The 55,119-nt window shown below is 70.7% G+C and carries 54 protein-coding genes, 5 tRNA genes and 3 pseudogenes (1 of these 62 running past the window's edge); 38 read left to right on the top strand and 24 right to left on the bottom strand.

Annotation, left to right across the window (positions count from 1 at the left end; all coding sequences use genetic code 11):
- Positions 1–229, top strand: partial view of an NADP-dependent isocitrate dehydrogenase gene (locus ACI2LP_RS24640; protein WP_404726669.1) — the 3' portion only. Its footprint begins 1,991 nt before the window's first position; the window shows 229 of its 2,220 coding nt (coding positions 1,992–2,220); its start codon lies off the left edge, out of view; its stop codon occupies positions 227–229.
- A gap of 131 nt (positions 230–360) precedes the next feature.
- Here ACI2LP_RS24640 and ACI2LP_RS24635 read toward each other — a convergent pair whose 3' ends face one another.
- Positions 361–1,305 carry a GlxA family transcriptional regulator gene (locus tag ACI2LP_RS24635; protein ID WP_404726668.1) on the bottom strand — a complete coding sequence of 315 codons (945 nt, stop codon included), beginning with the start codon at positions 1,303–1,305 and terminating at the stop codon, positions 361–363.
- A 203-nt stretch (positions 1,306–1,508) separates the two neighbouring features.
- Here ACI2LP_RS24635 and ACI2LP_RS24630 point away from each other — a divergent pair, with 203 nt between their 5' ends.
- The 3 genes and pseudogenes from ACI2LP_RS24630 (at position 1,509) to ACI2LP_RS24620 (ending at position 3,035) form a co-directional block, all read left to right on the top strand.
- On the top strand, positions 1,509–2,177 hold the full coding sequence (locus ACI2LP_RS24630; RefSeq protein WP_404726667.1) for a DJ-1/PfpI family protein: 669 nt from the start codon (positions 1,509–1,511) through the stop codon (positions 2,175–2,177).
- Positions 2,178–2,230: 53 nt separating this feature from the next.
- Complete coding sequence (locus ACI2LP_RS24625; protein ID WP_404726666.1) at positions 2,231–2,536, top strand: hypothetical protein; 306 nt, start codon at positions 2,231–2,233, stop codon at positions 2,534–2,536.
- Positions 2,537–2,556: 20 nt separating this feature from the next.
- Positions 2,557–3,035: pseudogene (locus ACI2LP_RS24620) on the top strand (DUF2269 family protein).
- Positions 3,036–3,237: 202 nt separating this feature from the next.
- On the opposite strand, the gene ACI2LP_RS24615 reads toward ACI2LP_RS24620, so the two are convergent.
- From ACI2LP_RS24615 to ACI2LP_RS24600, 4 genes are read right to left on the bottom strand one after another with little or no spacing between them, the layout of a single operon-like run.
- Positions 3,238–4,395 carry an XdhC family protein gene (locus ACI2LP_RS24615; RefSeq protein WP_404726665.1) on the bottom strand — a complete coding sequence of 386 codons (1,158 nt, stop codon included), beginning with the start codon at positions 4,393–4,395 and terminating at the stop codon, positions 3,238–3,240.
- Positions 4,388–6,559 (bottom strand): xanthine dehydrogenase family protein molybdopterin-binding subunit, encoded by a 2,172-nt coding sequence (locus ACI2LP_RS24610; protein WP_404726664.1) that lies wholly within the window; start codon positions 6,557–6,559, stop codon positions 4,388–4,390. The genes ACI2LP_RS24615 and ACI2LP_RS24610 overlap by 8 nt, the downstream gene beginning before the upstream one ends.
- Positions 6,556–7,548: an FAD binding domain-containing protein gene (locus ACI2LP_RS24605; protein WP_404726663.1), complete on the bottom strand. Its 993-nt coding sequence runs from the start codon at positions 7,546–7,548 to the stop codon at positions 6,556–6,558. Before ACI2LP_RS24605 ends, ACI2LP_RS24610 begins: the two co-directional genes overlap by 4 nt.
- Positions 7,545–8,102, bottom strand: a complete 558-nt coding sequence (locus ACI2LP_RS24600; RefSeq protein ID WP_404726662.1) for a 2Fe-2S iron-sulfur cluster-binding protein — start codon at positions 8,100–8,102, stop codon at positions 7,545–7,547. Before ACI2LP_RS24600 ends, ACI2LP_RS24605 begins: the two co-directional genes overlap by 4 nt.
- A 238-nt stretch (positions 8,103–8,340) precedes the next feature.
- Here ACI2LP_RS24600 and ACI2LP_RS24595 point away from each other — a divergent pair, with 238 nt between their 5' ends.
- The 7 genes from ACI2LP_RS24595 to ACI2LP_RS24565 all read left to right on the top strand — a co-directional run bounded on the left by ACI2LP_RS24595 (position 8,341) and on the right by ACI2LP_RS24565 (position 15,950).
- Positions 8,341–8,988 (top strand): TetR/AcrR family transcriptional regulator, encoded by a 648-nt coding sequence (locus ACI2LP_RS24595; protein WP_404726661.1) that lies wholly within the window; start codon positions 8,341–8,343, stop codon positions 8,986–8,988.
- Positions 8,989–9,391: 403 nt separating this feature from the next.
- Positions 9,392–10,858 (top strand): rifampin monooxygenase, encoded by a 1,467-nt coding sequence (gene rox / locus ACI2LP_RS24590; RefSeq protein ID WP_404726660.1) that lies wholly within the window; start codon positions 9,392–9,394, stop codon positions 10,856–10,858.
- 147 nt (positions 10,859–11,005) lie between these two features.
- Positions 11,006–12,034 (top strand): N-acetyl-gamma-glutamyl-phosphate reductase, encoded by a 1,029-nt coding sequence (gene argC / locus ACI2LP_RS24585; RefSeq protein ID WP_404726659.1) that lies wholly within the window; start codon positions 11,006–11,008, stop codon positions 12,032–12,034.
- An 88-nt stretch (positions 12,035–12,122) separates the two neighbouring features.
- Positions 12,123–13,298 (top strand): bifunctional glutamate N-acetyltransferase/amino-acid acetyltransferase ArgJ, encoded by a 1,176-nt coding sequence (argJ, locus tag ACI2LP_RS24580; protein ID WP_404726658.1) that lies wholly within the window; start codon positions 12,123–12,125, stop codon positions 13,296–13,298.
- Positions 13,299–13,313: 15 nt separating this feature from the next.
- Positions 13,314–14,213: an acetylglutamate kinase gene (gene argB / locus ACI2LP_RS24575; RefSeq protein ID WP_360876246.1), complete on the top strand. Its 900-nt coding sequence runs from the start codon at positions 13,314–13,316 to the stop codon at positions 14,211–14,213.
- Positions 14,210–15,406 (top strand): acetylornithine transaminase, encoded by a 1,197-nt coding sequence (locus tag ACI2LP_RS24570; protein WP_404726657.1) that lies wholly within the window; start codon positions 14,210–14,212, stop codon positions 15,404–15,406. The genes argB and ACI2LP_RS24570 overlap by 4 nt, the downstream gene beginning before the upstream one ends.
- Before the next feature lie 7 nt (positions 15,407–15,413).
- A complete protein-coding gene (locus ACI2LP_RS24565) occupies positions 15,414–15,950 on the top strand; it encodes an arginine repressor (protein WP_404726656.1) in 537 nt (178 codons plus the stop codon).
- Positions 15,951–15,969: 19 nt separating this feature from the next.
- On the opposite strand, the gene ACI2LP_RS24560 is transcribed toward ACI2LP_RS24565, so the two are convergent.
- From ACI2LP_RS24560 to ACI2LP_RS24535, 6 genes are all read right to left on the bottom strand, one after another.
- Positions 15,970–16,746 carry an FAD:protein FMN transferase gene (locus ACI2LP_RS24560; RefSeq protein ID WP_404726655.1) on the bottom strand — a complete coding sequence of 259 codons (777 nt, stop codon included), beginning with the start codon at positions 16,744–16,746 and terminating at the stop codon, positions 15,970–15,972.
- Complete coding sequence (locus ACI2LP_RS24555) at positions 16,746–17,576, bottom strand: FMN-binding protein (RefSeq protein WP_404726654.1); 831 nt, start codon at positions 17,574–17,576, stop codon at positions 16,746–16,748. Before ACI2LP_RS24555 ends, ACI2LP_RS24560 begins: the two co-directional genes overlap by 1 nt.
- A 38-nt stretch (positions 17,577–17,614) precedes the next feature.
- Entirely contained in the window at positions 17,615–18,982 is a 1,368-nt protein-coding gene (locus ACI2LP_RS24550; RefSeq protein ID WP_404726741.1) for a ferric reductase-like transmembrane domain-containing protein, read from the bottom strand.
- A gap of 111 nt (positions 18,983–19,093) precedes the next feature.
- Positions 19,094–19,801: a L,D-transpeptidase family protein gene (locus ACI2LP_RS24545; RefSeq protein ID WP_404726653.1), complete on the bottom strand. Its 708-nt coding sequence runs from the start codon at positions 19,799–19,801 to the stop codon at positions 19,094–19,096.
- A 65-nt stretch (positions 19,802–19,866) separates the two neighbouring features.
- Positions 19,867–20,451, bottom strand: coding sequence for a pyridoxamine 5'-phosphate oxidase family protein (locus tag ACI2LP_RS24540; protein WP_404726652.1), 585 nt, complete (start codon positions 20,449–20,451; stop codon positions 19,867–19,869).
- A 43-nt stretch (positions 20,452–20,494) separates the two neighbouring features.
- Positions 20,495–21,604, bottom strand: coding sequence for a hypothetical protein (locus ACI2LP_RS24535; protein ID WP_404726651.1), 1,110 nt, complete (start codon positions 21,602–21,604; stop codon positions 20,495–20,497).
- A gap of 146 nt (positions 21,605–21,750) precedes the next feature.
- Between ACI2LP_RS24535 and ACI2LP_RS24530 the strand changes: the two genes are divergently transcribed.
- The 5 genes from ACI2LP_RS24530 (at position 21,751) to ACI2LP_RS24510 (ending at position 27,727) form a co-directional block, all read left to right on the top strand.
- Complete coding sequence (locus ACI2LP_RS24530; protein ID WP_404726650.1) at positions 21,751–22,944, top strand: argininosuccinate synthase; 1,194 nt, start codon at positions 21,751–21,753, stop codon at positions 22,942–22,944.
- Positions 22,945–23,059: 115 nt separating this feature from the next.
- Positions 23,060–24,487 (top strand): argininosuccinate lyase, encoded by a 1,428-nt coding sequence (gene argH, locus ACI2LP_RS24525; RefSeq protein WP_404726649.1) that lies wholly within the window; start codon positions 23,060–23,062, stop codon positions 24,485–24,487.
- Positions 24,488–24,659: 172 nt separating this feature from the next.
- Positions 24,660–25,493 (top strand): alpha/beta fold hydrolase, encoded by an 834-nt coding sequence (locus ACI2LP_RS24520; RefSeq protein ID WP_404726648.1) that lies wholly within the window; start codon positions 24,660–24,662, stop codon positions 25,491–25,493.
- 138 nt (positions 25,494–25,631) lie between these two features.
- Positions 25,632–26,183 (top strand): TetR/AcrR family transcriptional regulator, encoded by a 552-nt coding sequence (locus ACI2LP_RS24515; RefSeq protein ID WP_404726647.1) that lies wholly within the window; start codon positions 25,632–25,634, stop codon positions 26,181–26,183.
- Positions 26,180–27,727 carry an MFS transporter gene (locus ACI2LP_RS24510; protein WP_404726646.1) on the top strand — a complete coding sequence of 516 codons (1,548 nt, stop codon included), beginning with the start codon at positions 26,180–26,182 and terminating at the stop codon, positions 27,725–27,727. The genes ACI2LP_RS24515 and ACI2LP_RS24510 overlap by 4 nt, the downstream gene beginning before the upstream one ends.
- A 170-nt stretch (positions 27,728–27,897) precedes the next feature.
- On the opposite strand, the gene ACI2LP_RS24505 is transcribed toward ACI2LP_RS24510, so the two are convergent.
- Positions 27,898–28,518: a lysophospholipid acyltransferase family protein gene (locus tag ACI2LP_RS24505; protein WP_404726645.1), complete on the bottom strand. Its 621-nt coding sequence runs from the start codon at positions 28,516–28,518 to the stop codon at positions 27,898–27,900.
- Between the two features lie 289 nt (positions 28,519–28,807).
- Here ACI2LP_RS24505 and ACI2LP_RS24500 point away from each other — a divergent pair, with 289 nt between their 5' ends.
- From ACI2LP_RS24500 to ACI2LP_RS24490, 3 genes are all read left to right on the top strand, one after another.
- Positions 28,808–29,962, top strand: a complete 1,155-nt coding sequence (locus ACI2LP_RS24500; RefSeq protein WP_404726644.1) for a glycerophosphodiester phosphodiesterase — start codon at positions 28,808–28,810, stop codon at positions 29,960–29,962.
- Between the two features lie 84 nt (positions 29,963–30,046).
- Positions 30,047–30,598, top strand: coding sequence for a sigma-70 family RNA polymerase sigma factor (locus tag ACI2LP_RS24495; protein ID WP_404726643.1), 552 nt, complete (start codon positions 30,047–30,049; stop codon positions 30,596–30,598).
- A gap of 36 nt (positions 30,599–30,634) precedes the next feature.
- Positions 30,635–31,138 carry a GNAT family N-acetyltransferase gene (locus ACI2LP_RS24490; RefSeq protein ID WP_404726642.1) on the top strand — a complete coding sequence of 168 codons (504 nt, stop codon included), beginning with the start codon at positions 30,635–30,637 and terminating at the stop codon, positions 31,136–31,138.
- 6 nt (positions 31,139–31,144) lie between these two features.
- On the opposite strand, the gene ACI2LP_RS24485 is transcribed toward ACI2LP_RS24490, so the two are convergent.
- Positions 31,145–31,594, bottom strand: a complete 450-nt coding sequence (locus ACI2LP_RS24485) for a hypothetical protein (protein ID WP_404726641.1) — start codon at positions 31,592–31,594, stop codon at positions 31,145–31,147.
- Between the two features lie 2 nt (positions 31,595–31,596).
- Positions 31,597–31,956: a hypothetical protein gene (locus tag ACI2LP_RS24480; protein WP_404726640.1), complete on the bottom strand. Its 360-nt coding sequence runs from the start codon at positions 31,954–31,956 to the stop codon at positions 31,597–31,599.
- 57 nt (positions 31,957–32,013) lie between these two features.
- Between ACI2LP_RS24480 and ACI2LP_RS24475 the strand changes: the two are divergent.
- From ACI2LP_RS24475 to ACI2LP_RS24435, 9 genes and pseudogenes are all read left to right on the top strand, one after another.
- Positions 32,014–32,300: pseudogene (locus tag ACI2LP_RS24475) on the top strand (HAD family hydrolase); the annotation flags it as partial.
- Positions 32,301–32,671: 371 nt separating this feature from the next.
- A complete protein-coding gene (locus ACI2LP_RS24470; RefSeq protein ID WP_404726639.1) occupies positions 32,672–33,742 on the top strand; it encodes a methionine ABC transporter ATP-binding protein in 1,071 nt (356 codons plus the stop codon).
- Positions 33,739–34,410 (top strand): methionine ABC transporter permease, encoded by a 672-nt coding sequence (locus tag ACI2LP_RS24465; protein ID WP_404726638.1) that lies wholly within the window; start codon positions 33,739–33,741, stop codon positions 34,408–34,410. Before ACI2LP_RS24470 ends, ACI2LP_RS24465 begins: the two co-directional genes overlap by 4 nt.
- 77 nt (positions 34,411–34,487) lie before the next feature.
- Positions 34,488–35,345: a MetQ/NlpA family ABC transporter substrate-binding protein gene (locus ACI2LP_RS24460; RefSeq protein ID WP_404726637.1), complete on the top strand. Its 858-nt coding sequence runs from the start codon at positions 34,488–34,490 to the stop codon at positions 35,343–35,345.
- A 174-nt stretch (positions 35,346–35,519) separates the two neighbouring features.
- Entirely contained in the window at positions 35,520–36,167 is a 648-nt protein-coding gene (locus ACI2LP_RS24455) for a GNAT family N-acetyltransferase (RefSeq protein WP_404726636.1), read from the top strand.
- 273 nt (positions 36,168–36,440) lie between these two features.
- Positions 36,441–37,679, top strand: coding sequence for a precorrin-6y C5,15-methyltransferase (decarboxylating) subunit CbiE (cbiE, locus tag ACI2LP_RS24450; protein WP_404726635.1), 1,239 nt, complete (start codon positions 36,441–36,443; stop codon positions 37,677–37,679).
- A 335-nt stretch (positions 37,680–38,014) separates the two neighbouring features.
- A complete protein-coding gene (cobT, locus tag ACI2LP_RS24445; protein WP_404726634.1) occupies positions 38,015–41,290 on the top strand; it encodes a nicotinate-nucleotide--dimethylbenzimidazole phosphoribosyltransferase in 3,276 nt (1,091 codons plus the stop codon).
- Positions 41,291–41,637: 347 nt separating this feature from the next.
- The gene (gene cobA, locus ACI2LP_RS24440) at positions 41,638–42,891 is read left to right on the top strand and encodes a uroporphyrinogen-III C-methyltransferase (RefSeq protein ID WP_404726633.1); all 1,254 of its coding nucleotides are present in this window, start codon (positions 41,638–41,640) and stop codon (positions 42,889–42,891) included.
- Positions 42,892–42,985: 94 nt separating this feature from the next.
- The gene (locus ACI2LP_RS24435; protein ID WP_404726632.1) at positions 42,986–43,861 is read left to right on the top strand and encodes a TrmH family RNA methyltransferase; all 876 of its coding nucleotides are present in this window, start codon (positions 42,986–42,988) and stop codon (positions 43,859–43,861) included.
- A gap of 490 nt (positions 43,862–44,351) precedes the next feature.
- On the opposite strand, the gene ACI2LP_RS24430 is transcribed toward ACI2LP_RS24435, so the two are convergent.
- The gene (locus ACI2LP_RS24430) at positions 44,352–44,513 is read right to left on the bottom strand and encodes a hypothetical protein (protein WP_404726631.1); all 162 of its coding nucleotides are present in this window, start codon (positions 44,511–44,513) and stop codon (positions 44,352–44,354) included.
- A 308-nt stretch (positions 44,514–44,821) separates the two neighbouring features.
- The gene (locus ACI2LP_RS24425) at positions 44,822–45,466 is read right to left on the bottom strand and encodes a recombinase family protein (protein ID WP_404726630.1); all 645 of its coding nucleotides are present in this window, start codon (positions 45,464–45,466) and stop codon (positions 44,822–44,824) included.
- 63 nt (positions 45,467–45,529) lie between these two features.
- Here ACI2LP_RS24425 and ACI2LP_RS24420 point away from each other — a divergent pair.
- A pseudogene (locus ACI2LP_RS24420) lies at positions 45,530–45,796 on the top strand (TrmH family RNA methyltransferase); the annotation flags it as partial.
- Between the two features lie 50 nt (positions 45,797–45,846).
- Here ACI2LP_RS24420 and ACI2LP_RS24415 read toward each other — a convergent pair.
- The gene (locus ACI2LP_RS24415) at positions 45,847–47,028 is read right to left on the bottom strand and encodes a serine/threonine-protein kinase (protein WP_404726629.1); all 1,182 of its coding nucleotides are present in this window, start codon (positions 47,026–47,028) and stop codon (positions 45,847–45,849) included.
- Between the two features lie 230 nt (positions 47,029–47,258).
- On the opposite strand from ACI2LP_RS24415, the gene ACI2LP_RS24410 reads away from it, so the two are divergent.
- The 4 genes from ACI2LP_RS24410 to ACI2LP_RS24395 all read left to right on the top strand — a co-directional run bounded on the left by ACI2LP_RS24410 (position 47,259) and on the right by ACI2LP_RS24395 (position 49,514).
- Complete coding sequence (locus ACI2LP_RS24410) at positions 47,259–47,516, top strand: hypothetical protein (protein WP_404726628.1); 258 nt, start codon at positions 47,259–47,261, stop codon at positions 47,514–47,516.
- 190 nt (positions 47,517–47,706) lie between these two features.
- Positions 47,707–47,913, top strand: coding sequence for a hypothetical protein (locus ACI2LP_RS24405; protein WP_360876301.1), 207 nt, complete (start codon positions 47,707–47,709; stop codon positions 47,911–47,913).
- Positions 47,914–48,198: 285 nt separating this feature from the next.
- Complete coding sequence (locus ACI2LP_RS24400) at positions 48,199–49,164, top strand: phosphotransferase family protein (RefSeq protein WP_404726627.1); 966 nt, start codon at positions 48,199–48,201, stop codon at positions 49,162–49,164.
- A 68-nt stretch (positions 49,165–49,232) separates the two neighbouring features.
- The gene (locus ACI2LP_RS24395) at positions 49,233–49,514 is read left to right on the top strand and encodes a zf-TFIIB domain-containing protein (protein ID WP_404726626.1); all 282 of its coding nucleotides are present in this window, start codon (positions 49,233–49,235) and stop codon (positions 49,512–49,514) included.
- Positions 49,515–49,568: 54 nt separating this feature from the next.
- On the opposite strand, the gene ACI2LP_RS24390 is transcribed toward ACI2LP_RS24395, so the two are convergent.
- The 5 genes from ACI2LP_RS24390 to ACI2LP_RS24370 all read right to left on the bottom strand — a co-directional run bounded on the left by ACI2LP_RS24390 (position 49,569) and on the right by ACI2LP_RS24370 (position 50,015).
- Positions 49,569–49,643, bottom strand: a tRNA-Val gene (locus ACI2LP_RS24390).
- Between the two features lie 24 nt (positions 49,644–49,667).
- Positions 49,668–49,739, bottom strand: a tRNA-Val gene (locus ACI2LP_RS24385).
- 21 nt (positions 49,740–49,760) lie between these two features.
- Positions 49,761–49,832: transfer RNA gene (locus tag ACI2LP_RS24380), tRNA-Val, on the bottom strand.
- Position 49,833: 1 nt separating this feature from the next.
- Positions 49,834–49,907 (bottom strand) — tRNA-Cys (locus tag ACI2LP_RS24375).
- 35 nt (positions 49,908–49,942) lie between these two features.
- Positions 49,943–50,015 (bottom strand) — tRNA-Gly (locus ACI2LP_RS24370).
- A 156-nt stretch (positions 50,016–50,171) separates the two neighbouring features.
- Between ACI2LP_RS24370 and ACI2LP_RS24365 the strand changes: the two genes are divergently transcribed.
- The 3 genes from ACI2LP_RS24365 (at position 50,172) to ACI2LP_RS24355 (ending at position 52,964) form a co-directional block, all read left to right on the top strand.
- Complete coding sequence (locus ACI2LP_RS24365; RefSeq protein ID WP_404726625.1) at positions 50,172–51,227, top strand: chorismate-binding protein; 1,056 nt, start codon at positions 50,172–50,174, stop codon at positions 51,225–51,227.
- Positions 51,228–52,058, top strand: coding sequence for an aminotransferase class IV (locus ACI2LP_RS24360; protein ID WP_404726624.1), 831 nt, complete (start codon positions 51,228–51,230; stop codon positions 52,056–52,058).
- A 66-nt stretch (positions 52,059–52,124) separates the two neighbouring features.
- Positions 52,125–52,964, top strand: a complete 840-nt coding sequence (locus ACI2LP_RS24355) for a GNAT family N-acetyltransferase (protein WP_404726623.1) — start codon at positions 52,125–52,127, stop codon at positions 52,962–52,964.
- 36 nt (positions 52,965–53,000) lie between these two features.
- Here ACI2LP_RS24355 and ACI2LP_RS24350 read toward each other — a convergent pair whose 3' ends face one another.
- Positions 53,001–53,513, bottom strand: a complete 513-nt coding sequence (locus tag ACI2LP_RS24350) for a DsbA family protein (protein WP_404726622.1) — start codon at positions 53,511–53,513, stop codon at positions 53,001–53,003.
- Between the two features lie 165 nt (positions 53,514–53,678).
- Here ACI2LP_RS24350 and ACI2LP_RS24345 point away from each other — a divergent pair, with 165 nt between their 5' ends.
- Entirely contained in the window at positions 53,679–54,122 is a 444-nt protein-coding gene (locus ACI2LP_RS24345; RefSeq protein ID WP_404726621.1) for a hypothetical protein, read from the top strand.
- A gap of 70 nt (positions 54,123–54,192) precedes the next feature.
- A complete protein-coding gene (locus ACI2LP_RS24340; RefSeq protein WP_186357054.1) occupies positions 54,193–54,345 on the top strand; it encodes a hypothetical protein in 153 nt (50 codons plus the stop codon).
- Positions 54,346–54,348: 3 nt separating this feature from the next.
- Here the strand turns inward: ACI2LP_RS24340 and ACI2LP_RS24335 are convergent, their stop codons facing one another.
- Entirely contained in the window at positions 54,349–54,906 is a 558-nt protein-coding gene (locus ACI2LP_RS24335; protein WP_404726620.1) for a CGNR zinc finger domain-containing protein, read from the bottom strand.
- Positions 54,907–55,119 lie beyond the last annotated feature (213 nt).

The following is a 55,119-nucleotide window of genomic DNA, read 5'->3' as shown; positions in this document are numbered from 1 at the left end:
CTGGGCGCAGGAGCTGGCGAAGCAGACCGACGACGCGGAGCTCGCCAAGGCGTTCGCCGCGCTCGCCCAGACGCTGTCCGAGCAGGAGCAGACCATCGTCGACGAGCTGATCGCGGTGCAGGGCTCGCCGGCCGACATCGGCGGCTACTACCAGCCGGACGCGTCGAAGGCCTCGGCCGTGATGCGTCCGTCGACGAGCTTCAACCAGGCTCTCGCGACCCTCGGCTGACGCGACCCTCGGCCGACGCGAGGGCCACCGCCCTCCGTTCGCACCTGTTCCGCCCCGGCTGGGATCCCAGCCGGGGCGGTTCCGTCTTTGTTCCCCCGCGGGTTTCCGGCGTATCCGTGTCACGCACGTCGTCACGCACCCTGGAAGGCGCGTCGATAGGCGTGGGGACTGGTGCCGACCAGGCGCTTGAAACGGTCCCGGAAGGCGGTGGGCGACCCGAAGCCGACTTGCGTGGCGATCCGGTCGACAGGGTGGCCCGTGGTTTCCAGCAGGTACTGGGCCTGGCGGATCCGCGCCCGTTGCAGCCATTGGAGCGGGGAGGTGCCGGTCTGTTCCCGGAACCGCCGGTTCAGGGTGCGAACACTCATGCCGGCCTGCGAGGCGAGGTCGTCGAGGGTGAGGTCCCGGCGGGCGTTGTCCTCCATCCACCGCAACAGGGGCTCGATCACCGAGCCGCGTGGGGCCGGCGGTTGCTCGTGGACGATGAACTGGGCCTGGCCGCCCTCACGTTCGAGCGGCATGACGGACAGGCGGGCCGCGTCGGCGGCCACGGCAGAGCCCAGGTCGCATCGGATCATGTGCAGGCACAGGTCCAACCCGGCGGCGGCTCCGGCCGAGGTGAGCAGTTGGCCGTTGTCCACGTAGAGCACGTCGGGGTCGACGTCGATCGCCGGGTGGCGGGCGGCGAGCTGCGCGGCCGCGGCCCAGTGGGTGGTGGCCCGGTGGCCGTCCAGGAGTCCGGTGGCAGCCAGGACGAAGGCGCCCGAGCAGATCGAGGCGAGTCTGGTGCCCCGGGCGGCGGCTCCTCGCAGAGCGTCGAGGACCTCGTCCGGCACGGGAGCGGAGGGGTCGCTGATGCCGGCGACGACGATCGTGTCCGCCTCGGCCAGCGTGTCCAGCGGCCAGGGCGCGCGCAGGGTGAACGCGCCGGCCTCCACCTCCTCGGTGGGCGCGCACACACGGACGCGGTAGGCGGGGCGCCCGTCGGGGAGCCGGGTTCGTCCGAACACCTCGATGGGGGTGGACAGGTCGAAGGGGATGACTCCGTCCAAGGCGAGGACAGCCACGGTATGCATGGCTCAACCATAGAAGTACACCGATTCCTGGCCAACCGATTCCACCCGCCCTCTGCCTCTTCTGCACTGGTGAGAGGCACTTCGGCCGCTTGGCCAGAATCCGTTGGGATCTGGCACTTCAGCCACTACTGAGCCGTCCGGACCGTGACTAGCGTCGGTGTCTGCGCCCCACCGGGGGCACTGCTCCAAACAGAACACTCCCGATGCTGTGTCAGATCGTGCTGTTCGACGGATTCGACCCGCTGGACGTCATCGCCCCCTACGAGGTGCTGTTCGCCGGCGGGATGGCCGCACCGGGCGCACTGCAGGTCGAGCTGGTCTCGGCCGAGGGTCCGCGCGACGTGCCCAGCGGCTCGGGACTGCTCTCGCTGCGAGCCACCGCCGCACTCGACCCGCAACGCGCGGACCTGGTCCTCGTGCCGGGAGCGGTGGGCCCCGTCGGAGACCTCTCCGACCCTGACGCCCCCGGGAACGAGGACTCCATCCCCGCCCTGCTCGGCCGTTCGCTGCAGACCCGACTGCCGGCCCTGCTCAAGGAGGCCCTCGACCGTCCGGGCCTGACCATGACCACCGTCTGTGGCGGCTCCATGATCCTCGCCATGGCCGGGCTGATCGAGGGCCGGCACGCCACCACCAACCACCTGGGCCTGGACCTGCTGGACGCCACCGGCGTGGTCGCGATCGACGCCCGCGTCGTCGACGACGGCGACCTGGTGACCGGCGCGGGCGTCACCTCCGGCCTCGACCTCGGCCTGTATCTGCTGGAGCGCGAACTCGGCCCCCGCATCGCGCAAGCCGTCGAGCAGCTCTTCGCGCACGAGCGCCGCGGCACCGTCTGGCGCGCCACCGGCCTCGTCCCGGCCGGCTTCTGACGTCCACCCCCCTGAACGCCCGGCTCCCGAGCACTCGAGAAAGCGCACCCCATATGTCCGTCGAAGGTACCTGGAACCTCGTCATCGCCACCCCGATCGGCAAGCAGCAGGCCGTGCTGCGGCTCTTCACCGAGGACGGCGCACTGCGCGGCGTCGCCACGGGCGATGCGGAGGAGGTCACGCTGTCCGATCTCACACTCCAGGCCGACCGGCTGACCTGGCGGCAGTCGATCACTCGGCCGATGCGCCTCAACCTGGCCTTCGACGTCGCTGTCCACGGCGACGAGCTGACCGGCACAGCCAAGGCCGGCCGGCTGCCCTCCACCAAGGTCACCGGTCACCGCGCCGCGGACGCCTGACGGAAGCCCCCGGAACCGGCATGACGAAATTCCTGCTCACCGTCCACGTCCTGGCGGCCGTCATCGCCATCGGTCCCGTGACCGTGGCCGCCAGCATGTTCCCGCCCTCCACCCGCCGCGCCCTGGCCGCACCCGACGATGCGGCGGCTCTCGCCACGGTGCGGACCCTGCACCGAATCTGCCGGGTCTACGCCGTGATCGCGGTCGTGGTACCGGTGTTCGGCCTGGCGACCGCCAACAGCCTGCACGTACTGGGGAGCCCCTGGCTCCTCACCTCCATCGTGCTGACCGTCGCCGCCGCGGCCGTGCTCGCCGCACTCGTGCTGCCCCGGCAGAGCTCGGTCCTGGCCGCCCTCGACGCCACGGACGGAGCGCGGGACGCGACAGCCCTCCGCCGGACGGCCGGCAACTGGGGATGTACACAGGGGTGTTCAACCTGCTGTGGGCCACCGTGACCGTCCTGATGATCGTCCGCCCCGGATCCACCACAGGCGCCTGATCATGAACTGACCGAGCAGACTCCTCCGGGTCACCACCCCTGTCAGGTCGCACGACACCGCCACCGAATCGGGCCGGGGCAAGGAAGACCGCGCTGATCAAGGCCGGGAGATCGCCAAGGTGCCGGACAATGACCGTCCGCACGCCGGTCGTCCCCCGCGACCTCCAGCACCCGGCCCTCATGGCCTCGCAGCCGAGCCGGGTCACGCCGCCGCTCGGCCGCGGGCCTCGCCTTCCTCTCTCCCGTCCACGTCATGGTGAATGGGCGTCCCCGAACCGGTCAGCGGAACCCCCGTCCCACCCCGGCGCGCCGCGACAATCTCCGCCGTGATGGACAGGGCGGTCTCCTCGGGGGTACGGGCGCCGAGGTCCAGGCCGATAGGGGAGCGCAGGCGGGCCAACTCGCGGTCGGTGACGCCGACTTCGCGCAGCCGCCGGTTGCGGTCCTCATGGGTGCGGCGCGAGCCCATCGCGCCGACGAACGCGACCGGCAGCCGCAGGGCCGTCTCCAGCAGAGGAACGTCGAACTTGGCGTCATGGGTGAGCACGCACAGGACGGTTCGTTCGTCGGTCGCGGTGCGCCGGAGGTAGCGGTGCGGCCAGTCGACCACGAGGTCGTCGGCCTCGGGGAAGCGGACGCGGGTGGCGAAGACCGGCCGGGCGTCGCACACGGTCACGTGGTAGCCGAGGAACTTGCCGGCCCGTACGAGAGCCGTCGCGAAGTCCACGGCGCCGAAGACGATCATCCGGGGTGGCGGCACCCTCGACTCCACGAACAGCGTCACGCCGCCCGGGCAGCGCGTCCCGTCCTCCGCGATCTCGACGGTGCCGGTGCGGCCGGTGTCCAGCATCGCGCGGGCCTCCTCCGCCGCCGTCCGGTCCAGTTCCGGATGTCCGTCGAGGCTGCCCTCGTACGATCCGTCGGGGTGGACGAGCAGCGCCCTGCCGAGCAGTTCGCCCGGGCCCCGGTACACCCGGGCGAGTGCCGCCGCCTCTCCTCGGTCCGCGGCCGACACCCCTGACCGGAACACCTGGAACACCGGCGCGTTGGCGCGCACCGGCGTGATGAGGACTTCGATGACGCCGCCGCAGGTGAGTCCCACCGCGAAGGCGTCCTCGTCGCTGTATCCGAACCGTTCGCGTACCGTCCGGCCGTCCTGGAGCGCCTGGACGCACAGGTCGTACACCGCCCCTTCGACGCAACCGCCGGAGACCGAACCGATGGCGGTGCCGTGACTGTCGACGGCCAGGGCGGCGCCAGGACCGCGCGGCGCGCTGCCGCGGGTGGCCACGACGGTGGCGACGGCGAAATCCCGGCCCTGATCGAACCAGCGGTTCAACTCCTCGGCGATGTCAAACACTCCGGGCTCCCTCCGCCGCCCGACGCCGGGCTTCGTCCGCCGCGCGCAGGACGCGGTCCGGACGGATCGGCAGGTCCCGGTGGCGTACGCCGGTCGCGTGCCACACCGCGTTGGCGATCGCGGCGGCGACGCCCACGACGCCGATCTCGCCGATGCCCTTGATCCCGACCGGGTCGTCCGGGACGGGGTCGTCCACCCAGTCGGCCTCGATGAGCGGCACGTCGGCGTGCGCGGCGAAGTGATAACCGGCGAGGTCGGCACCGACGTGGCCGCCGGAGGCCTGGTCCCTGATCGCCTCCTCGTGGAGGGCCATGGACAGCCCCCAGGTCATTCCGCCGATGAACTGACTGCGGGCGGTGAGCGGGTTGACGATGGTGCCCGCGGCGTAGATGCCGAGCAGCCGTCGCACGCGCACCTCGCCTGTGGTGACATCCACCGCGACCTCGGCGAAGTGTGCTCCGAAGGAGTGCCGTTCCTTCTTCGCGAGGGCGCCGATGGCCTCGGCGGTGTTCGACCGGGCGGTGATCCCCTCCGGCCCGATGCCGCCTCCGAGGGCCACTCGCTCCCGCAGTTCGTCCGCCGCGACCCGCACGGCCCACGCCCAGGAGCGCGTGCCCATTGAGCCGCCGGCGAACATCGCCGGGCCGAGGTCGCTGTCCGCGATGCGCACCCGGATGCGGTCCGGATCCACCTCCAGCGCGTCCGCGGCGACCAAGGCCACCGCGGTTCGTGCGCCGGTCCCGATGTCCGTCGCGTTGATACGCACGGTGAAGGTTCCGTCCGACTCCGCGGTCACGGCCGCCGTCGACGGGCCGGCTCCCGAAGGGTAGGTGGCCGCCGCCGTTCCGGTACCGAGCAGCCAGCGCCCCTCACGGCGCAGGCCGGGACGCGGGTCCCGGTCCGCCCAGCCGAACCTGCGGGCGCCCTCCTCGAAGCAGGCGAGCACATTGCGGCTGCTGAACGGCAGCCCGGACACGGGACCCGACTCGGGTTCGTTGCGTGCGCGCAGCGCGATCGGGTCCATGCCGCACTTCTCGGCCAGTTCGTCGAGGGCGGACTCGAGGGCGAAGGATCCCGGTGCCTCGCCCGGTGCGCGCATCCAGGTCGGGGTCGGCACGTCGAGCCGTACGAGCCGGTGAAGGGTGTGATGCGCGTCGGCGTCGTACATCACGCGTCCCACCACGGCGCTCGACTCGATGAATTCATGCACGGTCGACGTAAGACTCTGCGCCTGGTGGTCGAATGCGCGCAGCCGGCCGTCGGCGTCGGCGCCGAGCCTGATCCGCTGCGCCGTGGGGCTGCGGAAACCGACGAGGGAAAACATTTGACGGCGGGTCAGTACGACGCGGACCGGGCGATGGAGGACGGTCGTGGCCATCACGGCGGCCACCTGGTGCGGGCTCATGCCCTTCGATCCGAAGCCGCCGCCGACGTGTTCGGACCGCACCCGTACGGAGGCCGGATCGAGGGAGAAGAGCTTCGCGAGTTCGCTCGCCACCCAGGTGCTGCCCTGGTTGGAGTCGACGACGTCGAGCCGGCCGCCGTCCCAGCGAGCCGTCGCCGCATGCGGCTCCATCGCGTTGTGGTGCTCCTCCGGTGTGGTGTACTCCTCGTCCACGACGACGGCGGAAGCGTCGAGTTGGGCCGCTACGTCCCCCTTCGCCGTCTCGGCCTGGACCATCGAATTGTTCTCCGGCGTGTACGCACCGGAGTGTCCGGCGAAGAACGCGACGTCGTGCGGCTCCTCGTCGTATCGGACCACCAGCGCCTCGGCGGCCTCCCTGGCCTGCTCGGACGTCTCGGCCACGACCAACGCCACCGGCCAGCCCACGAAGGGCACCCGGTCGTGCTGGAAGATCCCGAGGACCGGGTTCGGCCGCCCCACCATGCCCACATAGTCGGTGTCCACACGCGGCGCGTTCCCGTGGTGCAGCACGGTGAGGACGCCGGGCATGGCCAGGACGGGGGCGTCCTCCACGGAGCGGATACGGCCACGGGCCACGGTCGACAACACCAGCCAGCCATGGGCGAGTTCGGCGAAGGGTATCTCTCCGGCGTAGCGGGCCGCCCCGGTGACCTTGTCGCGGCCCTCCACGCGGGTGTGGGCGGAGCCGACGGCTCCCGTCACGGTGGTGATTCCCGCCGTGGTAGTCGGCGTCGTCATCGGGTCGCCTCCTCGGTGAGTTCGGTCAGCACGGCCACGACGAGGTTGCGCATCAACGTCACCTTGTATCCGTTCTCGGGAAGCGCTTCGGCGGCCGCCAGTTCGGCATCCGCCGCGGCGGCGAACGCCTCCGCGCTCGCCGGGCCGCCGGTCAGCACCCGCTCGGCCGCACGGGCCCGCCAGGGCCGGGACGCGACCGCCCCGAACGCGAGGCGCACTTCGCGTACGACATCGTCCTGGACGTCGAGCGCGGCGGCGATCGAGCCGATCGCGAACGCGTACGAGGCGCGCTCGCGCACCTTCCGGTACCGCGAGTGGGCGGCGACCGGGGCCGGGGGCAGCGTGACGCCGGTGATCAGCGCGCCGGGCGGCAGGGCGGTCTCGATGTGCGGGGTGTCGCCCACGGGCAGATAGAACTGGGGAAACGGCAACTCGCCCGGCCCGTCAGCCGTTTCGTACGAGATGACGGCGTCGAAGGCGGCGAGCGCGACCGCCATGTCCGAGGGGTGGGTGGCGACGCACTGCTCGGAGGCGCCGAGGATCGCGTGGTTGTGGTGCTCGCCCGTGAGGGCGGGGCAACCGCTGCCGGAGGCACGCTTGTTGCACGGTTTGCTGAGGTCGGTGAAGTAGCCGCAGCGGGTCCGCTGGAGCAGATTCCCGCCGACCGTGGCCATGTTGCGCAGCTGTCCCGAGGCGCCGGCCAGGACGGCCTGCGCCAACGCCGGGTAGTGACGCCGTACTTCGGGGTGGGCCGCGAGATCGCTGTTGGTGACGGTCGCGCCGATGTGCAGCCCACCGTCGTGAGTGAACTCGACTCCGTCGAGGGGGAGTTCGGTGATGTCGACGAGCAGCGCGGGCCTTTCCACGCCGGCCTTCATCAGGTCGACGAGGTTGGTGCCGCCGCCGAGGAAGCGGGCGTCGGGATCGGCGCCGAGCAGGGCGAGTGCTCCGGAGACGTCGAAGACGCGTTCGTAGCCGAATTCCCTCATGCCGCCGCCTCCTTGACCTCGGCCTGGGCCGCCTCTGCCGCCCGCGCGACCGCCTGCACGATCGACACATAGGCGCCGCAGCGGCACAGGTTGCCGCTCATCCGCTCGCGGATCTCTTCGGCGGTGAGCGCAGGCGCTCCCGCTTCGGGCCGGACATCGCCGGTCACGGCGCTCGGCCAGCCCGCCGCGTGTTCCTCGATCACCGCGATGGCCGAACAGATCTGCCCCGGTGTGCAGTAGCCGCACTGATAGCCGTCGAGGTCGAGAAAGGCCTGCTGCACCGGATGCAGCCGCTCACCATCGGCCACGCCTTCGATGGTGGTGATCGCGCGCCCCTCGGCCGCGACCGCGAGCTGAAGGCAGGAAACGGCCCGGCGCCCGTCGAGCAGCACCGTGCAGGCGCCGCATTGGCCTTGGTCACAGCCCTTTTTGGTACCGGTCAGATCGAGATGCTCGCGCAGGGCGTCGAGCAGGGTGGTGCGATGGTCGACGGGCAGCGTGTACTTCTCGCCATTGATGTTCAGGGTGATGGCGCTGGACGTCGATGGGGCCATGAGCAGCCTTCTTTCGCATTTCTGATGCGCGTCGAACGAGACGATCCCGGCAGACAGTCCGGGAGGGAGAGGGCGATGCGGGTGAATGAACCGGTGACGATGGGCGCCGGTGGGCCACGCCGGCCGGTCTGGCGCTATGGTGGGCCTAAGTGGACAGCTGTCCGGTAGTCATTGAACTTAGCGGACAGTTGTCCGGTTAGCAAGGCCGGGCTTGGCTGTGATTCCGGAAGGCGGACGGGTGCAGGAAGAGAAGAGCGCGACTCTGCGCTCGGACGCACAACGGAATCGCGAGCGCATCCTGGAAGTCGCACTGGCCGAGCTGACGCGGGCTGCGGACGCCCCGCTGAGCGCGATCGCGAAGAAGGCGGGCGTCGGGCAGGGGACGTTCTACCGCAACTTCCCCAACCGCGAGGCCCTCGTCCTGGAGGTCTACCGCTACGAGATGCAGCAGGTCGCCGACGCCGCTGCACAGCTGCTCCAGACCCGCGCACCCGACCGGGCGCTGAGGGAGTGGATGGACCGCCTGGCCCAGTACGCCATGGCCAAGGCGGGCCTGGCCGACGCGCTGCGGCAGGCCACCAGCAAGTACGGCAGCCTGGCCCAGCTGGGTCATGGCCCGGTGACCGAGGCGGTCACGCTCCTGCTGAACGCGAACGAGGAGGCGGGCACCATCCGCCCGGGGCTGACCCCCGACGACTTCGTGCTCGCCATTGCCGGGCTCTGGCAGATCGACCCGCACAGCGACTGGCGGCCGCGTGCGACGCGACTGCTGGACCTCGTGATGGACGGGCTGCGGGCCGGTGCGTCCGGAGCGGGCGGGCCCACGACGCCTCAGGCTGCGACGGATGAGTCTGAGGCGGACGGACCGGGTGACGGGCGGGTCTGAGGTTCCGCGGCTGCATCCGCAGGCCCAGGGGAGGTCCTCCTGGACCGCCGGCATCGCCGTACGCGGCGCGTCACCGCTTCGGGAGGAGCTTGTCCATCCACATCGGACGACAAAAGGCAAGGAGTACCTACTCCTTGCCACTCGCAACATATAGCGCACAGGGGGCCTTGCGGCAAGGCCCGGGTCGTGCCGCAGAATGGTCGGCCAAGGCCAGGACCTGCGGAAATAGCAGATTCGCGACGTGCGTGTGTTGCTGTCGACGTATGGGTTGCGCGGGAACGTCGAACCGCCGGTGGGACTCACGGTGCGGTTGCGGGGACTCGGCGCGGAGGTGCGGGTGTGCGTGCCGCCGGACTGCGCGGAGCGGCCGACCGGAATTCACTCTCGTTGAATGGGGGCTTTCATGATTGACGTGATCGTGGTCGGCGGCGGACCGACCGGCTTGATGCTGGCCGGCGAGCTGCGGTTGGCCGGAGTGCACGTGGTCGTGCTGGAGAAGTTGACCGAGCCGACCGAGCAGTCCCGCGGGCAGGGCCTGCACGCGCGCAGCGTCGAGATGATGGACCAGCGCGGCCTGCTGGACCGGTTCCTCGCGGTCAGTGAGAAGTTCCAGGTCGGCGGTCTCTTCGGCGGCATCGTCAAGCCGTGGCCGGACCGGCTGGACACGGCGCACCCCTATGGCGTCGCCACCCCGCAGCCGACCACCGAGCGGCTGCTCAACGAGCGCGCCGTCGAACTCGGTACCGAGATCCGGCGCGGCTGCGAAGTGGTCGGGCTGAGCCAGGACGAGGACGGGGTGACCGTCGAGCTGGCGAGTGGGGGCACCCCCGCCCATGAGGGCGTAGCCGGCGGGGGAGGCACGCACCTGCGCTCGCGCTACCTCGTCGGGTGCGACGGCGGCCGCAGTGCGGTGCGCAAGCTGCTCGGCGTCGGTTTCCCCGGCGAGCCCGCCAGGGTCGAGACGCTGCTGGGTGAAATGGAGGTGACCGAGGATCCGGCGACGATTGCCGCCGTCGTCGAGGAAGTCCGCAAGACCCAACTGCGGTTCGGCGTCATCCCCAACGAGGACGGGGTGTGCCGCGTTGTCGTGCCCGCCGACGGGGTGGCCGAGGACCGTGCGGGCGCGCCGACCCTCGAGGAGTTCAAGAAGCAGCTGCGGGCGTTCGCGGGCACCGACTTCGGCGTGCACTCGCCGCGCTGGCTGTCCCGGTTCGGCGACGCCACCCGGCAGGCCGAGCGCTACCGGGTCGGCCGGGTGCTGCTGGCCGGCGACGCCGCGCACATCCACCCGCCGACCGGTGGGCAGGGGCTCAACCTCGGCGTGCAGGACGCGTTCAACCTCGGCTGGAAGCTGGCCGCCGCGGTCAACGGCTGGGCGCCGGAGGGGCTGCTGGACAGCTACCACGCCGAACGGCACCCGGTGGGCGCCCGCGTGCTGGACAACACCCGCGCGCAGATCACGCTGCTGGGAACCGAGCCGGGTGCGACCGCGCTGCGGGAGCTGTTCTCGACGCTGATGGACTTCGAGGAGGTGAACCGGTACGTGACCGAGATGATCACCGCGGTCGGGGTCCGCTACGACTTCGGCGAGGGCCATGAGCTGCTCGGCCGGCGGATGCGGGACGTGAAGCTGAAGCAGGGGCGCCTGTACGAGCTGATGCACGGCGGCCGCGGCCTGCTGCTCGACCAGACCGGCCGGCTCTCGGTGGAGGGCTGGGCGGATCGGGTCGACCACGTCGTCGATGTCAGCGAGGAACTGGACGTGCCCGCGGTGCTGCTGCGGCCGGACGGCCACGTGGCGTGGGTCGGTGAAGATCAGCAGGATCTGCTCAGCCGGCTGCCCAAGTGGTTCGGCGCTGCCGTCGGCTGAGCACGCAGTTGCGGTTCGAATTGGTGGGACCCAAGCGCTATGGGCCAGCTGAATCGCTAGGTCACATGTGGCCGTCGCCGCCTCCACCTTCCGATTGCATAAATCTGCAAGGTTGCGTATAGTCATGCCATCGACGAGGAGGGTTCGATGGCGCTACGAGCGGCAGTGGCAGGAGCGAGCGGTTACGCGGGCGGGGAACTGCTCCGGCTGCTCCTTACCCACCCCGGGATCGAGATCGGCGCCCTCACCGGCAACTCCAACGCGGGCCAGTCGCTCGGTTCCCTTCAGCCGCATCTGTTGCCGCTCGCCGACCGCGTGCTCGAGCCGACCAGTGCCGAGGTGCTGGCCGGGCACGATGTCGTCTTTCTCGCCCTGCCGCACGGACAGTCCGCCGCAGTCGCCGAGCAACTCGGCGACGAGGTCCTGGTCGTCGACATGGGCGCCGACTTCCGGCTGCAGGACGCCGCCGACTGGGAGACGTTCTACGGCTCGCCGCACGCCGGTACCTGGCCCTACGGCCTTCCCGAGCTGCCGGGCGCCCGTGCCGCGCTGGAGGGGTCCAAGCGCATCGCGGTGCCCGGTTGCTACCCCACTGCCGTCTCGCTCGCGCTCTTTCCCGCGTACGCCGCCGGGCTCGCCGAGCCCGAGGCCGTGATCACCGCCGCGTCCGGCACCTCCGGCGCGGGCAAGGCGCCCAAGCCGCATCTGCTCGGCTCCGAGGTGATGGGCTCGATGAGCCCGTACGGTGTCGGCGGCGGCCACCGGCACACCCCCGAGATGATCCAGAACCTGAGCGCGGCGGCAGGGGAGCGGGTCAGCGTCTCCTTCACACCGACCCTGGCGCCCATGGCCCGCGGCATCCTTGCCACCTGCTCCGCCAAGGCGAAGCCGGGCACGACGGCGGAGACCGTGCGGGAAGCGTACGAGAAGGCCCTCGCGGACGAGCCGTTCGTCCACCTCCTGCCGGAGGGGCAGTGGCCCGCCACCGCGTCCGTCCACGGTTCCAACGCTGTTCAGATCCAGGTCGCGTACGACGGGGCCGCGCAGCGCATCATCGCGATCAGTGCCATCGACAACCTCACCAAGGGCACCGCGGGCGGCGCTGTGCAGAGCATGAACCTCGCCCTCGGGCTCCCCGAGGAGACCGGCCTTTCCACGATCGGAGTTGCTCCGTGAGTGAGGCACGCGCAGCCGCCGGGCTGCTGACAGCGACCAAGACAGCACCACTCCGCTGCACGGGCGGAGAAGCGAACAAGGAGATGCAGTGAGCGTCACGGCAGCCAAGGGATTCTCGGCGGCGGGCATCGCCGCCGGGATCAAGGACAGCGGCAATCCGGACCTGGCCCTCGTGGTCAACAACGGTCCGCGCCGAGCCGCCGCGGGCGTCTTCACCTCCAACCGCGTCAAGGCCGCCCCCGTCCTGTGGTCCGAGCAGGTCCTGCGCGGGGGTGAGGTCTCCGCAGTCGTGCTCAACTCCGGTGGCGCCAACGCCTGTACGGGCCCCAAGGGCTTCCAGGACACCCACGCCACCGCCGAGAAGGTCGCCGACGTACTCGGCCGGAGCGCCGGCGAGGTCGCCGTGGCCTCCACCGGGCTGATCGGCGTACTGCTCCCCATGGACAAGCTCCTGCCGGGCATCGACAAGGCCGCGGCCGAGCTGAGCGAGCACGGCGGCGAGAAGGCCGCCATCGCCATCAAGACCACCGACACCGTCCACAAGACCTCCGTGGTCAGCTGGGGGTCCCCCGGGACGGAGTCCGGGGGAGGCTGGACCGTCGGCGGAATGGCCAAGGGTGCGGGCATGCTCGCCCCCGGCCTCGCGACCATGCTCGTCGTCCTCACCACCGACGCCGACCTCGAATCCGCGACCCTCGACAAGGCCCTGCGCGAATCGACCCGCCAGACCTTCGACCGGATCGACTCCGACGGCTGTATGTCCACCAACGACACCGTGCTGCTGCTCGCGTCGGGCGCGAGCGGGATCACGCCCCGGTTCGAGGACTTCGCCGATGCCGTGCAGAGCGTCTGCGGCGACCTGGCCCGGCAGCTCATCGGCGACGCCGAGGGCGCGTCCAAGGACATCCGCATCGAGGTGATCAATGCCGCGAACGAGGACGACGCCGTCGAGGTGGGCCGGTCCATCGCCCGTAACAACCTCCTCAAGTGCGCCATCCACGGCGAGGACCCCAACTGGGGCCGGGTGCTCTCCGCCATCGGCACCACGAAGGCGGAGTTCGAGCCCGACCGGCTCAATGTCGCCATCAACGACGTCTGGGTCTGCAAGAACGGCAGTGTCGGCGAGGACCGCGAGCTGGTCGACATGCGCTACCGCGAGGTGAAGATCACCGCCGACCTTGCCGCCGGGTCCGAGTCCGCCGTCATCTGGGCCAACGACCTCACCGCCGACTACGTCCACGAGAACAGCGCGTACTCCTCCTGAGGACTCTCACGACCCATGAGCACCCGTAAGCACACCGCACTGCCCAAGGCCCAGATCCTCATCGAGGCGCTGCCCTGGCTGACCCGGCACAACGGCAAGACCGTCGTCATCAAGTTCGGCGGCAACGCCATGATCGACGAGGACCTCAAGGCAGCCTTCGCCCAGGACGTCGTCTTTCTGCGCCAGGCCGGCCTCAAGCCGGTCGTCGTGCACGGCGGCGGCCCGCAGATCAGCGCCCAGCTCGACAAGCAGGGCCTGGTCAGCGAGTTCAAGGCGGGCCTGCGGGTCACCACGCCCGAGGCGATGGACATCGTACGGATGGTGCTGGCCGGCCAGGTCCAGCGTGAGCTCGTCGGGCTGCTCAACCAGCACGGCCCGCTCGCCGTCGGCATGACCGGCGAGGACGCCCACACCATCACCGCCACCAAGCACCAGCCGCAGATCGACGGCGAGTTGGTCGACATCGGCCGGGTCGGCGAGATCACCGAGATCGACACGGGCGCCATCCAGGCACTCCTCGACGACGGCCGTATCCCGGTCATCTCCTCCATCGCGCGGTCCGCCGACGACCACCACGTCTACAACGTCAACGCCGACACCGCCGCCGCCGCGCTCGCCGCGGCGCTGGGCGCCGAGACCCTGATGGTCCTCACCGACGTCGAGGGCCTCTACGAAGACTGGCCGAACAGCGACGAGGTGATCAGCAGGCTCAGCGCGAGGCAGCTGGAGAAGCTGCTGCCCGACCTCTCCAGCGGCATGGTGCCCAAGATGGAGGGCTGCCTGTTCGCCGTACGCAACGGGGTCAACACCGCCCGCGTGATCGACGGGCGCGTGCCGCACTCGATCCTGCTGGAGATCTTCACCGACGAGGGCATCGGCACGATGGTCCTGCCCGACGGACAGGGGGAATCATGAGCAACCAGGAACTCACACAGCGCTGGCAGGGCGTGATGACCGACAACTACGGCACGCCGAAGCTGTCGCTCGTCCGTGGCCGGGGCGCCAAGGTCTGGGACGCGGACGGCACCGAGTACACCGACTTCGTCGGCGGTATCGCGGTGAACGCGCTCGGCCACGCACACCCCGCCGTCGTCGAGGCCGTCTCCCGCCAGATCGCCTCCCTCGGTCATGTCTCCAACCTCTATGTCGCCGAGCCGCCCGTCGAACTCGCCGAGCGTCTTGTCCAGCTCTTCGGCCGCCCCGGACGCGTCTTCTTCTGCAACTCCGGTGCGGAGGCCAACGAAGCCGCCTTCAAGATCGGGCGGCTGACGGGCCGTAAGCACATGGTTGCCACGGCCGGCGGCTTCCACGGCCGCACCATGGGCTCCCTCGCCCTGACCGGGCAGCCCGGCAAACAGGAGCCGTTCCTGCCGCTGCCCGGAGACGTCACGCATGTCCCGTACGGCGATGCCGAGGCGCTGCGAGCCGTCGTCACCGAGGAGACCGCGCTCGTGATCATCGAGCCGATCCAGGGCGAGATCGGCGTGGTCGTGCCGCCCAAGGGCTATCTGGAAGCCGCCCGGGAGATCACCCGCGCCACCGGCACCCTGCTGGTGCTCGACGAGGTCCAGACGGGCATCGGACGGACCGGCCACTGGTTCGAGCACCAGGCCCACCAGGGCGTCGAGCCCGATGTCGTCACGCTCGCCAAGGGACTTGGCGGCGGGCTGCCGCTCGGCGCGACGGTCGCCTTCGGCGAGGCCGCTCGGCTGCTGAAGCCCGGCCAGCACGGCACCACCTTCGGCGGGAACCCGGTCGCCTGCGCCGCCGCACTCGCCGTGCTCGACACGCTCTCGGCCGGTGGAACACTCGACGAGGTCAAGCGGCTCGGCGAGAAGATCCGGGACGGAATCGAGTCCCTGCACCACCCGTTGGTCTCCCATGTCCGTGGCGCGGGCCTGCTGCTGGGTATCGTGCTCAACGAGCCCCTCGCGCCCCAGGCGCAGCAGGCGGCTCAGAGCGCCGGCTTCCTGGTGAACGCGCCCGCCCCCGATGTCGTACGGCTGATGCCGTCACTGCTCATCGGCGAGGCGGAGGTGGATGCGTTCCTCCGGGCCCTGCCCGGTGTTCTCGACGCAGTCAGCGGGGATGGACGATCCGGAGAATGAGACGACGATGACCGAGGCGCAGGACACCGAGCACGGCGGGCCCGCCGTACCGCAGACCCGTACGGCCCGCCACCGCCGGATCGTGGACATCCTCAACCGGCAGCCGGTGCGCTCGCAGAGCCAGCTGGCCAAGCTTCTCGCGGACAACGGACTGAACGTCACCCAGGCGACGCTCTCCCGCGACCTCGACGAGCTGGGTGCGGTGAAGATCCGCAACACCGGCGGCGAGCTGATCTACGCGGTGCCCAGCGAGGGCGGATACCGCACCCCGCAGGCTCCCCTCGGCGAGTCGGCCAAGGAGGAGCGGATGCGCCGTCTCTCCGGTGAACTGCTGATCTCCGCCGAGGCCTCGGCCAACCTGGTGGTGCTGCGTACGCCGCCGGGCGCGGCCCAGTTCCTCGCCTCGGCCATCGACCAGGCCGAACTGCACGACCTCCTCGGCACCATCGCGGGCGACGACACGCTGCTGCTCATCAGCCGCGACCCGGAGGGCGGCCAGGCGCTCGCGGACCATCTGCTGCGCCTGGCCCAGAACGACCGCTGAGGCCGTCGGCGGCCGGTCGTCAGACAGCCAACTTCGCCGTGCGGCGGGCGAATCCGCTGGTCTGCCAGGTGCTGCCGTCGGCATTGACGGCGAAACCCTCGGTGTCGGGCAGCTCCTCCAGCCAGTCGCGGGCCCGCCCGCCCATGGCGTACGCGGCGGTCGCCCGGGCGTCCGCACGGGTCAGCCCCGGGCAGAGGACGGTCATCGACGCCATGGCCTGGGCGGGGGGCCGACGGGTGTGCGGGTCGAGAATGTGGCAGCCGCGCTCGGCCGGGCCCGATGTGGCGACGGCGAGGCCGTCGTCGGCCTCGATCACCGTGACGAGCCCGCCCGGGTGCAGCGGGTCACTGACGCCCACCCGCCAGGGGCCGCCGTACAGCTGGATGTCGCCGCCTCCGTTGAGGCAGACCGAATCCGCACCGGACGAGGCGAGCATACGGACCGCGCACTCCACCGCCCAGCCCTTGACCACACCGGTCGGATCCAGCTCGCCGGAGTAGCGGGCGGTGAACCAGCCGTCGCTCTCCCGCTCCGCGTCCGCGCACAGATCGAGCACTTCGGCGACCTCGGTGACACAGTCCCCGAGGGAGAGCTCGCCGCGGGCGAGCCGGCTGACCTGGCTGCCCGGACGGTACGTCGAGAAGATCTCGTCCACACGGTGCAGACCGGCCACGGCGGCGGCGAGTCCGGCGCGCACCCTGGGAGAGTCGCTGCCGTTGGCGATACGGATGTCGAACGAGAACACCGTGCCCATGGAGTGCTCGACATGGCGCACGCGCTCCCGGCCGTCGGGCATCACAGACCCGCCTTGTCGAGTGCGCTCTGCAGGGATTTGATGTAGCCCGCGCTGGTGTAGCTGGCCCCGGAGACCGCGTCGATCTGCGCGCTCTGCGCCGTGACCGCTGCCTGGTTCAGTTGGGGCACGGCGTCGGCGGCGATCCGTCGACTGTTGGCGTCGGCGCTGGGCGCTTTGACGGCGTCGGCGGCGGTGACCTTGCCGCCGCTGACCGTGATCCGGACCTGCACCGGGCCGTACTGGGTGTCGGCCGCGTCGCCGAGGACGGTCTTCGCCGCCGGGGTGCCACCGGAGCCGGTGCCGGTGCCGGAACCCGCACCCGGCTGCGCACCGGACCCGGCCTGCGCGCCGGACCCGTCGTTGCCGGAATTCCCGGCACCGGAACCCCCCGCCCCCGCGGTCCCCGCCTTGTCGAGGGCGCTCTGCAGGGACTTGATGTAGCCCGCGCTGGTGTAACTGGCCCCGGAGACCGCGTCGATCTGCGCGCTCTGCGCCGTGACCGCTGCCTGGTTGAGCTTGGGGATGGCGCTCGCGGCGATCTGCCGGCTCCTGGCGTCGGCGCTGGGCGCCTTCACCGCCTGCGCCCCGGTGATTCTTCCGCCGCTGAGGGTGAGCTGGACCTGGACGTCGCCGTACTGCGTGCCGGCGACGTCACCGAGCACCGTTTGTCCCGCCCCGGCCCCGGCTCCGGCTCCGATTCCGGCGGACGCCGAGCCGGCGGGCGGTACCTGCGAGCCGGTCTGCGACGACGCCTCCGCCACGGTGTTGCCCGGCTGCTTCAGTGCGAGCAGCAGGACGACGCTGGACGCGGTGGCGGCGGCGCCGATCATGATCCGGCGAAGCGGATGTTTCCTCTTCAAGGACGGCCTCACATCTCGAAGGACTCGTGGTGGATCCGGCGGGACGGCACTCCTGCTTCGCGCAGCGCCTGGTACGACTCCTCGGCGAGGCCTGGCGGCCCGCAGAGATAGACGTCGTGCGCGTCGATGTCGGGCAGCACTTCCTTCAGTCGTTTGGCGGTGATCTCGGGCCGTGCCCCGTCGGGACCGTTCACCGCGTACATCAGCTGTGCGTCCCGGCGCTCGGCGATCTGCTGGAGCTCGCTCCAGAGAGCCAGGTCCTGCTTCTTGCTGGCCCGGTAGAGCAGTGTCAGGTCGCCCGGGCCGCCGGGCAGCGTCTCGAACAGCGCCCGCAGCGGGGTGATCCCGGCGCCGCCCGCGATCAGCAGCACCTTGTTGCGGCTCCGGCGGCCGGCGGTCATGGCTCCGTACGGGCCTTCCGCCCAGACCCGCGTCCCCGGCTCCAGCCGGGAGAGGGCCGTGCTGTGCCTGCCGACCGCCTTGACGGTGATACGCATCAGGGTGGGGCGGGGCGGGGCGGAGAGCGAGTACGGATTGGCGCTCCAGCGCAGGCCCTTGGTGAGGAACCGCCAGCGGAAGAACTGACCCGCCTCGGCGCCCAGCCGGTGCAGCCGTCGCCCGGTGATCAGCACGGAGACCACACCGGGCGCCTCGTCCACGGTCGACTCGACCCGCATCCGGTGCCAGAGATTGAGCCGCACGGGCGACAGGACGCGGTACCAGAGCAGCAGCGCTCCGACCGCTCCGTACAGCACGTACCAGACGGTGCGCACGGTCGGGTTCGCCACGAACTCGGCACCCGTCGCCAGCTGGTGCCAGAAGGTCAGATACACCGCGACATAGGTGAGAAGGTGCAGGTAGTACCACGTCTCGTAGGACATCCGGCGGCGTACCATCCCGGCCGAGGCGAAGCCGATGAGCAGCAGGAGCCCGGTGCCGATCGCCGCCTTGATCATTTCGGGGAAGTCGACGACGACGGTGACGGTCTGCTCCACGAGACCGGTACGGGCCTGGACGGCGTAGCCCCAGACGGTCAGCACGACATGCGCGACGATCAGGCTGATCGCGTAGCGGCCGCTCATCGCGTGCCAGCGGGTCACCCGGTCGGAACCCACCCGCCGTTCCAGGGCCGGGACGCGTGCCATCAGCAGCACCACCAGCGCGATCATGTATCCGCCCAGCAGCCCGGTGATCCGGCCGGCACCGATCAGCCACTCGGCGGTGGTCATGTGCACCACCGCGGTGTTCTGCCACCACAGGGACAGCACGGCCACCGCCCCCGCCCAGGCGACGGCCAGCAGCGCCACCGCCGGGTCACGCCGGGGGCGGATCGCCCGCATGGTCTGGCGTCTCGCGGCCCGACCGCTCTGCAACATCGCCACGACTGCTCCTCGGCTGTACCACTTTCGCGTACGGGAATACGCATACGAGGCGCGTGGAGTTCAACTCGAGGGGCGCTTGTGCAATCTGTGAGTCGGCCGCCCCCGTCAGTAGCGCGTTACGGCCGTGCGTCCCGAAGCGGTGCCGATGGCGATGTGCGGGCCGCGGTGCGGGTCGGCCCAGGCCAGGATCCGGCGCATCGCCGTGTCCGGCACCGACACACAACCGGCCGTCGCGCCACGCCCGTTGACATGCAGAAAGATCCCGGCCCCGCGCTCGCGCACCGGGCGGGCGTAGTTGAAGCCGATGACCATGGCGTGGGCGTACTGGACCGGGTACGAGACGAGATGCTCGGACTCGTTCGCCCGGCAGTCCTTGGGCAGGCCCTCCACCCAGCGGTTGTAAGAGAGGGACGCGTTGTCCTGGCACCACCAGGACTTGTTCGTCACCCGGCGATAGGCGTAGTCGGTCCCGGCGGGCGCGGCCTTGATCCCGAAGGCGTACGGGAGGTCGTAAAGGCCCGTCGGTGTGGTGGAGGTGCTCTGCTTGCGGCGGGCGCCCTCGACCAGTCCTTTCGCCCCGAACCGGGCCGTGGCCGAGCCCGCCGCCACCCACCGCCCGTCGGATCGGCGGTCCCACCAGGTCACCTTCCCGGTGGTGGACCCCGGGCCCGGGGCCTCGGCGGTGATCAGCTGGCTGCCGCCGCCAGTGTCGGCCATCCGCTCGGGGAGCGGGGCCGCGCGGGTGGGGGAGGCCGCGACCGTACCGGCAGCGAGAAGGAGCAGGACGGAGCCAAGTGAGAGACGGGGGCGCATGGTTCACGACCGTACGCGGGCCGCGGCCGGTGCGCTGCCGTCCTGGGCCGTTCGGCCCACCGGATTCAAGGGGTCGGCGGAAGCGGCAGCGGGAGCCCCGGAAGCCCGTCCATGCTGGTGGCGATGTCCGGCTTCTTCTCGAAGTAGGCGCTGAGTGACGCGTCGTCTTCGCGCGAGAACCGCTGGCCGTGCGTCTCGCGGTCACTGTCGTACGTCATGTACGGCACGGCGAACCCGCAGCTGTCCCGGATGACTTCGGCCCGAACGACGATGATGGCACGGAGTCCGTGCGGGGCGGTGTCGATGTCCGGGAAGCAGGTGAGCAGCTCCTTCCAGCGCGGGTCGTCGCGGAAGACGGGCTCGCCGCGGCCGTGCACCCGCACGATGGTCGGCGGCCCCTGGAAGGCGCACCACATCAGGGTGATGCGGCCGTTCTCGCGGAGGTGGGCGATGGTCTCGTTGTGGCTACCGGCGAAGTCGAGGTAGGCCACGGTCCGGTCGTCGATGACGGCGAAGGAGCCCATCAGACCCTTGGGGGAGAGGTTGACGGTGCCGTCGCCGGAGAGGGGTGCGGTCGCGGTGAAGAAGAGGGGCTGTGCCTCGATGAAGGTGCGCAGTCGGCCGTCGATCCGTTCATAGAGCTTTCCCATGCCATGGATTATTGGCGATCGGGGACGTCCGCCGTGTCCGATTTCATTCGGTGATACCCAACTCCTGCCGCAGCCGTGTCAGTACATGATCGCTGAACAGGTGCGTACAGCGGTTCAGGAGCGCGGCCACCTCGGCGTCGCCGCGCCGCACACCGGTCGGCGGCACCGCCCACAGCTGGATCGCCGGACCGGCCAGCGCCTTCAGCCTCGGGTTCTCGTCCGTCAGCAGTTGCACCGCCGCCCGGAGCTGGGCGACGCCGCCCTGCGCACGCAGCAGCCGGAAGGCCGCCTTCCTGGTGTGGACAGGGCGGTCCCCGGTGAGCCGCAGCGAGAGCCATGCCTCGGGCAGCCGGACCGCGGACGGGAGCAGGGCGGTGGCCGCCTCGCGGGCCACGGACGGCGCAAGGTCGTCCAGCAGCGGCAGCAGCAGCTCTGCGTCGGCTCGTTCGAGCAGACGCAGACCGGCGACCGCACCGGCGCGGACCGCGCCGGACGGGTGACCGAGCAGCGGCACCAGCAGTACGGCGTCCGTACGCGTGCCGCACTCGGCCAGTCCCAGCGGCGCGGCGGACGGCAGATACCGGGCCGAGGGGTCGGCGCACAGCGCACGGTAGAGCGGCAGCGGATCGGTGCCGTGCTGCCGCAGCACCCAGCGCGCGCAGGCGCGTACCAGACCGGATCGGTCGACGAGGAAGGGCTTGGCCTGTGCCGGACGCCCCGCCCGGCGCAGCGCGGTGACCCCCGCGGAGCGCACCCGTGGCTGGCGGGAGCCCAGCAGCGGGCCCAGCACCTCGTCGTACGCACCGTCGCGCACGGTGGCGAGGGCCGCCTCGGCACAGACGTCCTGGATGACGACGTCGTCGTCACCGGAGGCGGCACGGGCGAGCCGCACCGGGGAGAGCAGCCGCTCCTGGACCGCGAGTCGATGAGCGAACCGGCGCGTGGCGCGGTCCTCGCTCGCCAGCAGAGCTTCGACGTTCTCCCGCTTCCCCCTGCGGAGGGTTCGGTCCAGCAGGTCGCGGGCGAAGGCGCCGTGGCTGCGCCAGGCCACTCGGAGCACCAGGGCGGCAAGGGTGACCAGCTCCGGCCCGCTGACCTTGGGCAGAGCCTTCCCGAGGAGCGGCCGGGCCCTCTCCCGCACTGGCGCGGCCACCCGGTCGCCCCTGCGAAGCGCCGATCGTAGACGCGGCGCATGGCCGGGCGCCGCCGAGTATGTGCACGCCCACAGACCGCGTTGACAAAACATACGGAGGTCTGCATAGTTATACTCATCACCGAATGCACCGTAAGGAGAAACCCGTGACCGAGCGCGTCGTACTCGCCTACTCGGGCGGTCTGGACACCTCCGTCGCCATCGGCTGGATCGCCGAGGAGACGGGCGCCGAGGTCATCGCCGTTGCCGTGGACGTCGGCCAGGGTGGCGAGGACCTGGACGTCATCCGCAAGCGCGCGCTCGCCTGCGGTGCCGTGGAGGCCGAGGTCGCGGACGCGAAGGACGAGTTCGCCGACGAGTACTGCCTCCCGGCGATCAAGGCCAACGCTCTCTACATGGACCGCTACCCGCTGGTCTCCGCGCTCTCCCGGCCGACGATCGTCAAGCACCTCGTCGCCGCCGCCACGAAGCACGGCGCGACCACGGTCGCCCACGGCTGCACCGGCAAGGGCAACGACCAGGTGCGGTTCGAGGCCGGCATCGTCGCTCTCGCGCCCGACCTGAAGTGCATCGCCCCGGTCCGTGACTATGCGATGACCCGGGACAAGGCGATCGCCTTCTGCGAGGAGAAGCAGCTCCCGATCGCAACCACCAAGAAGTCGCCGTACTCCATCGACCAGAACGTCTTCGGGCGCGCCGTCGAGACCGGCTTCCTGGAGGACATCTGGAACGCGCCGATCGAGGACATCTACGAGTACACCTCGAACCCGGCCCTGCCGCGCGAGCCCGACGAGGTCGTCATCTCCTTCAAGGAGGGCGTCCCGGTCGCCATCGACGGCAAGCCCGTCTCCGTACTGCAGGCGATCCAGCAGCTCAACGAGCGGGCCGGCGGGCAGGGCATCGGCCGGATCGACATGGTCGAGGACCGTCTTGTCGGCATCAAGTCCCGTGAGGTCTACGAGGCACCGGGCGCGATCGCGCTGATCACCGCCCACCAGGAGCTGGAGAACGTCACGGTCGAGCGTGAGCTGGCGCGGTACAAGCGGCAGGTCGAGCAGCGCTGGGGCGAGCTGGTCTACGACGGCCTGTGGTTCTCCCCGCTCAAGCGCGCCCTGGACGGCTTCATCAACGAGGCCAACCAGCACGTCACGGGTGACATCCGGATGACCCTGCACGGCGGCCGCGCCGTCGTCACCGGCCGGAAGTCGGACGAGTCGCTGTACGACTTCAACCTCGCCACGTACGACTCGGGCGACACGTTCGACCAGTCGAAGGCGCAGGGTTTCATCGACATCTTCGCTCTGTCGTCGAAGATCGCCTCGAAGCGTGACCTCGCCTGATTCCATACGCGTACGAAGCCGCCTCCCCGTACCTCCGCTGGGGGTCCCCCAGGCCCGCCGGGGCCCGGGGGGAGGGGAGGCGGTCGCACATCCACCCTCTTGAGGAGCTTCTGCTGTGAGCAGCAACAACGGTGACGTCCGGCTCTGGGGCGGCCGGTTCGCCGACGGTCCGGCCGAGGCACTGGCCAAGCTGTCGGCGTCGGTGCACTTCGACTGGCGGCTCGCACCGTACGACATCGCCGGTTCGCGTGCCCACGCGCGCGTGCTGCACAAGGCCGGGCTGCTGACGGCGGACGAGCTGGAGCGCATGCTTGCTGGGCTCGACCGGCTCGAAGCGGATGTGGCGTCCGGCGACTTCGTCGGCACGATCGCCGACGAGGACGTGCACACCGCGCTGGAGCGCGGGCTGCTGGAGCGGCTGGGCCCAGACCTCGGCGGCAAGCTGCGGGCGGGACGCTCCCGCAACGACCAGGTCGCGACGCTCTTCCGGATGTATCTGCGGGACCACGCGCGGATCATCGGCGGCCTGATCGCCGAGCTCCAGGAAGCGCTCGTGTCTCTGGCCGAGGCCCACCCGGACGTGGCGATGCCGGGCCGTACGCACCTCCAGCATGCGCAGCCGGTGCTCTTCGCCCACCACGTGCTGGCCCATGTCCAGTCCCTGTCCCGCGACGCGGAGCGGCTGCGGCAGTGGGACTCGCGGACCGCGGTCTCCCCGTACGGCTCGGGCGCGCTGGCGGGATCCTCGCTCGGACTCGATCCGGAGGCGGTCGCGGCGGACCTCGGCTTCGAGCACGGCAGCGTCGGGAACTCCATCGACGGCACGGCCTCCCGTGACTTCGTCGCGGAGTTCGCCTTCATCACCGCCATGATCGGTGTGAACCTCTCCCGGATCGCGGAGGAGGTCATCATCTGGAACACGAAGGAGTTCTCCTTCGTGACCCTGCACGACGCGTTCTCGACGGGCTCGTCGATCATGCCGCAGAAGAAGAACCCGGACATCGCGGAACTGGCGCGCGGCAAGTCGGGCCGCCTGATCGGCAACCTCACCGGGCTGCTCGCCACCCTGAAGGCCCTGCCCCTCGCGTACAACCGCGACCTCCAGGAGGACAAGGAGCCGGTCTTCGACTCCTGCGATCAGCTGGAGGTCCTGCTCCCGGCGTTCACCGGCATGATGGCGACGCTCACGGTCAACCGCGAACGGATGGAGGAGCTGGCCCCGGCCGGTTTCTCGCTGGCGACGGACATCGCGGAGTGGCTGGTCAAGCAGGGCGTGCCGTTCCGGGTGGCGCACGAGGTCGCGGGTGAGTGCGTCAAGGTCTGTGAGCAGCAGGGCATCGAACTCGACCAGCTGACGGACGCGCAATTCGCCAAGATTTCGCCGCATCTGACGCCAGATGTCCGTACGGTCCTCAATGTGCCCGGCGCGCTGGCCTCGCGGAACGGTCGCGGCGGCACGGCGCCCTCGGCGGTGGCCGTCCAACTCGCCGAGGTGAAGGCCGACCTGGCCGTGCAGCGGGCGTGGGCGGACGCCAAGCGCTGACAGTCGAGCGCACGTCGCCACCGCACCGGCCAGGGCACATGCCCTGGCCGGTGTGACATTTTCCGACGACGCATGTCTTGACGCGCCAGTAACACGGAAGCAAATATTCCGTATCCCGGTCGGCATTGCCGAACACCCGCGTCACGACCGGAGCACGGAAAGGCCCCACGCCATGCGTCTACGCAACCTCATCCGCCCGCTGATCTCGGCCGCCGCGGTGGCGGTACTCGGCGCGGCGGGGCTCGCCTCATCCGGAACCGCCTCGGCCGCGGAGCCTGCCGTCGCCCCGCCCGGCGCCAACGACTGGTCCTGCAAGCCGGACGCGGCGCACCCGCAGCCCGTCGTCCTGGTCAACGGCACCTTCAAGACGATGGCGGAGAACTGGGCCACGCTCTCGCCGAAGCTGGCCTCCGAGGGCTACTGCGTCTTCGCGTTCGACTACGGCGAGGCGGCCACCGCCCCGATCCCCGACTCGGCGGCGCAGTTGCGCGACTTCGTCGACACCGTGCGCAGCAGAACGGGTGCCAAGAAGGTCGACCTCGTCGGCCACAGCCAGGGCGGCATGATGCCGCGCTACTACGTGAAGTTCCTCGGCGGGGCGACCAAGGTGGACGACCTGGTCGGCATTGTGCCGTCCAATCACGGCACGTCGAACCCGCTGGCGCTCGCCGCCGGTGCCACCGTCTGCCCTTCCTGCGTGGACCAGACGGCCGGCTCCGAGCTGCTGACGAAGCTCAACGCCGACCCCGAGGCGCCGGCCGGCCCCGACTACACGCAGATCGCAACGCGCTACGACGAGGTCGTGCTCCCGTACACCAGCTCCTACCTCAAGGGTTCCGGCCGCTACGTCACCAATGTGCTGCTCCAGGACGCCTGTCCGCTCAGCACTTCGGAGCACGACCAGGCACCCAAGGATCTCGTCGTCGCCCAGTGGGTGCTCAGCGCCCTGGGGCGGTCCGGTCCCGCCGACCCGGGCTTCCGGCCCGACTGCCTGCCCGTCGGCTGATCCTCCGCTGACCTCAGCCGCCTGACCGGACGAGCCTCATGGCCGGTCAGGCGGCTTCGTGCTGCCCTCCGGTACGGCGGATGAGACATCCATACCCCGAGTGAGACAAGAATGTCTCATCTGGGGTACAGTCGTCTCATGGCCATGGATCGTGAACAGGTGCTCCACACCGCCGCCGCCCTCCTCGCCCGCAAATCGACCGCCACCATGGACGAGGTCGCGCGCGCCGCCGGGATCGGCCGTGCCACGCTGCACCGGCACTTCGCCGGGCGTGATGTGCTCGTCAAGGCGCTGGAGCAACTCGGCATCCAGGAATTCCAGCGCGCCCTCGACCGGGCGCGGCTCGACGAGGGCGGGGCCGGTGACGCACTGCGGCGGCTCATCGCGGAGATGGAGCCGACCGCCGATCTCCTCGCCTTTCTCGTCACCGAGAACCAGCTCTTCGAGGGCGACCAGGTCAACGAGGGCTGGGCCAGGCTCGACGCGCGGGTGTCCGCGCTCTTCCGGCGTGGCCAGGAACAGGGCGAGTTCCGTATCGACATGTCGCCCGCATGGCTGACCGAGGCTCTCTACGGGCTCATCGGCACCTGCGCCTGGGCCGTCATGGACGGCCGGGTCGCCAAGAACGACTTCCAGTACATGATCGCCGAGCTGCTGCTCGGCGGAGCACAACGGAGTGTGGAGAAATGAGCAGCACCGTCCAGCGCACGACCGGGACGGACGAAACCCTGTACCGTCCCGGGCGCTGGCTCGCGCTCGCGGTACTCGTCCTGGCCGTACTGCTGGTGGCCGTCGACGCCACCGTCCTCGGGCTCGCGACCCCTTTCCTCAGCGAGGACCTGAAACCCTCAGGCACCCAGCTGCTGTGGATAGGTGACGTCTACTCATTCATCATCGCGGGCCTGCTCGTCTCCATGGGCAGCCTCGGCGACCGCATCGGCCGCAAGAAGCTCCTGCTGTTCGGCGCGGTCGCGTTCGGTGCGGTCTCCGTACTCAACGCGTACGCCACCAGCCCCGAGATGATGATCCTCGCCAGGGCGCTCCTCGGCGTCGCCGGCGCGACCCTGATGCCCTCCACCCTCGCGCTGATCCGCAATATCTTCCACGACCCCAAGGAGCGCAGCGTCGCCATCGGCATCTGGGGCGCGATGGCCTCGGCCGGCGCGGCCGTCGGGCCGGTCGTCGGCGGCTTCCTGCTCGAACACTTCTGGTGGGGCTCGGTCTTCCTGATCAACCTGCCGGTGATGGCTGTCCTGGTGCTGGTCGGCGTCAAGCTGCTGCCCGAGTCGAAGAACCCCGTGGCCGGGCCCTGGGACCTGAACAGCGTCGTACTGTCCCTCATCGGCGTGGTCGGCGTGGTCTACGCCGTCAAGGAGGCGGCGACGCACGGCGCGAGCTGGGAGGCCGCCGGCGCGGCGATGATCGGTCTTGGCGCGCTCCACCGATTCGTACGCAGGCAGTTGACGCTGCCGGCACCGCTCCTGGACATGCGGCTGTTCCGGCACCGCGGCTTCTCCGGCGCGGTGCTCGCCGACCTGCTCACCATCCTCGGCCTGTCCGGCCTGGTCTTCTTCCTCTCCCAGTTTCTGCAACTGGTCCAGGGCCGGGAGCCGTTCGAGGCCGGTCTGGCCGAACTGCCCGCCGCGATCGGCGCGGTGGCGACGGGTCTGGCCGCCGGTACGGTGGCGCGCCGGTTCTCCGTACGGTCCGTGGTGGCCGGGGGTCTCGCGGCAGTGGGCCTCGCCCTCGCCGCGCTGACCCTTGTCAGCCAGTCCACCGGCTACCCGCTGCTCGGCGCGGCCCTGCTGGTCGTCGGCGTCGGTGCGGGATTCTCCTTCACCGTCACGGCGGACGTCATCCTGTCCAGTGTGCCGAAGGAGCAGGCGGGCGCGGCGTCCGCGGTCTCGGAGACGGCGTACGAACTGGGCGCGGCGCTCGGCATCGCGCTGCTCGGGTCCATCGTCACCGGCGTGTACCGCGGGTTCGCGACCCCGGCGGGTGTCCCGGCCGGTACGGCGTCCGCGGCCCACGAGTCGCTGGGCGGCGCGGTCGAGGCGGCGGCGACGCTGCCGCAGCAGCGGGGCGCGGATCTGCTGGCCGCTGCGCAGGAGTCGTTCACTGACGGACTGCGGCTGGCGTCCGGGGTCGGCGCGGCGGTGCTGCTGGCGACCGCGGCGGCGGCGTGGTTCCTGCTGCGGGGCCAGCGGCTCGAGGAGGGCCTGGAGCACCCGTGATGCCCTGAGCGCGTGTGCGCCTCGCGGCGCGTGTCGGCCCCTGCGGGCCAGGCGTACGTGCCGGGTCCTTCGTGCCCCGCGCGCCGCGTCCGGTCCGCCGCACAACGAAGCCGCAGGCCGAAAGGGCGGGCCCCGGTCGGGGCCCGCCCTTCACGTCACCCCCGCGGCCGTCAGGCCGCCTTCGCCTTCGTGGCGTACATGTCCACGTACTCCTGCCCCGACAGCTCCATCACCTCGGTCATCACCGAGTCCGTCACCGCCCGCAGCACATAGCGGTCCCGGTCCATACCGTCGTAGCGCGAGAACTCCATCGGCTCGCCGAAGCGGATGGTCACCCGGCCCGGCCGCGGCAGGCCCGCGCCGCCCGGCTGGAGCTTGTCCGTGCCGATCACCGCGAACGGGACCACCGGCGCGCCCGTCATCAGCGTCAGCCTGGCGATGCCCGTACGCCCCCGGTACAGGCGGCCGTCGGGGGAGCGTGTGCCCTCCGGGTAGATGCCGAAGATCCTGCCCTCTTCCAGCACCCGACGGCCTGTCATCAGCGCCGCCACACCGCCGTTCGCGCCGTCGCGGTCCACCGGGATCATTCCGGAGCCGGTGAAGAACCAGGCCATCGCCCGGCCCTTGAGGCCCTTGCCCGTGACGTACTCGTCCTTGCCGATGAAGTGAACCGGACGGTCGCAGACCAGTGGGAGGATCATCGAGTCGATGAACGTCAGATGGTTTCCGGCGAGGATCACCGGACCCGTTCCGGGAATGTTCCCGGCGCCCTCCACACGGGGACGGAACATCAGGCGCAGGATCGGTCCTAGCACGGCCTTGATGAGCGACAAGCGGGACAACGGGTCCTCCGGTGTCATGAACGGGGTCGTGGGGGCGGACAGTAGCGGCGGCGAAGTCTCTGCAGGTGAGGACGATACTCGCGGGTCACACCTGATCGCACATCGGGTTCATCGAGCGGACACGCAGTGTTGACGTGTGTTTTCGCTGCGTTCGCCCAGGGTCTGCCGCAGGTAAGGGGTATCTGCCTACGATCGGGCGTCGCTTGACAGGTGCGGGACATCACACGGAGGAACGGCGATGACACAGGGTGCGGACAGAACTCCGGGGCGTCGGACGGTACTGGGCGCGGCGGTGCTCGGCACGGCGGCCCTCGGCGTCGGCGGCGTCACCGCGGCGCCGGCCGCAGCCGCCGAACGCCACGGCGGCCACGGCTCGTACAGGGATCTGCCGACCCCGACGATCATCGGGCACCGCGGCGCCAGCGGCTACCGGCCCGAGCACACCCTCGGCTCCTACCAGTTGGCCCTCGACATGGGCGCGCACGTCATCGAGCAGGACCTGGTGCCCACCAAGGACGGCCATCTCGTATGCCGTCACGAGAACGACATCACGGGTACGACGGATGTCGCTGCCCACCCGGAGTTCGCCTCCCGCAAGACCACCAAGTCGGTCGACGGCGTCAGCCTCACCGGCTGGTTCACCGAGGACTTCACGCTCGCCGAGCTTAAGACGCTGCGCGCCAAGGAGCGGATCCCCGCCAACCGCCAGGAGAACACCCTCTACGACGGCCGCTGGACGGTCCCCTCCTTCGAGGAGGTGCTGCGCTGGGCGGAGAAGGAGGGCCGCAAGCGCGGCCGTCCCGTCTGGCTGCATGTCGAGACCAAGCACCCCTCGTACTTCCGGGCGCTCGGTCTCGGTCTCGAGGAGCGCCTCGCCAAGCTGCTGCGCCGCCACGGACGCCACCGCGCCGACTCCGCCGTCTTCCTGCAGTCGTTCGAGCCGAGCAGCATCCAGCGGCTGGCCGATCTTGTGGACCCGCCCGGCGTGGTGCTGCTCTCCGGCGCGGGCTCGCGGCCCTGGGACTTCATCGAGGCGGGCGACCCGCGCACGGTCGCCGATCTCGTCAAGCCCGAGGGCCTGAAGTGGATCGCGTCGTATGCGAAGGGCATCGGCCCGACGCTCGACCTGATCATCCCGAAGGACGCGAGCGGCAAGCTCGGCACGCCGACGACGCTGGTGCGGGACGCGCATGCCCAGGGCCTGATCCTGCACCCGTACACGATGCGGAACGAGAACACCTTCCTGCCCGCCGACTTCCGGCGCGGCGGCGACCCGAACGCGTACGGCGACGCCTTCGGCGCGTTCAAGGTCTACTTCGAGACCGGCATCGACGGCATCTTCACCGACAACGCCGACACCGGGGTGCTGGCCGCCGCCGACTTCCGCGGCTGACAGCACGCGAGGCCGATCCGCCCGTAAGGGTGACTGTGCCGTCGCGGGGCAACCACCGCCGCGCGACGGCACGTCCCGCCGGGCATGACGCTTCTCGAAGACACCTCCGCCCGGATGGCCGCCCCCGCCCATGTGGTCAGCGCCCTGCGCCCGCTGGTGAGCGCCGAGGCGACGGCCGAGGCCCCGGCCGCCGCGATGGAGGCCGGCGACCTCGAACAGGCCGTCTGGGTACGGCTTCTGGAACGGCTCGACGAGTACGGCCCGCCGCCCGACGCCGCCCGGTGGGTCAAACGGGCCGTACGCGCCGAAGCGCGCCGCGCCCGGCGGACTGCGGCGAGGGAACTCCCGTACGGCCCCGAACCCTCCGCGGACCCCGCGGGCAGCCCGGAACGGGCCGCGCTCAGATCGGAGCGCCGCCGCGCTCTGCGGGCCGCCGTCGCCCGCACCCCGGGAGACTGCCCGCGGCTGCTGACTGCGATGTTGTCCCCGGACGACCCGACCTACCGGGAAATCGCAGGGAAGTTGGGAATCTCACAGGGAAGTCTGGGGCCGATGCGTTCCCGTTGCCTGGGATGCCTGCGCAGAATGCTGGCGGCAGAGGTTGCGGCTCCTGAACACGGGGGAAAGGAGCGATAGACAACCGGCGGACAGGTGAGCGGGAGGCATGCGCACATGGGCATGAGCGTGACCATCTCAGGGGCAGGGGCACAGGACGCGGAGCACATCCTCAAGTTGCAGTACTTGTGCTACCAGAGCGAGGCCGAGCTCTACGGCGACTACGGAATCGAGCCACTCACCCAGTCACTGGATGATCTGAAGGCCGAAATAGCGCAGGGTCACGCCCTGGTGGCCCGGCTCGGCGACGAGGTCGTCGCCTCCGTACGCGGCAGAGTCGACGCCGGCGGCACGGCCCGGATCGCCAAGCTCATCGTGCATCCGCGGATGCAGCGCCATGGCCTGGGCGGCCGGCTGCTCGACGCGATCGAGGAGCGCTTCGCGGGCGAGCCGTCCGCCAAACGGTTCCAGCTCTTCACCGGCCACCGCAGCGAGGGCAATCTGCGGCTGTACCGCAGCCGCGGCTATGTGCAGGTGTCCAGCGAGCAGGTCGGCCCGCGGCTGTCTCTGGTCACGCTGGAGAAGGAGGCCGCGGCGGGCGCGTATGTCGCCAGCGTCTAGGGCAGCCTAGGCCTGGTCGGCCGCGGGCTGCGCCACGTTCGTGCGTGACCGGCGCAGCCAGAGCATTCCGGTGATCGGCAGCAGCACCGGGATGAAGATGTAGCCCATCCCGTATCCCGACCAGACCGTCGAGTCGGGGAACGCGGACGGCCGGGCGACCGTCCAGGTCCCGACGATCAGCACGCCCGCGAGCTCGGCGGCGCAGCACGCCAGCGCCGCCCTGCGGGCCTTTTCCCCACCGCGCACAAGGGTGTACGTGATGAATGCGTAGACCACGGCCGCGACGGCGGAGAGCGTATGGGCCAGCGGCGCCGAGCCGTAGTCGGTGAGGATCTGGTAGACCGAGCGCGAGACAGCGCCCACCGACATCACTCCGTACAGCCAGACCAGCAGCAGCCCCGGCCCCTTGACCAGCTTGGTCCGCTGCTGCTTCGCCGCGGTGGCGGGCTCGGCCATCGTCAGCCTCCCCAGATGTCGTAGAGCCGTACTTCGAGCACGGCAAGAACCACGGCGCCCGCCGCGACCGTCGCCGATCCCCAACGGGTCCGCTCGCCCAGCGAGAGGAAACCGGCGGCGGGGACCGCGGCGAACGAGCCGATCAGATACGCGATGAAGATCGCGGTGCCCTCGTGCGCCTCCTCGCCGCGCGCCAGCTGCACGATCCCGACCACCAGCTGAGCCAGCGCCAGCACCGACACCACGGCCATGCCGATGAAGTGCCAGTCCATGGTGGGCTGGTCACGGTAGGCGGCGAAGCCGCACCAGAGGGAGAGGGCGAGCGCGGTCACGGCGACCGCGACCGTCAGGGCGTCAAGCATGGCCCCGAGACTATTACGGGCCAAAAGGCCCGATGCGCGCGGCCCCGTGCGCCCACACCAGGGTCGACGGCCATCGACCGGCTGCCCGCCGACCCCTGGGCCGTGGCCACCTCCGTGGCCCGGCGGCCCGGCGGCTCGCCGAGGCCCGGCTCGAAGTGGCTCGGCTCGAAGAGGTCGGCATCCGGCCCGGGCTGACGGCGGGCCGCGCCGCAGGCATGCGGACCGTGGCCTTGGCCACAACGCATGAGCGTTCCGAGCTGCTCGCCGATGTGGTCGTGGCCGACCTCTCGGCCGTGTCCGCGCTGGCCACACACGGGGGAGTGGAGATCACGGCGGCCGACTGACACTGTCCGCATACTGAAGCAAATTAGTTCGGTATTCGGACGGCCGCCCTCGCTTCGCACTCCCGTCTGTTTTACTTGCCGCCATGACCACGACGAGCAGCCGCACCCTTGCGACCGAGGCGATCACGACGCCCGGTGCTCGTTGTATGTGTCGAATGTGCGCAATCTGAGGGCCCCTGCCTGAGTCTCGCGCCCCGAAGCGAGACCGACAGCCGCGCCGAATCCGACGTAACTCCTTGAGCGTCGGACGGAGCCTGCCCCGCGCACGCGTTGCCCCGGCCACCAGCCGAATCATCCGTGCGCGTCGGAACCCGAATGCCCCGTGCCCGGCGGACACCTCGCCGCGCACTCGACAGTGACGGAAACCCCCTGTGATCACCACTACGGGCCTTACCAAGGTCTATGAGTCGCGAGGCCGCGAGGTCACCGCGCTGGACGGCGTCGACCTGCACGTCCGTGAGGGCGAGGTCTTCGGCGTCATCGGCCGGAGCGGCGCCGGCAAGTCCTCGCTCATCCGCTGCGTCAACCTGCTCGAACGCCCCACCTCCGGCACCGTGACCGTGGCCGGCCAGGACCTCACCGCACTCGCCGGGCGCGGCCGCCGCGCCGGCAAGGAACTGCGCGAGGCCCGCAGCCGGATCGGCATGGTCTTCCAGCACTTCAACCTGCTGTCCTCGCGCACCGTCAAGGACAACGTCGAGCTGCCCCTGGAGATCCTCGGCATCTCCGGCGCCGAGCGCTCCCGCAAGGCGCTGGAACTGCTCGACCTGGTGGGCCTGGCCGAAAAGGCGAAGGCCTACCCCGGACAGCTCTCCGGCGGCCAGAAGCAGCGCGTCGGCATCGCCCGCGCGCTCGCCGGCGACCCCAAGGTGCTGCTCTCCGACGAGGCGACGTCCGCCCTCGACCCCGAGACCACCCGGTCGATCCTGCAACTGCTGCGCGACCTCAACCGGCAGCTCGGACTGACCGTTCTGCTCATCACCCACGAGATGGACGTCGTCAAGACGATCTGCGACTCGGCAGCCCTGATGAAGAAGGGAAAGATCATCGAATCCGGCACGGTGAGCGAACTGCTCGCGACCCCAGGCTCCGAGCTGGCGCAGGAGCTCTTCCCGGTCGGCGGCGAGGCCTCGGGGCCGGACCGCACGGTCATCGACGTCACCTTCCACGGCGAGGCCGCCACCCAGCCGGTGATCTCCCAGCTCTCGCGTACGTACAACATCGACATCTCGATCCTCGGCGCCGCGATGGACACCGTCGGCGGCAACCAGATCGGCCGGATGCGCATCGAACTGCCCGGACGCTACGAGGAGAACGTCGTCCCGGTCGGTTTCCTGCGCGAGCAGGGCCTGCAGGTCGACGTCGTCGACCCCGATGAGCCCGCCGAGTCGGTCGATCTCCCCGCGCAGAGCGGCGCGCTCGTCGAGGAAGGTGCCAAGTGACCTGGTCCGAGATGCAGCCGCTGCTGAGCCAGGGAACCGTCGACACCCTCTACATGGTGCTGTGGTCCACCTTTGTCACCGTCGCGGGCGGACTGCCGCTCGGTGTGCTGCTCGTCCTCACCGACAAGGGCGGACTGCTGCAGAACATCCCGGTGAACAAGGTCGTCGGCGTGATCGTGAACATCGGCCGCTCGCTGCCGTTCATCATCCTGCTGATCGCGCTGATCCCCTTCACCACGCTGGTCGTCGGCACCTTCATCGGCCCCACCGCGATGATCGTGCCGCTCGCCGTCGGCGCCATCCCGTTCTTCGCGCGGCTGGTCGAGACAGCCATCCGCGAGGTCGACCACGGTCTCGTCGAGGCCGTCCAGTCGATGGGCGGCTCCATCCCGACGATCGTGCGCAAGGTGCTGCTGCCGCAGGCCCTGCCCTCGCTCGTGTCCGCCGTCACCACCACCGTGATCGTGCTCGTCGGCTATTCGGCGATGGCCGGTGCGGTCGGCGGCGAGGGGCTCGGGTCCAAGGCCGTGACGTACGGATTCCAGCGCTTCGAGACCCAGTTCATGCTGATCACGGTCGCCATCCTGATCGCCATCGTCACTGCCGTACAGCTGCTCGGCGACGGAGCCGTCCGGCTCCTGGCGCGCCGCGGTCGTACCGCTTCCTGACCCTCGGACTTTCCCCCAACAAGCCCGCACTCCTTGTCCGGGCGACACCACCGCAACACCAGAAAGAGGCACTCTTCGTGCGTAAGAACATCAAACTCACCGCCGCCGCAGCCGCCACCGCCGCGCTCGCCCTCGGCCTCACCGCCTGCGGCACGGCGTCCGACCCGGCGGCCAAGGCCGACTCCGGCAAGGCCGACGAGTCCAAGGCGCTCGTCGTCGCCGCGTCCCCGACGCCGCACGCCGACATCCTGGGCTACATCAAGGACAACCTGGCGAAGAAGGCCGGACTCAAGCTTGAGGTAAAGGAGTTCACGGACTACGTCCTGCCGAACACCGCCACCGAGAGCGGCCAGGTCGACGCCAACTTCTTCCAGCACAAGCCGTACCTGGACGACTTCAACAAGAAGAACAAGACCCACATCGTCCCGGTCGTCAACGTCCACCTGGAGCCGCTCGGCCTCTACTCCAAGAAGTCCAAGGGCCTGGGGGAGATCAAGTCCGGCCGGACCATCGCCGTCCCGAACGACACCACCAACGAGGGCCGCGCGCTCAAGCTGCTGGCCGACAATGGCCTGATCACCCTCAAGGACGGCGCCGGCACCGACGCCAAGCTCTCCGACATCAAGGACAGCAAGGGGCTGAAGTTCAAGGAGCTGGAGGCCGCCACGCTGCCGCGCGCCCTTGGCGACGTGGATGCCGCGGTCATCAACGGCAACTACGCCATCGAGGCCGACCTCGAGCCCGCCAAGGACGCCCTGGCGCTGGAGAAGGCCGGGGGCAACCCGTACGCCAACTTCCTTGCCGTGAAGGAGGGCAACGAGAAGGACGCCCGCGTGCAGAAGCTGGCGCAGCTCCTCAACTCCCCCGAGGTGAAGAAGTTCATCGAGGACAAGTACGCCGGCTCCGTCATCCCGGCCTTCGGCGCCGTCAAGTAGGGCCTGCCGCAAGGGCCTTGAGCGAGACCGCCCGAAGAGGCCCCGCGCACCCCGTAAGGTGCGTGGGGCCTCTTTGCATGCGCACCCGGTCATGCACATCCCCCACCCGATGCTGCATGCTGTGCCTTTACGGCTACGGCCTTTACGGCTACGACCCTTACGACGGTCTTCGGCATGGAGCTGCGCATGACTACCACCTTCCCGGACGTGTCCATCAGCACGGAGCGGTTGGTGCTGCGCCCCTTCGAAGAGGCCGACATCCCGGCGCACACCGAGATGATGAACGACGAACTGGTCACCGCCTGGACGTCGGCGCCGCACCCGTACACCGAGGCCGATGCCGAGGAGTGGGTCCGCAGGATCGCTCCTGCAGCGCGCACCGAAGGCCGCGGAATCGTTCTCGCCGTCACTGAGTTCCTCACCCAGCGCCTCGTCGGCGTCATCCATCTGCAGCACACCAACTGGCGCACGCTCGCCACCGAGGTCGCGTATGTCACCGCCCCGTGGGCGCGCGGCGAGGGCTACGCCACCGAATCGGTGCTGGCCGTCGCCCAGTGGCTGTTCCGCGTCCAGAAGTTCGAGCGCCTGGAGCTGCGTACGGCGGCCGACAACACCGCCGCCCAGCAGGTCGCCCAGAAGATCGGCTGCATCAGCGAAGGAGTCCTGCGCAACGCCTGGATAGCGCGCACGCAGACCGAGGACGGTGGCTGGGCGGACATCCGCACCGACCTGATCGTCTGGAGCCTGCTGCCCGAGGACCTCGAAGGCGTCGCGGAACAGATGGCGGACGCGGGCTACGCCTCGTTCACCGACTGGAACTGACCGGTTTCACTCATGGGACTGACCGGTTTCACTCACAGGACTGGCCAGCTTCACTCACAGGACTGACCGGCTTCACCCGCGACTGACCGGCTTGAGTCATGGGAACCGGTCGGCTTCAGCCACGAGAACGGGCCAGGTTCGGCCAAGGGGACAAACCGGCGGCCGACCGGATCCGACCGGTCTGATTCAGCAGGCATCCTTGGAAGGTAACCTCACCCTGCATGCACCCGTGCGGGCTGCCCGACCTGCGACAACACCAGGAGACTGACGACGATGGCCGACCGGGTCACGGTGATCGGCTGGGACGGCTCGCCCCTCACCGGGGCGGCCAGGTCCGCTCTGTCGGCCGCCACCCTGGTGGCCGGAGCCGCTCACCACCTGGCGCTGCCCGAGGTGCCCCGGGGCGCCGAGCGTATCCGGCTCGGCAGCGTCGACCTGGCCGCCCGGCGGATCGCGAGCCACCGTGGAAGCGCCGTCGTCCTCGCGGACGGCGACCCGGGCTTCTTCGGCGTCGTACGCACCCTGCGCGCGCCCGAGCACGGGCTGGAGGTCGAGGTCGTGCCCGCGGTCTCGTCCGTCGCCACCGCCTTCGCCCGGGCAGGCATGCCCTGGGACGACGCCCAGATCGTCGTCGCCCAGCGACGTACGCTGCGCCGCGCCGTCAATGTGTGCCGGGCACACCCCAAGGTCGCCGTCCTCACATCGCCGGGCGCAGGTCCCGCGGAGCTCGCCCTGCTGCTCGAAGGCGTGCACCGGACCTTCGTCATCTGCGAGGAACTCGGCACCGACCGCGAGCAGGTCACCGTCCTCACCTCGGACAAGGCCGCCGACCATGCCTGGCGCGACCCCAATGTCGTGATCGTCATCGGTGGCACGGGAACCACGGCGGTGCCGGGCTCGGGCTGGATCTCGGGTCGTGAACCCGGCTATCCGCCCGCGGTACGAGGCTGGGCGCTGCCCCCCGGGTCGTACGGAGAGGGGCAGCCGTACGGAGAAGGTCTGGGCGAGGGCGAGTCGGTGCAGCTGCGCGCCGCCCAACTGGCCCGCCTCGGGCCGCGCATCGGCGACCTGCTCTGGGACATCGGCTCCGGCAGCGGGGCGCTCGCGGCGGAGGCGGCCCGGTTCGGCGCCGCGGTGATCGCCGTCGACGCGGACGCGGCGGCCTGCGCCCGCACCGAAGCCACCGCGCGGCGCTCGGGCGTCCAGCTCCAAGTCGTACAGGGGCGGGCGCCGCATGTGCTCGAACGGCTGCCCGAGCCCGATGTCGTACGGATCGGGAGCGGGGGAGCGCATGTGGTGACCGCGTGCGCCGACCGGCGGCCGCAGCGCATCGTCACCCATGCGTCGACCCGCGACGAGGCCGAGGCGATCGGCGCGGCACTGGCGGCGGGCGGGTACGAGGTCGAGTGCGCGCTGCTGCAGTCCGTCGAACTGGACACCGCGGCATGGACGGAACGGGAGCGCTCGGTCGTCTTCCTGCTCTCCGGCCGCCGTCTCGAGAGCGCCCCCTGACCCCTGCCGCGGCACGGCGCGGGGTAGGCTGGCCGATCGTTGTACTGCACCCGGGCGTTCGTCGGTTCGTTCGTCAATGTCCGGAAAAAGGGGGCGCTTTGGCTCCCGTTTGTGGTACGTCGGAACCGGGGGAAGCGCAACGTGGCGCAGCCCACAGCGGACCGTGGCGGATCTCCCTGCCGCGGCGACGAAACGGCCGCGAGAATGCTTGATGCCCGTGGGTCATCGTGCCGCGCGGCGCACACGCTCGTTCTTGTTGGCGGGCGTTGCGTGTGCCGCGATCGGGCGTCCCGGGCGATGGGCGAAGGAGCACAAGCGATGGGCGAGGGGTACGCATGACTGACACCGGCCAGATCCCGGGCGAGGGGCTGCCGGAGAACGCAGGCATGGTGGAGCAGCCGGGCGTCCCCGCTCACGGCGCGTACACCTTCCTCGACCACTCCGAGAACGGCTCCGAAGAGGACGATTTGCTGCTGATGCCCGGGGCGCAGGGGGCGTGGAGCGACCCACAGGCGGTGCAACCCGCGCAGGGGCCCGTGGCGCACGCGCCGGTCGCGCAGATGCACGTTGCGCAGATGCACGTTGCTCATGCGCCGGTGGCTCCGGCGGGGGTGGGCCAGGCTCCGCTCGCAATGCCGGTTCCGGAGCACCATGTCGGCCAGCCTGCGACTGCGGTCGCCGAACCTGTCGCGCAACCGCCGGGGCAGGAGCACTTCGTCCTTCAGTACCAGGCGCCCGAGGCCCAGGCCGAGGCGCTTGCCGTGGCGCAGCCACCCGCTGGCCCGGAGTTCCCGGCTCCGGATCTCGCCGCTGCCGCGCCGGTGCCGGAGCCCGTCGCGCCGGCCTTCGCGGAGGAGCAGTTCGCCCCCGTTGAGCAGCGCGTGGCCGAGCCCGTCGCCGTTGCGGCCGAGCCGGCCGTACCCGCCTACGAGATGCACGAGGCCGGCGCGCACGAGGCGGGGGGCCGTGACTCCGGCTCCGTCGACCTCAACGGCGTACGCATCCCGCCCACCTCGGCCACGCCCACGCCGCCGCCCGCGCGACGCCCTTTGCACATGGGACCGCCGGTGCCCGACGCCTCCTCCGGCGGCGTGGTCCGTTCGCTCGCCGACCGCGGCCCCGCGGGGACGCCGACGCACGCCACGCCCGTGCCCAACCCGGGGCCGCCCACCGCGGGCCCCGAGTACCTCGACATCCCGCGCGAGGAGACGGGTGCCGTGCTGCCCGGGCCGCAGCTGGGCGAGATTCCACCGCAGGCCGGGGTTCCCTGGGACCCTCAGCCTCCGCAGTTCCACACGCCTCCTCCGGCCGCAGCGGAAGCCACAGTGGAAGCCGCGCCGGAAACGGTCGCCCCGGAGCCCGCACCCGTCGCGCCCACCACGCCGGTCCCGCCCACCACACTCGTCCCGCCGGCCACTGAGGCTCCTGTGGTCGCTCCTGAAGCTCCTGAAGCTCAGGTCGTCACCGAGTCCGCTGACCAGGGGCCCGAGCCGGAGCCGGAGCCCGCGCCGCTGGTCGAGGAGGTGGCGGTCGTGGAGAGTGTGGCGGCCGCGGTCGTCGAATCGGAGCCCGCGCCGCAGGCCGAGGTGATCGTGCCCGCGCCACGCGCGGGCGAGCCGGGGCCGGTGGCCGAGAAGACCGCTGCCGAGCCGCCGGTCCAGCCGGTTCCCGAGGCTGAGCCCGTCACGGCTGAAGAGGTGGCTGAGATCGCCGAAGAGGTCGTCGTGGCCGAAGAAGCCGTGCCTGCCCCCGAACCGGAGCCGGTTCTCGACGCAGTGCCCGAGGCGGTGCCCGAGGCAGTTCCCGAGGCGGTGCCCGACGCAGTGCCCGAGGCGGTGGCGGTCGCCGAGCCCGCGCCTGCGGACACCGCCGTCGCAGGCGCGCCCGCACCCGGCTACGACGACGCCGAGCGAGAAGCCGTACTCCGCGTCATGCGCGAGCGCCGGGACATCCGCAACGGCTTCCGCAGCGACCCCATCCCGCACGAGGTGCTGCTGCGCGTCCTGGAGGCCGCGCACACCGCCCCCAGCGTCGGCCACTCGCAGCCCTGGGACTTCGTCGTCATCCGCTCCGCCGAGACCCGGCGGACGATGCACGAGCTCGCCCAGCGTCAGCGCGACGCGTACGCGAAGTCGCTGCCGAAGGGCCGGGCCAAGCAGTTCAAGGAACTGAAGATCGAGGCGATCCTCGACACCCCGGTGAACATCGTGGTCACCGCCGACCCGACGCGCGGCGGCCGGCACACGCTGGGCCGGCACACACAGCCGCAGATGGCCCCGTACTCCTCCGCGCTCGCCGTCGAGAACCTCTGGCTCGCCGCGCGCGCCGAAGGCCTCGGCGTCGGCTGGGTCAGCTTCTTCGACGAGCGCGAGATGGTGCGCGCGCTCGGTCTGCCGGAGCATCTGGAGGTCGTGGCGTACCTGTGCGTGGGGTACGTCGACGAGTTCCCCGAGGAGCCCGAGCTGATGCAGGCGGGCTGGTCCAAGCGCCGTCCGCTGTCGTGGGTCGTGCACGAGGAGACGTACGGACGGCGCGCGCTGCCCGGCGAGGAGCCGCACGATCTGCTCCAGGAGACCATCTCCAACATCCGCCCGCTGGACGCGAAGGCGCTCGGCGAGGCGTGGGAGCGGCAGAAGCGGATGACCAAGCCGGCGGGCGCGCTCGGCATGCTGGAGATCATCTCCGCCCAGCTGAGCGGGCTGTCGCGGATGTGCCCGCCGCCGATCCCGGAGCCCGCGGCGGTCGCGATCTTCGCGGGCGACCACGGGGTGCACGCGCAGGGGGTCACGGCCTGGCCGCAGGAGGTCACGGCCCAGATGGTGGCCAACTTCCTGGGCGGGGGCGCGGTCTGCAACGCGTTCGCCAACCAGGTGGGTGCGGAGGTCTGCGTGATCGACGTGGGCGTCGTCTCGGACCTGCCCGCCACACCGGGACTGCTGCCGCGCAAGGTGCGACCGGGCACGGCGGACTGCACGACCGGACCCGCGCTGAGCCGCGAGGAGGTCCTCTCGGCCGTCGAGGTCGGCATCGAGACGGCGCGCGATCTGGTGGCGGCGGGCAACAAGGCGCTCCTCACCGGTGAGATGGGCATCGCGAACACAACGATCTCCGCGGCGCTCATCTCGGTGTACACGGGCATCGACCCGGGCGAGATCACCGGCCGCGGTACGGGCATCAACGACGAGATGCACGCGCGCAAGGTCGACGTGGTGCGGCGTGCGCTGGAACTGCACGCGCCGGATCCGGCGGACCCGATCGGCGTCCTGTCGGCGGTCGGCGGCCTGGAGCACGCGGCACTGGTCGGCTTCATCCTGGGCGGCGCGTCGCTGCGTACGCCGGTGGTGCTGGACGGTGTCTCGGCGGGCGCGGCCGCGCTGGTCGCCCGGGCGATCGCGCCGGAGGCCCTGGCGGCCTGCATCGCGGGCCACCGCAGCGCGGAGCCGGGCCATGTGGCGGCCCTCAACAAGCTGGGCCTGCGCCCGCTGGTGGACCTGGACCTGCGCCTGGGCGAGGGGACAGGGGCGCTGCTGGCGCTGCCGGTGGTGCAGAGTGCGGCGAGAGCGATGCATGAGGTGGCGACGTTCGACTCGGCGGGCGTGACGGAGAAGTAGCCGGTGCGGGTTGGCGCGTGTGGGGTGCCGGGGGCTTTCCCTCCCCGCCGCTCCCCGTATCCGGGGCAAGCCCCAGACCCCTGCGTCCTCAATCGGCGGACGGCTCATTCTGAGCCCCTCCGGCGATTGAGGAGTGGGGTTCGGGGCGGAGCCCGGACAAACAAGCTTCGCCCGTCCCACTCGGGCCCCGGGGGCGGAGCCCACGGGTTTCGGGAAGGGGCGGGGCAGGGGAGGAACCCCCCACCCCCGTAAGGTATTCGCAGGGCCCCCACCCCGCCCCACCAGCCGCTTCACCGCCGCAGCGGCCCCGTACACCGCACAGCCCCGCCCGAGGAGCCAGTACCACCATGGCCGAGCACGCTGACCCCGCTGCGCACGTCGACCACGACGAGCACCCCGCCTACCCCGTAGGACTGCGCCTCTCCGGGCGCCGCGTCGTCGTGCTCGGCGGTGGGCAGGTCGCCCAGCGCCGGCTCCCCGCGCTCATCGCCGCCGGGGCCGACATCGTCCTCGTGTCGCCGTCCGCGACGCCGTCCGTCGAGGCCATGGCCGCGGCCGGCGAGTTCCGCTGGGAGCAGCGCCCGTACGCCGAGGGCGACCTCACCGACGCCTGGTACGCCCTGATCGCCACCTCCGACGCCGAGGCCAACGCCCGTGCCTCCGCGGAGGCCGAGCGCACCCGCACCTGGTGCGTACGCTCCGACGACGCGAGCGCGGCAACCGCCTGGACCCCGGCCACCGGCCGCTCCGAGGGCGTGACCGTCGCGGTGCTCACCGGCCGCGACCCCCGCCGCTCCGCCGCCGTGCGCGACGCCATCGTCGAGGGCCTGCGGGACGGCTCCCTCGCCGCCCCCCACCACCGCACCAGGGCCCCCGGCGTCGCGCTCGTCGGCGGCGGACCCGGCGACCCGGACCTGATCACCGTCCGCGGCCGACGCCTCCTCGCCGAGGCGGACGTCGTCATCGCCGACCGCCTCGGCCCGCGCGACCTGCTCGACGAACTCCCGCCCCACGTCGAGGTGATCGACGCCGCGAAGATCCCGTACGGCCGCTTCATGGCCCAGGAGGCGATCAACAACGCCCTGATCGAGCACGCGAAGGCGGGCAAGGCGGTGGTGCGGCTCAAGGGCGGCGACCCCTTCGTCTTCGGCCGTGGCATGGAAGAGGCCGAGGCCCTCGCCGAGGCCGGCATCCCGTGCACCGTCGTCCCCGGCATCTCCAGCTCCATCAGCGTCCCCGGCGCGGTCGGCATCCCGGTCACCCACCGTGGCGTCGCCCATGAGTTCACGGTGGTCAGCGGCCATGTCGCCCCCGACGACGAGCGCTCGCTCGTCGACTGGGCGGCTCTTGCCAAGCTCCGGGGCACGCTCGTCGTCCTGATGGGGGTCGACAAGATCGGCGCGATCGCGCAGGCCCTGATCGCCCACGGAAAGCGACCCGACACCCCCGTGGCCCTGGTCCAGGAGGGCACCACCGCGTCCCAGCGTCGCGTCGACGCGACGCTCGCGACGGTCGCCGAGCGGGTGCGGACCGAGGACGTGCGCCCGCCTGCGGTCATCGTCATCGGTGAGGTCGTCACCGTCGGACCGCGCAAGGCATAAGCCGCACCCGCATCGCAGCGGGCCCGCGTAACCACCGGTAACCAACCCGGGCGCAGCCGTTGGCACCACACCCAGGAGAAGGCAGTATCACCCTGTGGCTGATCTCATCACTGTCGAGGACCCCGACGACCCGCGCCTGCGCGACTACACCGGCCTGACCGACGTGGAGCTCCGGCGCAGACGTGAGCCCGCCGAAGGCCTGTTCATCGCCGAGGGCGAGAAGGTCATCCGGCGCGCCAAGGACGCCGGTTACGAGATGCGGTCGATGCTGCTCTCCGCCAAGTGGGTCGACGTCATGCGGGACGTCATCGACGAGCTCCCGGCCCCCGTGTACGCGGTGAGCCCCGAGCTCGCCGAACGCGTCACCGGCTACCACGTGCACCGCGGCGCGCTCGCTTCCATGCAGCGCAAGCCCCTGCCGACGGCCGACGAACTGCTGCTGAGCGCCCGCCGCGTGGTCGTCATGGAGGCGGTCAACGACCACACCATGGGTCTACAAGATTCCGCAGGTCAGCGGATTGCAATCTTCGAGGGATTCGTCGATCACGCCAATCTCGGGGCTGCCTTCCGTAGTGCCGCCGCCCTCGGGATCAAGGCCATCCTGTTGTCCCCGGACTGCGCAGACCCCCTCTATCGGCGAGCGATCAAGGTCTCCATGGGTGCCACCTTCACGCTCCCGTACGCCCGACTCGAAGACTGGCCGGGCGGGCTCGATACCGTCCGCGAAGCCGGGTACAACATCCTCGCCATGACCCCGGACGAGAAGGCGACGCCGCTCGACGAGCTGGACCCTGGCCGCTTCGAGAAGTGCGCCATCATGCTCGGGTCCGAGGGGCACGGGCTCTCCACGTACGCCCTTCGAGCGGCGGATGAGTGGGCACGCATCCCCATGGCCGCCGGAATCGACTCGCTCAACGTGGCGGCAGCCTCAGCCGTCGCGTTCTACGCGACCCGACCGCGGCCCGCCTGAGCGTCAGTCGGGCCAGGGAAGGATCGGCGCTCCAGGTGATCGCGCCACACCGTGACGATGTGGGTCGCTACCGGCTCCCCGCACGGGAACCCCCAGATCCACTGGAAGCCGACGCTCCTGTACTCCGACGTCGAGCCTGTTCGCCACCGAGGCTCCCGAGCCGGTCCACATCGGCGATGGGGACGGCCCGAAGCTCTCCGAGCTCCGCCGAGCCCTCATGCCGCCGGTCGGGCTCCGGGAAGTGATCTTCGAAGCCAAGCAGGCGCTCACTCTGGCCGCCATTCAGCGCGTCATCGACGACAGGTACTCCCTGTACCACGCCGACCGCTGCGACAGCGTGGCTAAGCGCCTCCCTGGCATCCTCGACGCCGAGGCCGCCGTCACCCTCGAAGCGAGGACAGGGCCGTCAGAAGGCCGTCGTGGTGCGTACGAGCGCCTTCCTACTCGCCGGCAAGTACCTGACGCAGGTTCGGCGTTACGACATGGCCTATCACGCAGGCGTCGTCGGGATGGGATGACGGCCGAACGCCTTCGCCTTCATGTGCGTGGTGTGCGGCGGGAACTCCGGCGCCAGCGAGGAATGGGAGGAGCCGCAGAAGTGGGTCCTCGGCCACTCCGGGCGCAACCCCAGCCACCACACGGAGATCTTCACTCGCCCCTTGCGCAGGTGGAAGGACAACTGATGCGGCGCTTAGTCGGCCGGTTCGCCGGCCCGCAGCTCGCCTTCCTGATCGCTGGCTCCGTGGGTCTGATCCTGACTTTCGCCGCCACCGGTCTGCTCTCATGCTGGCTCCCCCGTCCCGCACAGGCGGGGCCTTCAACTCCCGTCCCGGTCGGTGGGACCCTGGAGAGGTCGAGTCGACCGGACGGGAACGACGAAAGCGCCCCCCAGCCATCAGGCCGGGAGGCTTCGTCGTTGATCGGTTTGTAAACGGACCGTTCCTCTGTGCTACTTTCAAGTCATGCGAACCCCCGCACAGTTGGCGGGGGCTTGCTGACGCACTTGGTAACGCATCCGCCAACTGTGTCAGGAAGATAGGAACAGCCCTCCTCTGTGTGGGGGCCAAAGAATCCGCCAGTACGAGTTCTTGTTGCAGGATGCGACCCGAAGGGCCGGACGCCACCGAAGTGCACGTCTCCCTCGGCGGCACGAGCAGCGTTCGCCAGCTTCTGACGAGCACCCTTCCGTTCCACCTCGGCGCGAGCGACGGCCGCCAGGATGCGAGCCACCATCCGACCGACGTCGGTTGTCAGGTCAAGGTCACCCGAGGCTGTCGCGACACCGACGCCAGCGTTCTCGGCAAGGAGGATCAGCTCCTCCAGGTCGAGCATCGAGCGCGTCATGCGGTCGATGTGCCACGCCACGATCAGGTCCACTTCGCGGGCCTCAACCATCGCCAGCACGGACTTCCACGCCAGTCGCTCCTTGCCGGTCGAGGCGGAGATCGAGTTGTCGACCCGCTCGTCTACGACCGCCCAGCCACGCAGCTCACAGAGCTGTCGGCAGGCTTCGAGCTGGCGCTCGACCGACGGTCCTTCGCCGGGAGCATCAAGAGACGCTCGTGCGTAGATGACGGCACGCTTCGCCCGGAAGGTTTCTGGCACCCCCGCGTGATGCCCCCTCTCATCTCGTCCTTTCGATTGTAGATCTAAAGCGAAGATGACAGTGCGATCTTCCGCAGCGCCGCCGCCCTCGGCATGGACGCGGTGCTGCTCTCGCCGGACTGCGCGGACCCGCTCTACCGCCGCTCGGTGAAGGTCTCCATGGGCGCGGTCTTCTCCGGCGCGGAGGGCGACGGACTCTCCACGCAGGCGCTGGTCGCCGCCGACGAGTGGGTGCGCATCCCTATGGCGCACGGAGTCGACTCGCTCAATGTGGGCGCTGCCGCCGCGGTCGCGTTCTACGCGGTGGCGACGGGCCGCCCCGAGGCCTGAGCCACCCAGGACCTGAGCGGCCGCGGCCGCACTGATCGCGCCGTCCGCCGCTACAACTGCTGGGCCGCGGCGATGCCGAGCGCCACGATCAGCGTCACCACGACGAAGACGACGATGCGCTGGCGCAGCAACCGCGGGTTGGCGGGCCGCCGCCCGGCCGATGTGGTGCGTACGCCGGGCCTGGTGCCCTGACGGCCGTTCGTACGGGCCGTATTGCGGGGCGCCTGGGGCCGGGATCCGCCGGTGCGCGGCGGCTGCGTGCGCGGCGCCGGGGTGCCCCCCGTACGCCGCTCCAGGCGCTCTGTCCGGTCGAGCCGCTCGGAGCGTTGCGTCCGCTCCGGATAGCGCGAGGTCGGCCGGTCCTGCTCGATCCGCTCGCGCTGGGCCGGCGGGCGTCCCTCCGACAGCCCCTGGGCCTCCCTGGCCGCGATCTCCTTCAGCCGCATCGACAGCTGCAGTGTGCTGGGGCGCTCCTCGGGATCCTTCGCCAGACAGGCACGTACGAGTGGAGCGAGCGCGTCCGGAACCCCGTGCAGCTGCGGTTCCTCGTGCACCACCCGGTACAGCATGACCTCCGAACTACCGTGTCCGAAGGGCGAGTCGGCGGTCGCGGCGTACGCGAGCGTGGCACCCAGCGCAAAGACGTCCGTGGCGGGCGTGACCGCAGCGCCGCGCACCTGCTCCGGCGCGAGGAAACCGGGGGAGCCCACCGCCGTGCCGACATGCGTGAGCGTGCTCGCGCCGGTCGCCCAGGCGATGCCGAAGTCGATGATCCGCGGGCCCTTCGGCGACAGCAGGATGTTCGACGGCTTGAGGTCCCGGTGCACGACACCGGCCTCGTGCACCGCCACCAGGCCCTCGGACAGCGCCGCGCCGATCGCGGCCACCTCGGCGGCCCGGAGCGTGCCGTCCTCGGCCACCTTGTCGTGCAGGGATGGCCCGGGAACGTACTGAGTGGCGAACCACGGGCGGTCCGCCTCCAGATCGGCGGCCACGAGGCGCGCCGTACAGCCGCCCCGGATCCGCCGTGCCGCCGAGACCTCACGTGCGAACCGCGACCTGAACTCCTGGTCCTCCGCCAGATCCGGCCGGATCACCTTCAGGGCGACACGCTGGCCGCGACGGTCGGAGCCCAGATAGACGACGCCCATGCCACCCGCGCCGAGCCGTCGGTGCAGTCTGAACGAGCCGACGACACGCGGGTCCTCGCGCCGGAGCCGCATCATCGCCATGTCCGTCCCCTACTTACGGTGGGTGGCCCCACCCCGCTGCCGCGGTCGCCCGTTTGACGTGGCACAGCTTACGTACCCCCGACCCGGTGTGCTCATAGGCCGCGCCCTCTCGGCCCGGTCGATTGTCAGTGCCGGGTGGGAAACTTGAAGAGTGGTCAGGGGGCAACGGATCCAGGCGTCCTGGCCGGTGCGAGATCTCAACGGACCGTTGCAGAAGGGGGATTGGATCGGTGAAGGGTGACCGCGTGGAGATAGTCGTGGACGCGGGAGACACGACTCGTACGTACGAAGTGGTGGCCAGCAGGGTGGGCCGCAGGGTCGAGACGGCCGTGCGCAGAGGGGTGGTGGAAGTGAGCGAAGTCACTCGCAGGGGCTCGGTGGTGCGGACGGCCCGTTTCATGGCCACCCGGGTGCTGGCTCTGGTCGAGCAGCCGGTGCCCAGGGAGGACTCCTCGGAGCGTCCCCTCCGGGAAGACCCCAAGGCCTAGGACCCCGTCTCCACCCAGGGGAGTACGCCGCGGGGCCGCGGCTCATCCTCCGGGAGGCCCGGCAATCGGTACGCGGGCATGACGCCCGGGCCCTGCCGAATCCCTAGTGTTGAAGTCAAGCGGCGGGTGCAGCACTCGTCCCCCGAGGTCAGACACCCGCCGCTGCCACATACGAGTCAGGAGAGGGACCATGGCGGACACGGCATCGCGGACGATCATCCGCACGCAGGGACGCAAGGCTTTCGCCGCGTTCGGCGGCCGCCCGTCCGGCACGCGTCACCCGTTGGTGGCGACAGTCATGGTGCTTCCTCTCGCGGCACTGCTCGTGGTCGCCTTCGGCGGCTGGGAGGCAGTTGTCACACAAGCGTCGTCCGTGGGCGTGATGCTGGGGCGCTGAGCGGCGCCCCGGACCCGGAAGAGCGGTCCGGGTCGGGGACATCGGGCCAACAACCCCGTGGGGACGGGGGTGCGGCGGACGGCAGCGTTTGGCCGGTCAGCTGGGGAGCTGACCGGCCATCGCGCTGTCTGCCCTTCTGCGTGCGCCCCTCGCACCGCGCGCCCTGGCGGGTCTCACGGGCCGGCAGTGCTTCGCGGCGCGACGGTGGCACACCCGAGGGCGACCAGACGCGCGGCTCACGCCGCTAGGCTCCCGCCAGGGAAACACCGCAGCTCGGGGGAGACCGTGACCGCAGACGTCGTCCGCACGCTCGCCGGCGTCGCACGCGACGCCGCGCATCTCGTTGCGCCCAGGCATGCCTGCCGCGCCTGTGGTCGGGACGAAGCCGTGCTCGCCGAGCGGCACGACGGCGCCGTCGTACGGCACGGCGAAGCCGTCGCCAAGGCGCACGCCGCAGACACCGACACCGCGGCCCTGGCCACCCGCCTCGCCGTCGCGGCCCACCCGAGCCTCACCGGCATTCTGCTCGCGCCCGTCCCGCTCCCCGCCGGGGACCTGCGCGGCCGACCCGTCACGGCCTGGCCGTACGGCGTCCCCGTGGACCCTGCCAACCCCGACGTCGCCCCCTGGGAGGACGCCGCGGTCCTGCTGGCCCGGCTCCACCGGGTCGACACCGAACGACTCTCCGGCCCCCTCCCGGCCATGCGCGGCCCCGCCAAGGCGGCCGGGGCCCGAGCGCGGATGCACGCGGCGGCCGGGGACCACCCCGCGGCCGCGACCGTCGAACGGGCCTGGGAGCGGCTCCCCGCCTGGGCCCGCGGCGAGGCGCCGTCGCCCCGCAGAACCAGCCTCTGCCACGGCGACCTCCATCTCGGCCAGCTCGTCCGCCACCCCGCCCCCGGCGGCCCCTGGCTGCTGATCGACGTCGACGACCTCGGCCTCGGCGACCCCGCCTGGGACCTGGCTCGCCCCGCCGCCTGGTACGCCGCGGGCCTGCTGCCCGCGGAGATCTGGCAGCGGTTCCTGGGGGCGTACACCGCCGCACAGGGCCCGGCGGTCCCCGCCGACGGCGACCCCTGGCCCCAACTTGACGTCCCCGCCCGTGCCCTGACCGTCCAGACCGCCGCCCTCGCCCTGGCCAAGGCGGCCGCGGAGCAACGCGATCCGGACGAGGTCGATCAGGCGATGATCGAATCCTGTGCCCGAATTGCCACACTCCCTGCTGAGTTGGACTGCGAGAGCTCGTCGTAGTCTGAACTCCTCGTCACCGGGCATGCATCCCGGCGACGTCGACCGAACGGCGAGGAGCTGAGCAGACCATGCAGTGTCCCAAGTGTCACGCAGCGATGCACACGTACAACCGCAACGGCGTCCAGATCGAGCAGTGCAGCGGCTGCCGGGGGATATTCCTCGACTACGGCGAGCTCGAGGCCCTCACCCGCCTCGAGTCGCAGTGGACCCAGCAGGCCCCGCCCGCGCCGCCCACCCCGCAGGCCTACCCTGCCGCCCCCGCCCCCGCTTGGGGCGCGCCGCACCACGGCGGACATCACGGCGGGCACTACCGCCACAAGAGCTTCGGCCGGATGCTCTTCTCCTCCTGAGCCGCCCCCGCAACGACAGAACCCCCGGCCGCAGCGGCGGCCGGGGGTTCTGGCTGGTGCGCGATACTGGGATTGAACCAGTGACCTCTTCCGTGTCAGGGAAGCGCTCTCCCGCTGAGCTAATCGCGCGGGACGATCTTGCGTGGTACTGCGTGCGCGATACTGGGATTGAACCAGTGACCTCTTCCGTGTCAGGGAAGCGCTCTCCCGCTGAGCTAATCGCGCGTGAATCCAATGCGGATCCAGTGGACGATACTGGGATTGAACCAGTGACCTCTTCCGTGTCAGGGAAGCGCTCTCCCGCTGAGCTAATCGTCCTTGGAGGTGGAGACGGGATTTGAACCCGTGTAGACGGCTTTGCAGGCCGTTGCCTCGCCTCTCGGCCACTCCACCCTGAGTGCAGGGGGTCGGGAAGATCCCCCACGTCGAGCGGACGACGAGATTCGAACTCGCGACCCTCACCTTGGCAAGGTGATGCTCTACCAACTGAGCCACGTCCGCTTGTCGGTTCCGGCCCGCTTGCGCGTCCCGGCGACGTGTTGAACTCTAGCGGATTCCCGGGCCAGCACAAAAACGCGTTTCCGCAGCGTGCTGAGGTGTGTTCACACCGCAGCAGCTCATCGGCAGCTCATCGGCACCGGCCATAGACTCGCAGACGTGCACGACACTGCTCCTTTGGCCCGCTTCGGCCACCTTCTCGCCACGGGCCTCCTTGATGTGACCAGCGACCCGGAAGCACTCGATTCCGAGGGCTTCTGGGCCGTTGCCGCGGACTTCGAAGGCCGTCTGACCTGCGCCCGCTTCCGCGATGTACGTACGGAGCCGGTGCCCGAGCCCGTGCCGGGGCGCTGGCGGGGCCCCGCGGCGGAGGACTGGAACTCCTCCCTGGACCGGGACGCGTACATCGCCGGCGTACGGCGCATCCGCGAGCACATAGCGGCCGGCGAGGTCTATCAGGCGAACCTCTGCCGAATTCTCTCGGCGCCGCTGCCCGACCCGGACGCCGCCGACGTCGATGCGCTGACCGCACTCCTGGCGCGCGGTAACCCCGCTCCGTACGCCGGAACGATCAGGCTGCCCGCCCACGGCGTGGAGATAGCCACCGCGTCGCCCGAGCTGTATCTGCGGCGCAGTGGGACCACGGTCGAGTCCGGGCCGATCAAGGGCACCGGCCGCACCGCCGCGGACCTGCTGGAGAAGGACCACGCGGAGAACGTGATGATCGTGGACCTGGTCCGCAACGACCTGGGGCGGGTCTGCGCCACCGGCACCGTCTCCGTCCCCGCGCTGTGCGCGGTCGAGGCCCATCCCGGTCTGGTGCACCTCGTCTCGACGGTCCGCGGCGAGCTGGGACCCAAGGCCGGCTGGCCGGAGCTGCTCGCGGCCACCTTCCCGCCCGGCTCGGTGACCGGAGCGCCCAAGTCCAGTGCGCTGAAGATTATCGACGCGCTGGAGACGGCACCCCGCGGGCCGTACTGCGGAGGGATCGGCTGGGTGGATGCCGACCGCGGCACCGGCGAGCTCGCCGTCGGCATACGTACGTTCTGGATCGACCGCCCCCGCCCCGCGCAGCCGGTGCTCCGCTTCGGCACCGGCGCCGGGATCACCTGGGGCTCCGACCCCCAACGCGAGTGGGAGGAGACCGAGCTGAAGGCCTCCCGACTGCTCGCGGTAGCGTCGGGGGCGTACGCGGCAAGCGGAAGGACCGGCTAGATGAAGCTTTGGGTCAACGGTGCACTCACGGACGCCGAGGACGCCCGGGTGTCCGTGTTCGATCACGGTCTGACGGTGGGCGACGGCGTCTTCGAGACGATCAAGGCGGTGCACGGGCAGCCCTTCGCCCTCACCCAGCACCTCGACCGGCTGACCCGCTCCGCCCTCGGCCTCGGTCTGCCGGCGCCTGACCTGGACGAGGTCGGGCGCGCCTGCGCCGCCGTGCTGGAAGCCAACCCCACGGAGCTCGGCCGACTGCGCATCACCTACACCGGCGGCCCCTCGCCGCTCGGCTCCGACCGCGGCGACGAAGGGCCGACCCTGGTTGTGGCGCTCGGTGCGAGCAAGCGCCGCCCCGACACCACCGCCGTCGTCACCGTTCCCTGGACCCGCAACGAGCGCGGAGCGCTGGCCGGGCTGAAGACGACGTCGTACGGGGAGAATGTCGTCGCACTCGCCAGGGCGAGCGCGCAGGGTGCGTCCGAGGCGCTCTTCGCCAACACCGTCGGACAGCTCTGCGAGGGCACCGGCTCCAACGTCTTCGTCGTGCTCGACGGCGAACTGCACACGCCGCCCGTCTCCTCCGGCTGCCTCGCGGGCATCACCCGCGCCCTCACCGTCGAGTGGACGGGTGCCAAGGAGACCGATCTGCCCTTCGACGTGCTGGACCGGGCCGAGGAGGTCTTCCTGACGTCCACCCTCCGCGACGTACAGGCGGTCGGGCGGATCGACGGGCGAGAGCTCTCCGGCGCGCCGGGGCCGGTGACCGCCGAGGCCATGCGGATCTTCGAGGAGCGCGCGGCCGCGGACCAGGACCCGAAGGCTTCGTAGTGAATCCCGTGCCGGACAGGCAAAACCGCGTGACGGGCGGCTGTGTGGGCGGGTAGAACACCCGTGATGACCACGACCCTGCGGCCGACCGGGCCGCTTCAGCACGAGGCGGACGGCGCGCAGTCACGCACCTACGAGGTCTGCGTGAACAGCCGTCCCGTCGGCACGATAGAGATCGCCACCCACCCCGCCCTCGGCACCGGGGCCGGCACGATCCGGTCGCTGAGCATCGACGAGCGGGACCGGCGGCGCGGGCGGGGGACCGTCGCCGCGCTCGCCGCCGAGGAGGTGCTGCGCGGCTGGGGCTGCACACAGGTGCAGGTGTCCGTGCCGCCGGATGCCACCGCCGCCACGCGTCTTGTGACCGTCCTCGGCTACACCGAGCGCAGCCGCAACATGTTCAAGGAGCTGGCCGGTCTGCCGCCCGCCCTGCCGCCCAACGTCGAGGGCCGGCCCATGAGCGAGGCAGAGTTCCAGCGGTGGCTCGCCGCGGGAATCGAGACCTATGCGCAGAGCTGGGCCGATCGCGGGCTGCCGCCCGGGCAGGCGCGCGCCAAGTCGGAGGCCGACCACCGCGAGAAGCTGCCCGACGGCCTTGCCACGCAAGGGACCTGGCTCAGCGTCCTGGTCCACGAGGGCGTGGCCGTAGGACATCTCTTCGTCGGACAACGTGAGGTGCGGCCCGGCGAACAGGGGGCGTATGTGTACGACGTCGAGGTCCTCGAGAGCCGGCGCGGGCAGGGCGACGGGCGCTCGCTGATGCTGCTTGCCGAGCGCGTCGCGCTGGACGCCGGACTGCCGCTGCTGGGACTGCATGTCTTCGCGGGCAACGCCCCGGCGATCGGACTCTACGAGTCGCTCGGCTATCGGACGACGACCGTCAACTCCTTCAAGCAACTGCTCTAGGCCCTGTCCGGGGAGTGTCCTTTGGATCGGGGCGGATCAGGCGTCGGCGAGCAGCCGGTCCGCGATCTCCTCGATGCGCGCCCGCAGCCCCTCCTGCCTCTTGCTGCCGTCCAGCAGTTCGCCGTCGATGACATACGTCGGAGTGCCCGTGACACCGATCGCCTTGCCCTCGGCCTGGTCGGCGTCGACGATCAGGATGTGCCGCCCGTCGATCAGGGCGGTGTCGAACTCCTCCGCGTCCAGGCCCAGTTCACGCGCGACATCGAGCAGCAGCGGCACGCCCTGGCGGTCCAGCTCTTCGACACGTGTGAGCACCGCTTCGACGTACGGCCAGCCCTTGCCCTGTTCGGCCGCCTCCTCCGCGGCCTGCGCGGCAGCGAAGGCGTGTTTGTGCTTGTCGAGGGGGAAGTGGCGCAGCCGCAGTTCCAGCCGGTCGCCGTAGCGCTCACGCAGGGCCCGCAGGTCCTCCAGAGCCTTGCGGCAGTCGGTGCACTGGAGCTCGCACCAGACGTCGAGTACGACGGGGCCGACGGTGGTTGACTCGCTCATGGGGCCAGTCTTCCAGCCCGCTCCGGCGGGGCCCAACCGGGACCTGGGGAGGAGGCCGTCCCGGAGATCTCCCTGAGGTCGCACGAGACCGTGGCCCGGACCGGGCCGCAGGTGCAGGATGGAAGGGACGCACCCGCCCGTGCCCGAGCCAGCCTGGAGGACCGGATGCTTGCCGAGACCGTATGTTCCGCAGTGTCCGCGGCGGGCCTGGGCATCGCCGCCGTCACGGCCTACCGCAGGCGTTTCCTCACCGCTGCCCGGATACTCGCCTACTCCCTCGTCCCCATCGGCCTGGTGCTGACCGGCGCGGTCGAATGGGCCGTCGACACGGCCTTCAGCCCGTCCGCATGGCTCGGCTTCGGCCTGCTGGGCGGCGCGTGGCTGCTCTTCATGACGACCCGTGTCGTGGAGCGACGACGCGGCGGGACCCGCAAGGAGCGCAAGGCCGCGCAGGCGGCACAGCGCGAGGCGGTCGCCCCCGCGGCGTCCGCGCCCTCCCTCGGGCCGGGCAGCCGGCCGGCCGCGCAGCCGGCGACGAAGCCGAAGGCGGCCGGCTCCGGCGATGACTTCAGCGACATCGAGGCGATCCTCAAGAAGCACGGAATTTGAATGAACTCCCGCACTCGCGGGGCGTGTTGTTCGATCACGACGGGCCGGGCTGCGTCATCATCACCCCGAGATGCTCGATACCTCCCGGGGCGAGGCCCCCGCACCGACCGAAGAGCCCCGTGGCTGCCTCTTCGCACTCTCCCAGCCACCCCTGATGATCTTCCTCGCGGTGATCGGCTTCCTGCTGCTGATGGCAGCGGTGCACGATCTCTTCCTGCTGTGAAGGTCAGCCGGCCGCTTCCTTGCGGCGCGCGCGGTACGCGGCGACATGCAGGCGGTTGCCGCAGGTGCGGCTGTCGCAGTAGCGGCGCGACCGATTGCGGGAAAGATCGACGAACGCGCGCCCGCAGTCCGGCGCCTCGCAGCGCCGCAGCCGCTCCTGCTCGCCCGTGACGACGATGAAGGCCAGCGCCATCCCGCAGTCCGCGGCGAGATGGTCGGCAATGGAGGCGCCCGGCGCGAAATAGTGCACATGCCAGTCGTAGCCGTCGTGGTCGGTGAGCTGGGGCGTGGTCCCCGCGGCCGCCACCAGCTCATTGACCAGCTCGGCCGCGGTACGGCTGTCGGGCGCCGCGAAGATCTCCGCGAACTGCGTCCGTACGCCCTGCACGGCCTTCAGGTCCCGCTGGGTCAGCTCGTCCACACCACTGATGAGGTGGCTGCGTGCGAAGTCGTACAGCGCGGCGACGTCTGCGAGCCCCTCGACCTGCTCGCTCTCCGGTGCGGTGTTCACCAGATCGACGACGGTGTCGAGGGCGATCCTGGTGTCGTGGGGAATCAGCACGATTCGCTCCCTGGCCTGCTGCGGGCCGGTGCCCGCCGAATTGCGCAGACTCTACTCAGATTTTGCCTCGTGGTGTCCCTTGCCCCTCACCGCGGCCGCCCACAGCGCACCGGCGCCGTCACCGCGGTGGATTCCGCGGTGACGGCGCCGGTGTTCGCCGTTGGTGGTTGTCCGCGCGGCGCCGTCTCCCCGAGTCGGACGGCGCCGTGCAGC

Source organism: Streptomyces sp. NPDC019890 (genome assembly GCF_044903445.1).
GTDB lineage: Bacteria > Actinomycetota > Actinomycetes > Streptomycetales > Streptomycetaceae > Streptomyces.
The sequence above is the reverse complement of the archived record's forward strand: the minus strand, read 5'-3'. Positions and strand labels throughout refer to the sequence as shown.

What these genes read in the sequence shown, in the direction of transcription:
- ACI2LP_RS24500 (WP_404726644.1), top strand. Translation starts at nt 28,808, where the DNA reads ATGACACAGGGTGCGGACAGAACTCCGGGGCGTCGGACGGTACTGGGC.
- ACI2LP_RS24635 (WP_404726668.1), bottom strand. Translation starts at nt 1,305, where the DNA reads ATGCATACCGTGGCTGTCCTCGCCTTGGACGGAGTCATCCCCTTCGAC.
- ACI2LP_RS24490 (WP_404726642.1), top strand. Translation starts at nt 30,635, where the DNA reads ATGGGCATGAGCGTGACCATCTCAGGGGCAGGGGCACAGGACGCGGAG.
- ACI2LP_RS24355 (WP_404726623.1), top strand. Translation starts at nt 52,125, where the DNA reads ATGACCACGACCCTGCGGCCGACCGGGCCGCTTCAGCACGAGGCGGAC.
- ACI2LP_RS24560 (WP_404726655.1), bottom strand. Translation starts at nt 16,746, where the DNA reads ATGCCCGACGGCCGGGAGCGCGTGCGCCATGTCGAGCACTCCATGGGC.
- ACI2LP_RS24350 (WP_404726622.1), bottom strand. Translation starts at nt 53,513, where the DNA reads ATGAGCGAGTCAACCACCGTCGGCCCCGTCGTACTCGACGTCTGGTGC.
- cobA (WP_404726633.1), top strand. Translation starts at nt 41,638, where the DNA reads ATGGCCGAGCACGCTGACCCCGCTGCGCACGTCGACCACGACGAGCAC.
- ACI2LP_RS24540 (WP_404726652.1), bottom strand. Translation starts at nt 20,451, where the DNA reads ATGGGAAAGCTCTATGAACGGATCGACGGCCGACTGCGCACCTTCATC.
- ACI2LP_RS24545 (WP_404726653.1), bottom strand. Translation starts at nt 19,801, where the DNA reads ATGCGCCCCCGTCTCTCACTTGGCTCCGTCCTGCTCCTTCTCGCTGCC.
- ACI2LP_RS24565 (WP_404726656.1), top strand. Translation starts at nt 15,414, where the DNA reads ATGACCGAGGCGCAGGACACCGAGCACGGCGGGCCCGCCGTACCGCAG.
- ACI2LP_RS24395 (WP_404726626.1), top strand. Translation starts at nt 49,233, where the DNA reads ATGCAGTGTCCCAAGTGTCACGCAGCGATGCACACGTACAACCGCAAC.
- ACI2LP_RS24505 (WP_404726645.1), bottom strand. Translation starts at nt 28,518, where the DNA reads ATGTTCCGTCCCCGTGTGGAGGGCGCCGGGAACATTCCCGGAACGGGT.
- argC (WP_404726659.1), top strand. Translation starts at nt 11,006, where the DNA reads ATGGCGCTACGAGCGGCAGTGGCAGGAGCGAGCGGTTACGCGGGCGGG.
- ACI2LP_RS24520 (WP_404726648.1), top strand. Translation starts at nt 24,660, where the DNA reads ATGCGTCTACGCAACCTCATCCGCCCGCTGATCTCGGCCGCCGCGGTG.
- ACI2LP_RS24610 (WP_404726664.1), bottom strand. Translation starts at nt 6,559, where the DNA reads ATGACGACGCCGACTACCACGGCGGGAATCACCACCGTGACGGGAGCC.
- ACI2LP_RS24625 (WP_404726666.1), top strand. Translation starts at nt 2,231, where the DNA reads ATGTCCGTCGAAGGTACCTGGAACCTCGTCATCGCCACCCCGATCGGC.
- ACI2LP_RS24630 (WP_404726667.1), top strand. Translation starts at nt 1,509, where the DNA reads ATGCTGTGTCAGATCGTGCTGTTCGACGGATTCGACCCGCTGGACGTC.
- cbiE (WP_404726635.1), top strand. Translation starts at nt 36,441, where the DNA reads ATGGCCGACCGGGTCACGGTGATCGGCTGGGACGGCTCGCCCCTCACC.
- rox (WP_404726660.1), top strand. Translation starts at nt 9,392, where the DNA reads ATGATTGACGTGATCGTGGTCGGCGGCGGACCGACCGGCTTGATGCTG.
- ACI2LP_RS24550 (WP_404726741.1), bottom strand. Translation starts at nt 18,982, where the DNA reads ATGTTGCAGAGCGGTCGGGCCGCGAGACGCCAGACCATGCGGGCGATC.
- argB (WP_360876246.1), top strand. Translation starts at nt 13,314, where the DNA reads ATGAGCACCCGTAAGCACACCGCACTGCCCAAGGCCCAGATCCTCATC.
- ACI2LP_RS24345 (WP_404726621.1), top strand. Translation starts at nt 53,679, where the DNA reads ATGCTTGCCGAGACCGTATGTTCCGCAGTGTCCGCGGCGGGCCTGGGC.
- ACI2LP_RS24495 (WP_404726643.1), top strand. Translation starts at nt 30,047, where the DNA reads ATGACGCTTCTCGAAGACACCTCCGCCCGGATGGCCGCCCCCGCCCAT.
- ACI2LP_RS24485 (WP_404726641.1), bottom strand. Translation starts at nt 31,594, where the DNA reads ATGGCCGAGCCCGCCACCGCGGCGAAGCAGCAGCGGACCAAGCTGGTC.
- cobT (WP_404726634.1), top strand. Translation starts at nt 38,015, where the DNA reads ATGACTGACACCGGCCAGATCCCGGGCGAGGGGCTGCCGGAGAACGCA.
- ACI2LP_RS24360 (WP_404726624.1), top strand. Translation starts at nt 51,228, where the DNA reads ATGAAGCTTTGGGTCAACGGTGCACTCACGGACGCCGAGGACGCCCGG.
- ACI2LP_RS24340 (WP_186357054.1), top strand. Translation starts at nt 54,193, where the DNA reads ATGCTCGATACCTCCCGGGGCGAGGCCCCCGCACCGACCGAAGAGCCC.
- ACI2LP_RS24480 (WP_404726640.1), bottom strand. Translation starts at nt 31,956, where the DNA reads ATGCTTGACGCCCTGACGGTCGCGGTCGCCGTGACCGCGCTCGCCCTC.
- ACI2LP_RS24455 (WP_404726636.1), top strand. Translation starts at nt 35,520, where the DNA reads ATGGAGCTGCGCATGACTACCACCTTCCCGGACGTGTCCATCAGCACG.
- ACI2LP_RS24510 (WP_404726646.1), top strand. Translation starts at nt 26,180, where the DNA reads ATGAGCAGCACCGTCCAGCGCACGACCGGGACGGACGAAACCCTGTAC.
- ACI2LP_RS24515 (WP_404726647.1), top strand. Translation starts at nt 25,632, where the DNA reads ATGGCCATGGATCGTGAACAGGTGCTCCACACCGCCGCCGCCCTCCTC.
- ACI2LP_RS24415 (WP_404726629.1), bottom strand. Translation starts at nt 47,028, where the DNA reads ATGGCGATGATGCGGCTCCGGCGCGAGGACCCGCGTGTCGTCGGCTCG.
- ACI2LP_RS24600 (WP_404726662.1), bottom strand. Translation starts at nt 8,102, where the DNA reads ATGGCCCCATCGACGTCCAGCGCCATCACCCTGAACATCAATGGCGAG.
- ACI2LP_RS24405 (WP_360876301.1), top strand. Translation starts at nt 47,707, where the DNA reads ATGGCGGACACGGCATCGCGGACGATCATCCGCACGCAGGGACGCAAG.
- ACI2LP_RS24555 (WP_404726654.1), bottom strand. Translation starts at nt 17,576, where the DNA reads ATGATCGGCGCCGCCGCCACCGCGTCCAGCGTCGTCCTGCTGCTCGCA.
- ACI2LP_RS24605 (WP_404726663.1), bottom strand. Translation starts at nt 7,548, where the DNA reads ATGAGGGAATTCGGCTACGAACGCGTCTTCGACGTCTCCGGAGCACTC.
- ACI2LP_RS24570 (WP_404726657.1), top strand. Translation starts at nt 14,210, where the DNA reads ATGAGCAACCAGGAACTCACACAGCGCTGGCAGGGCGTGATGACCGAC.